A 40,717-nucleotide genomic window follows, 5' to 3' on the forward strand; every position below is an offset into this window, starting at 1 on the left:
AACGCCCACCGGAAGAACGGGAATACTGCGTCCAGCACCGGGAAACCGACCTGCAGTTCCTGGAACGCCTGGCCGCCGAAGAAGGCTGGCACTACCGCTACCAGCACGGCAGCGTGGATGGTGAAGAACAACCGGCACTGATTCTTGCCGACCACCACGGCGACGCCCCGAAACTGGACCCGGTTACCTGCAACACCAAAGCCGGTGGCAGCACCCAACAGGCCTGCGTGTTCCAGTTCGCCTACGAAGAACGGGTCAAAGCCGCCTCCGTGGCCATGAAGGACTACACCTTCAAGAACCCCGCCTACGCCCTGATGCATGAACACAGTGCCGGCGGTGTTAACCACCGGGATGACAAAATTGCCGGGAGCAATTTTGGACAGCCGCAGGCTGGCCCCGCAAGGGGTGAGGCGCATGGACGCGCCGAACACTACCAGCACTACGACTACCCCGGCCGCTACAAAGCCGACGCCAGCGGCCAGCCGTTCACCCAGAACAAACTGGATGCGCTTAGAAACGACGCATCCATGGCCAACGGCAAAAGCAACCGCCCGGACTTCACCCCCGGCGCCAAAGTGGAACTGCAGGACCACGACAGCCAGACCCTGAACCGGGAATGGCTGCTCACCGCCATCACCCACACCGGCAAACAGCCCCAGGCTCTGGAAGAAGAGGGTGGCAGCGAGCCCACCAGCTACCACAACACCTTCAGCGCCATCCCGGCCGACAAAACCTGGCGCCCGCTGTGCAACCACAAACCCGTGATGGACGGCCCCCAGATGGCCCTCGTCACCGGCCCCGAGGGTGAAGAAATCCACTGCGACCAGTATGGCCGGGTAAAAGTAAGATTCCCGTGGGACCGCTATTCCAAGAACGACGAACACAGCAGCGCCTGGCTGCGCGTGGCCCAGGGCTGGGCCGGTGGCCAATACGGCTTCATGGCCTTGCCCAGAATTGGCCACGAGGTCATCGTCAGCTTCCTGGACGGCGACCCGGACCAGCCCATCATCACCGGACGAACCTACCACGCCACCAACACACCGCCGTACGCGCTGCCGGAACACAAAACCCGGACCACCCTGAAGACCAAAACCCACAAGGGTGAGGGCAGCAACGAACTGCGCTTTGAAGACGAGGCGGGCGAAGAACAGGTCTACGTGCACGCCCAGAAAGACCTGGACCTGCTGACGGAAAACAACCGCACCGAAGTTATCAAGAACGACAGCCACCTGACGGTGGAGAACCACCAGTTCAGCCACATCAAAGCGGCGGACCATTGCACCACCGACGGCGAAAACCGGCTGTCCGTTGGCGCAGATTGCAGCCAGACCGTGGGCGGCACCTACCATCAGAAAACCGCTCGTGCCATGGCCGCAGAAGCTGGCACCGAAGTGCACCACAAGGCCGGTGCCAAGGTGGTGCTGGATGCCGGGGCAGAGCTGACAATTTCCGGGGGTGGAAGTTTTATCAAGCTGGACCCCAGCGGCGTGACCTTGAGTGGGCCGGGGATCAAGATCAATTCCGGGGGCAGCCCGGGGAGTGGTTCGGGGCAGGGTACAGTTGCTCCGGAACTGCCTGCAGTGCTTGATAGAGATCGGGCAGCAATGCAGCAGTCTCCTGAACTGGCAATGGTTAGTCAGCGTAAAGGTGCCTCTCCCGACCAAACGGAGTTTGAACAGTTACCTGGCTCTGATCGAAAGCTGATTATTGATGTGATTGGTGGGCACTTGGAGCGGGATTCAGTAGAGGCGGTGAAAGGAAGCGAAGGAGCGGAGAGCGTATGACGGACACGGTGGATTTTTCGGATGAGTCTCTGGATCGCTCAATTCTCAGAAGAGCGGACTACGACGATACAGATCCCAAAGACCTGGTGCTGACGATCCCCAAGCGTGATGGAGGCAAGATCTCTGTTCCTCTTCTTAAGCATGCAAGATCCAATATTGAACGGGACGATTACCAAGAGAATACTCTTTTGAGGATCAAACCTCTGGCGGAGATCGCCGATAACCTCCCGGTACAGCAAGGGCGCGGTGCACCAATCTATCAGGGTAAAGGGGTGGCATTGCTACGCCCTGGATTTCTCTACATTTTTCGCAAAGACAAGCTCTGGCGAGAATTGGAGATCAATCAAAACTCCCAATTTAGTGATGTTGATCTTCAGGAAGCGCGTGCGGAGGTCAACGACCCTCAGTCCGATTTGAGAATGGTGCGCCCACCAGCGGGGCAGTGGTTGGACGATGTGCTGGTTCCAGTGTTTCTCCAGGGACAAGCGGTGATGCATGACTTCCGCATGGCCTACAGTGAAGTCCAGTGGGATTGGTCTTATATTCAGAAACTTGAAGAGAATGACGCAGTTCGTAATGCAAGGACGACCGGAGTGGGCCATGCCTGGGCGGCCACATCCGTTGATTCATTAAGTTTTGCAACCGGATTCCCTGCATCACGTGTTGAGAACGCTCCAGAACTCAGGCATCGGGATCTGGGCATTGAACTAATGATTGAAGATCCCAGTGATTTTGTGCTCAGTTTTGAAGGGCCGAGTGAAGGCGATCTGTGCAGCAAGCTCGCCAAGCTATTGGTGAGTAATGAAAAGCAGGCAAGGGAGTCAGCACGGCGGGCGGCCTCGAGAAGCGAAGTAAAAGACCCTGTTGAATACACTGAGCAATTGATGAAGAACCCGCTCGAGCATGTACTGGAGGCTACCGCACCAGATCCGGTGGATGCCGGTGTCGAGAGTGAGGTGGCGAACATTCTTGAGCTCTCCTGCCCCCAAGGGGCAGATCTTTTGCAGCATCTCCGCTCGCAGAGGGGGGTTGTCTGCGTAGCTATCCCGGATCCATTGTTCAGGCTGCGCCACTCGTTGGCGCAGCTTCAATTGGCGCTTCACTATCTTGACGCTCTTGATGCATCCATACAGGAAAGACCGCTGGTTCATTCAGCAATGCTGATACGTCAGACGGTATTTGATCCGAATGCATCCGACTCAACTGGTCAGCTTAGAAAGCTGCGGGCCGCAGTAGATCAGGACAAACTCCACAAAATCCTAGAGCAATCAGAACGCCGAACGATACTTCACAGCATAGATGGTCATCTAACCAAGCTCGAAATGCTAGTTGCTAGCGGTGAATTTGATTTGGTCTGCGGTGACTATCTCCATCATAGAGGGCTCGGGCCATGCGAGGCATTCTCTCTTCATGCGGGGCTGCTGGATATTTTTCAGCAATTACCTGGTGTATTTAGAGCGCAGGGTGTGGAAGAGCCAATTACTCTGTCTCGTGTCCTGAAGCTGGGTCTGGAAAAGAGTTCTCTGATTGACGCTTTGGCTAACGGGGAATGCGAAGAAGATGACCGGTCGTTGCTGGCGCAGTTAAGGGCACTATCTCGTCAGGGCGAGACCCTCACTGATCGGCACTTGAATGGGCTAGGTTTATCAGCCATCAGTACGATTGCTCAGCAACTAAAATATGAGGAGGCTGATTCCGGTACGAATGATGAAAGCTCCTCTCCTGTTTCTGTTGGCTCTGCAGGTACCGTTGCGGGGATGGTTGAAACTGCACTGAGTGGCTGGAGTGGCGCCGTTCTTAAGGTTACTGATCGGATACGTGAGAGTGGCGAATTGACGGCTATCAGGCTGGACCGAGTGTTTACCGCGGTCAGTGAAGCGGCTGATATTGCGGATCCGAAGCTTGGTGGTGAATTAAGAGTGATGCGTAGGGATGCCGTTGACCTGACGCGTTACAGCATTGTCGGCGTTCATGGAAAAGGCCTCTCGTTTGGATTGACCGATGCTGACCTCCAGAGTGAAGCGTTGACAAGGCGTAACGACTACCTTTTCGCTGATCGAGTTGATGCGGCGGGTAAAAAGGTTGCGTCAACGAGTCCGGCAAGGCTTGCGGATGAGGTTGGTGAGGCTGTAGTTAAAGCTGCTGCCCACACTTGGGTGTTTGTCTTGCCGATTGATCATCCCGAGGCTGTGAAGTTCAGTGCGTGGAAATTTGATTGGGCTAATAAGGCTAAGGCTGTTGCGGACGGGCCGGGCTTGTCCCGGGTTTTGGTGGGGTTGGCTGCGTATAATCTCGTGTCGGAAATGTTGACTTGGGGCAGCTCTAAACCTGGAGAAACTGGAATTACTAATGCCAAACTCTTGGGTGCAGGGCTGGACTTGGCGGCGGCACTGATGAAGCTTCATGTCATTAGCTCCCCCGTTGACGACAAGCTGGTTCTCCGGGTAATCCAAAGACCGCTGTTCGAGACGAGGTCAGTACCGCTTATAGGATCACTTGTTCATCGAAGGCTCACTGAGGTAGGGGCTAGTACTATTGTGCGCTCTATGTCTCTTGTGAACTTTTTTGCGGGCAGCGCCATGATTGCGGTGAGTGCATGGGATTTCCGTAACAGTATTAGTCGGGGAGATCTGGATGCAGCCCTAGGCCACGGACTAGCGGTAGTGGGGGGCAGCATTTTCGTGTTTTCAAAGCTTATGACAGGCTTGCTTTTTGTACCTGGTTGGGGATGGGCGTTGTTTGGTTTAAGCCTTGTCTTGGGCGGAGGCATATACGCCGCTATTTCAACTGACAGTGAGATAGAGCAGGTTTTGAAGCGAGGGCCTTTGGGGGCTGGTCCCAGTCATCCAGGGGTTCAGAGGGATGATGCCTCATACTATGGACAGCTGCTCAGCATATTCTTACCCGTAAAAGTCTCTGCGAAACGTTTCAGTGATCTGAACGAGACTGATAAGTCAAAGTTTTCTGACCATAATCCTTCGCTACATGATTACATAGTGACCCTGCGTTCCCCACTGATCAGCCGATTTAAGCTCGGGCAGAAACCTCAAGAACGAATTGTGAACGGTCTTGAGCATAAACATCCACGTTTAAGACTCGGAGTGCAAGAGCTGGAGTACACGCAGACAACGATTCAGACGTCTAAAGCATCCGCTTGGAGTGTCGATGATTTTAATTTGACGAAAAACACCCCATTAAAGCGAATAAAGACTTGGATTGCGGGACCTGAAGATAGCTCCGTTCACTTCCTAGTAGAAAGAAACTTGATTGGAGGTGAGATCAGAGAACATGAATACACGGAAAAACGAACAATTTGCTTGCGTGTTGTCTTGCAGGCCCAGATTGAAAGTGAAATGGGGGAATTAAGATATCCTATGCCGGTTTTAGATAACTATGAGTCATTTGTGGCTGAGCGTCACGGGCTAATGCCAGATAAGAAAAAAAATGTGCTTAATCCGTTCAAAAATGAACCTGTACCATATTGGATTGTTGAGGAGGTCTCAGTGTGAGTCCGAATGGTTATGGATTCAATGACGAAAAATACGGGTTTTATTTAGATCGAATTGCCCGTATTCCTGATGCTACAGCAAAACGAGAACGGCTCGGCCAAGACCTTCAGCCTATCGGCGATTACGTTGGTATCGAACCCTATTACCGAGTGTGTGAGGATGTAGCAGACCTTCAGTGCCAAGATGAGAACGATTCTGATTTTTTTAGATCTGGTGATTGGTGGTGGCAGCAGCATAAGATCCGTTTTCTGAACGGCAAGGCATTCATTGGTCTTTCGGCTGCACAGTTGCTAATCCCTTACCTTTGGGGCGGGCTTGTTTTGGTTGGTGGAGGGATGATGCTCTTACATTATGCTTCCAAGGTTGAGCTCCCTGACGAACTAAAATCACTTTTAGGCCTCGGAGTGGTTTTGGGTTGGATAGCTCTATCTATGTTTCTAATCATAAAAACCTTACCTTGGGTTATGAGCGCCGCTACCTTTCTATTAAAACCATTCGAAAAGGGCCTTTCTAGGATAATGGATCGAAGCCTTAAAGCGGGCGAAAGCTACTTCAGCCGAGAAACCGGCCAGGTAAGTTTTGCTATGCCGGGCGGCAAGAAACTGACAGCGCCCTTTGAGGAGTTCGATGCCTATGTTGAGCGGGTGATAGAAGCCGGCGGTATCTTCTACCGCTTGATGTTCGTGCATCGTTACACCGCCAAACAATTCAGCCAGACGTCCCTGAGCCGGGTAGAGCCCACGAAAGAAGAGGTAATGGCGCTATGGGACATGCTTCAACGCTACATGGATACCTCTCAGCCCTTGCCGGATGTGCCAAGGCTCGAGCCGTTCCGCCATCTGGATCCCGTTACCGCAGAGCATGACCGGCGCACCGGTCGCAACCCTCGCTTCTGGCGTGATCTGGATTTGGAAGCCTGGAAGCAAGGGGAGGGCAAGGAATGGCTGAAGCGGCAGATGGAATACCCATGGGATAAACGCCAATGCAGGCTTACACCGCAGTTGGGCAAGATCTCGATGGCGGAGTACCGAAAGCTACGTCCGGCCGATGCATGGCCGATTTGAGATGCTTGATAGCATCGGCGCAGCCACATGTCGCTTGCGACCCAGTTTTTGCGTTGCTTGAGGGATCAGCGTGATTGAACCGCTGCAAGGCGCTGTTTTTTCGGACACCGCCTTTCGGGCGATGGAGATTGGACCACTGCCACCTTCCCCCAAAAAGCGAATGCGCATAGGCGAGGAGCTTCAGCCCGTCGGTACCTATGCCGGCATTATCTCCTATCTCGGGACAATCCAAGACGTCGAAGTGCTCCAGGAGCATGAAAAAGCAGATCCCGAGTTCGAGTCCAAAGATTGGTGGTGGGACCACCAACGGATTCGATTTTTGAATGAAAAATTGGGTCTAAAGCTTTTGGTATTGCTGCTGCCGGTGCTTTGGGTGTTCAAACTTACAATTGGCGGTTTGGGGTTAGTAGTTTGGGGAGTCGTGCAGCTCACAGAATCCTATGGATTTCCTGCATTTCTGCATTTGTTGCTACTATTCATCTTAGTGCCGGGATGGTTGTTGTTCTCTTTTTGGGCAATTCGTCCGACGACCAATTGGCTTATGAGCACCGGCATGGGGTTTGTGCTCAAGCCCTTTGAAAAAGCGATCAACAAGAAACTGGACGACACCCTCGAGGACGGTTGTAGTGAGTTCAACCGAGCCACCGGGCTGGTTCGCCTGGCTCTCGGGCGAGGCCGGTTTTTCGAAGCCCCGTTTGTGGAATTCGATGCTTATGTGGATCGGGTGATCCAGCAAAGCGGTGTGTTCTATCGGCTCATTTTTGTGCATCGCTATACACAGAAGTCATTCCATAAAACGGCTTTCAGTACCATCGAATCCAGCAAATCAGAGGTCCTGGCACTTTGGGATGTACTTCAGACCTACATGGATGTGACGCAACCCCTGCCAGATGTACCGCGGCTGGAACCATTCCGACACCTGGATCCTGTCACCGCTGAACATGACCGGCGCAGCGGCCGCAACCCTCGCTTCTGGCGCGATCTGGATTTGGAAGCCTGGAAGGAAGGAGAGGGCAAGGAATGGCTGAAGCGGCAGGAGGAATATCCCTGGAATAAGCGGAAGTGCCGGCTCACGCCGCAACTCGGTAAGATCTCGATGGCGGAATACCGAGAGCTACGTCCAGCCGATGCATGGCCGATTTGATAACACGCTCGATTCTGTAATGGCTGGACCGAAAACCGGCGCCATTACAGAATCGAAGTTGCTTTACCAACTCCCCACATTCTCCATACTCGCCCAAGGCTCCCGAGCCGGCAGCGCATCGCCTTTCTGTAGCAACTCAATGGAGATCCCGTCCGGCGTCTTGATGAACGCCATATGGCCATCCCGGGGTGGGCGATTGATGGTGACGCCGTTGGCCTGGAGTTTCTCGCACAGGGCGTAGATATCGTCCACCCGGTAGGCCAGATGGCCGAAGTTGCGGCCGCCGGTGTATTCCTCTGGGTCCCAGTTGTAGGTCAGTTCGATCATGGGCGCCTTGTCTTCCCGGGCCCGCGCTTCGTCTTCCGGGGCGGCGAGGAACACCAGGGTGAAGCGGCCTTTTTCGTTGCTCTTACGGCTGATTTCTACCATACCCAGCAAATCGCAGAAGAAGTGCAGCGTGTCGTCCAGGTTGCTCACCCGGATCATGGTGTGCAGGTATTGCATAAGGTACTCCTTGGCTGGCCAGGTTCTGAATTGTGTCCCCCACAGTTTACGGTATTCTTCGGCTATGACTAAAAACGAGATTACCGAGACGTTGCTGGCGTTCGAGGTGCCGGCGGTCCGGCACCTGGCCTGGTTGTGTCTGTCGCCTCAGTTGTTAAAGCATGAGCTCAGTTTCGATCCTGCCGCCCATCTGCCCCCCGAATTCCTGGATACTTTAAAACGGTGGGAGCGGAATCCTGAAGCCCTGCCTGTTCGGTTGGCAGAAACGCCGGAGCGTCGGCTTGGCCACTATTTCGAGCGCCTGTACGAGGTGTTACTGCAGGATCTGTTGGGTTGGGACATTGTACTGCAGAATCAGCAGGTTCAGGCCGAAGGACGGACGCTGGGTGAGCTGGATTTTCTGGTTCGCAACCGGTACTCCGGCCAACTGGAGCATCACGAAATTGCCATCAAGTTCTATCTTGGCTTCGTAACAGAGACGAACCAGGTCCGGTGGTACGGGCCCAATGCCCGGGATCGGCTGGATCTGAAGACTGAGCGCCTGCTGAATCACCAAAGCCGCTTGTGCCAGCGACCAGAAACCCAGGGTTTGCTGGCCAGTGTTGGCGTCTGCGAAACAGTTACGCCACGAATTTTCATGCCAGGCTATCTGTTCTATCCGGTTGCTCAAACGCTACCTGAGGCCCCGGCACAGGTGTCGAGGGAGCATCTGAAAGGTCACTGGATGAGGCTTGATCAGGCCCGGCAGGAGAATACCTCTGGCTGGGTGCCGCTGTTCAAGCCGGACTGGATCGGCCCCTGGACTCAATCGGCTGAGCCGGATATGGCATTGGCGAGGGCGGCGCTTGATCGGGTGGAGTGCGCCGGGATACCCCAGTTGTTTGCCGTTTTGAACAGGCGGCCGGAATCCAATCGCTGGGTAGAGGCCAGTCGGGTGTTCGTTATGCCGCCTCAGTGGCCGGGTGCGGGCGCCTAAGATCATTGTAGGGGCTGTTCGGTTCACAGAAACGGGCGTTGGTCGTTGTCACATTCGTGACACGGTTCTAGAATTCCGGGCTGTTCAGGTGGCATCAGGACGATGCCCGTAAGCCAAGGAAGGAGATGCCCCGATGGAAGATTGGCAAGGATGTCTGTCTCCGGAGTGTCAGACCGCGCTGTTAATGGCCCGAGAAAGTGTTGGGCGCCGGGGCGGTTCTGTGATTACTGCCGAAGATTTTCTGCTGGCATTGCTCGATGCCATCCCCGCGATTCCCCCGTTTTTGCAACGCCAGAGTATCGACCTGGACGAACTCGTTCGCACCATTCAGGGTGAGCAGCCCATCGTGACTGAGGTGGTCGGAGACGGTGATCTGTCCTCCCAGTTGATCTATTGGATTGCCTCCGCCCGCGAGTCGGCAGAGGCCCCCTGGCTCGATTGGCCGGTGCTTCTGAAAGCCCTGACGTCCCAGTGTGAGCGGCTTCAGGATAAAGCCTACGTAGCTGTTCTCGAGCTTGTGACCTACTGGCCCTCGGCACATGACGTGCCTGTGCCCACCTCCGATGCCCGTTTCGTTGCGCCGGTATCGATTGCTGAACCAGAATGGCTCGCGCTGGCGGAAGATGTTGCAGTTGCCCTGGCGGCCAATCCCGAAGCATTGATTTGGGTTCGGGGCCCCAGGGGGGCCGGAAAGTCGGCCTGGCTGCACTCGCTGCTGAGCACTCCCGGCCTGGCCTGGGTTCAGGTTGATCCTCGCCGGGAGTCCGAAGTGCTGGCCTGCGATCAACCGGTTTTACCGTCAGGTGATTCGTCCTCTGAGCATTGGCCTGCGCTGGTATTGGACAATGTCAGCCCCGCCGATTTGCTGACGTTGATAGCCGAGCCGCTGGGCCTGATCCGGGATCTGGTTTCCGGCTGGTCCGGGCCAATCCTGCTGATTGGTCGTGACTCGATCACGGATTCCAGCGGTGTCGTTCGATTGGGGCAGTTGCTGGGGCGTGAACCTGAGGTTCTGGAGTTGCCTCCGGTGAGTGTCCGTCAGCGGAGGGCGGTACTCACCGCACATCAACCGGCAATCGAAAAGCGTTGGAATATACAGGTTTCCCAGGCAGCTCTCGAATATGCGGCTTCCCGACAAAGCAGCTGTGTCAGCACTCCTGGTGGCATGTTGCAGTGGGTGCGGCGAGCTGCCGCCCGGCTGGATTTGTTTGCCAGTCGTGGCTCGGTGTCGGCAGCGGCACTGGAAGGTGAAAAGGAGGTGTGGCACCGGCAGTCTCTGGTTGCACTGGCGCGGGGAGAAGATTGCCATTTCCCGGAGCAGAAGGCGGAGGCTCTGATGATTGAGCAGGCCGCGGCCGATGTTCTCTGGCACGAGCGCCAGCGGTCCGGCACGCTGCGACGATTGCTGGTGGAAGATCTTCGCGAGGAACTGGAGCGATGGGTTGCAGCGAGGCCCGGGCCGGTTCACTATGTGCGACATTGCGAACAACTGCAGGGAGAATCCTTGGGTGCAGGATCTGGAAATCTACATTCGTGACCTTGAACCGGCCGCGGTCTCCAACTGGCTGGAAGGCCAACTGGAGGAATTACAGCTGGACGATACCGACGTCAGTTCGGTGGTGAAGGGCATGGCCAGTTATAGCGGCGCGCGGGTGCGCATCACGCTGTATCCGGGCGCTTTCGGCAAGCGTTTCACTTCACTGGTGATGGAAGGCGATGAGCTGCCCTGGAACAGCGACCTGGATTGCGCCCGCAGTGCCTGGCGGGCAATGGATACTGAAATCCGCTGCAGCCCGGGAGACTGGAAAGAAGGGGACCCGGTGGAGGACGATAAGTGGTGGCGGCTGGATCATCGCGGCGAGCAGTTGGTGGTCTGGAACTGACAGCCAAGGTTTTCGGTTTGAAACAAAAAAGCAGCCCCGAGAGGCTGCTTTTTTATTGGCGCGTGCGGGAGCTGTCTCAGTCGCTCAGGATAGACACGTTGTCTGCCTGCAGGCCTTTGTCTGCCTCAACCACGTTGAAGCGCACCAGTTGGCCCTGGCGAAGCACGCGACGACCACGGCCACGGATGGCGCGGAAGTGCACAAAGATCTCGTCGCCACTGTCACGAACGATAAAGCCGAAGCCTTTCTTGACGTTGAACCACTTGACGGTGCCTTCCTCGTTACCTTCCGGAGTGCTGTCGTCAAAATCGTCTTCGTCGTCGTCATACTGATTGCTGGGCTGGGAACTGCGAGGTGCTGCTTTGCGAGCGGTTGAGTTCTGCGCGGCAGATTGCTTGCCGGCGAGTGCAATCGCAACAAAGGCGGCAACGGCAAAGACAACAAACGCGAACAGATAGGCCGCTACGCCACCCTGGCTGCCCAGAGCTTCCAGGCCCTGGCCCAACGCCAGGATTTTCAGGGGTTCCGGAGTGGTGGTAAGCAGAAGGCCGAGTACAAACGGTGCCGGAATCGCGATCAGAATGGCAACAAGGATCGCTTTGGCTGGATTACGCATTGGTTGGTTATTCTCCATGGTTTAACACTGACGATAAAAAGCCGGACATCGGGTAACATGGCATGTCTGGCCGGTGAACGCCGCCAACCCCGGGAAAACTGATTATCCCGGGCGCAGGCGGTAAAAGGCGGCATGATACCAGATTACAGAAAGGGCTGACCAAACCTCATGAGCAAAAACTCCCTGGAAGAACGACTGGCAGAACTGGAAATGCGACTTGCGTTCCAGGATGAGCTGATCAACACGTTGAGTGATCAGGTCGCCAAGCAGGAGATGGACATTCGGGAACTGTGGGACGCCAAGAAAATGCTGCACAAGCAACTCAAGGATATCTCGCCGTCCAATATCCGGCGGGAAGAAGAGGAAACACCCCCGCCGCATTATTGATCAGAGGCTCATTGTGAGCCTCTGGTTCGATTCTTTATGCCAGCAGCTCGACCAGAATCTGTTCGTAGATCTCGGATAGTGTGTCCAGGTCCTCAGCCTTCACACACTCGTCCACCTTGTGAATGGTGGCGTTGATCGGGCCAAGTTCGACCACCTGGGCACCGGTGGGCGCAATGAAGCGACCGTCTGAGGTGCCGCCGGACGTAGACAGTTCTGTCTCACGGCCAGTCACGGTTCGAATGGCATTCTGTGCGGCCGATACCAGCGCGCCTTTGTCGGTCAGGAATGGCCGGCCACTGAGGTGCCATTGCAGATCGTATTTCAGGTTGTGCCGGTCCAGGATAGCGACCACTCTCTCTTCCAGGCTTTCCGCGGTGTTCTCGGTGCAGTAACGGAAGTTGAAGTGCACCAGGCACTCCCCGGGCACAATATTGCTGCCGACGCCGGCCTCGACACGAGTTATCTGGAAGGTGGTAGGCGGGAAGAAGTCGTTGCCGTTGTCCCAGAATTCCTTGGCCAACGCGTCCAGTGCCGGTGCAACGTTGTGGACGGCATTCTCGGCCAGATGCGGGTAGGCCACGTGGCCCTGAACGCCGCGAACGGTGAGGTATCCGTGAAGGGAGCCGCGCCGGCCATTCTTGATGACATCCCCTAACTGGTGGGTGCTGGACGGTTCGCCAATCAGGCACCAGTCCATTTTCTCATTGCGGGCTTCGAGGGTTTCCACCACTTTTACGGTGCCATCCTGGGCCGGGCCTTCCTCATCGCTGGTGATCAGCAGGGCAATCGAGCCCCGATGATTCGGGTGGTTAGCCACAAATCGTTCACAGGCGGTGATGAAGGCCGCCAGGCTTCCCTTCATGTCCGCTGCGCCCCGACCGTGCAGGTAGCCGTCCTTGATGATCGGGTCAAACGGCGGGTGCGCCCAGTTTTTCTCGGGGCCGGTGGGTACCACATCGGTGTGGCCGGCAAATGCCAGAACCGGCCCATTGTTGCCCTTTCTTGCCCACAGGTTGTCGGTTTCGCCAAAGCGCAGGTTTTCCCCACTGAAACCCAGCGGCGCCAGGCGTGACATCATGAGTTCCTGGCAGCCCGCGTCGTCCGGCGTTACGGATTGGCGGCGGATAAGGTCCTTGGCAAGTTCCAGGGTGGGGGAGAGCGACATAGGGAAACCTGTTCGATAAGGAAAGAGTAGAGGGAATAACACCACAGAACCCCCGGTGTCGGTGGGTTCTGTGGCGGGCTACAGCCTTAGTTGTTGGCGTGCAGTTCTTCGTTCAGTTCAATGGCGGTCTTGTTGGTTTTGCACTCAACCGCACCGGTCTGGCTATTGCGACGGAACAGCAGATCGTTTTTGCTGGCCAGATCGCGGGCTTTCACCACTTCCACCAGTTTGTTGTGGTCATCCAGCAGGGCCACCTTGGTGCCTGAGGTGATGTACAGGCCAGCTTCAACGGTGCAGCGATCGCCCAGCGGGATGCCGATGCCGGCATTGGCGCCCAGCAGGCAGTTCTCGCCCACGGAAATAATGATGTTGCCGCCGCCGGAAAGCGTGCCCATGGTGGAACAGCCGCCGCCCAGATCGGAGCCTTTACCGATCATAACGCCTGCGGAGATGCGCCCTTCGATCATGCTGGTGCCTTCGGTACCGGCGTTGAAGTTGATAAAGCCTTCATGCATGACGGTGGTACCTTCGCCTACGTAGGCCCCCAGACGTACCCTGGCGGTGTCGGCAATACGTACACCCTTGGGCACTACGTAATCCGTCATCTGCGGGAATTTGTCGACCGACTTCACTTCCAGAATACGGCCATCCAGGCGTGCCTGCAGTTGCCGCTCCGGCAGTTCATTCAGGTCAATGGCGCCTTCGTTGGTCCAGGCCAGGTTGGGCAGCAGGCCAAAAATGCCGTCCAGCTTCAGGCTGTGGGGCTTGGCCAGGCGGTGTGAGATCAGGTGCAGTTTCAGGTACACCTCCGGCGTGCTGGAAGCGGTATCGTCCGTTGCCAGTACGGTGACTACCACGGGGCGCTTGCTCTCAGCCGCTTTCTCGGCCAGTTTGGCCTGGTCTGTCCGGCCCAGTTGGCGAAGGGCGTTGGCAAACTGTGCCAGTTGTTCTGCTTTCACGCTGATGGCCTGGTTGCCACCCTTATAGTCCAGCGCAGACTCAACCACGTCGATCAGGTCTCTGTCGGGTGTCATGATCGGCTGCTGGTAGTACACCTCCAGCCATTCGCCCTGGTTGTTCTGGGTGCCGATTCCGATACCGAATGCAAAACTCATCTGGTGGTTGCTCCTGTTGTCATTAAATAGTCAGAAAAATTCAGCCCAGCCACGCAGACCAGTCGTCTGCGTTGAACCCCACGCTTACGCCGTCTCCGCGCTCGACGACAGGGCGTTTGATGATGGAGGGGTTGTCCAGCATGATCTGGTGGGCACTTTGGGCGCTAATGGTATCACGAACCTCGTCGGGAAGTTTTCGCCAGGTGGTCCCGCGTTTGTTCAGGAGCGTTTCCCAGCCAACGGCCTGCTCCCACTGGCTGAGCTTCTCGCTGCTCAGGCCGTCTTTCTTGAAATCATGGAACTCATAGTCCACGCCGTGTTCATCCAGCCACTTCCGGGCCTTTTTGACGGTGTCGCAGTTGCGGATGCCATATAACTTCATTGTTCAAAACCTTTTACAAACTCAACGATACGTTTCGCGGCCTCAACGCATTCCTCCAAGGGAGCCACCAGTGCCATGCGCACGCGGTTTTCACCCGGGTTGTGGCCGTTTACCGTGCGCGACAGATATCGGCCCGGCAATACGTGTACGTTCTGTCGGGCGGACAGCTCCCGGGCGAATGTTTCGTCGTCCATGGGCGTCTCCGGCCAGAGGTAGAAGCCGGCATCCGGGAAGTCGACGTTCATCACTTCGCGCAGAATGGGCACGACTGCCTCGAACTTGGCCCGGTAGGCGGCCCGATTTTCGCGCACATGGTCCTCATCCTTCCAGGCGGCGATGCTGGCCAATTGGTTATGTATGGGCATGGCGCAGCCGTGGTAGGTGCGGTATTTCAGGTAGCCTGCCAGCACCTCGGCGTCGCCGGCCACAAAGCCGGACCGCAGGCCCGGCAGGTTGCTGCGTTTGGACAGGCTGTGGAACACCACACAGCGCTTGAAATCGTGGCGGCCGATGGCGGCGCAAGTTTGCAGCAAGCCTTCCGGCGGGTTGGCTTCGTCCGGGTAGAGCTCTGAATAGCACTCGTCCGAGGCAATCAGGAAATCGTGCTGGTCGGCCAGTTCAATCACTTTTACCAGGGTTTCCCTCGGAATCACCGCTCCACTCGGATTGCCGGGCGAGCACAGGAACAGGATCTGGCAGTTCTTCCAGACCGACTCGGGCACGGCGTCGAAGTCCGGGATGAAGCCATTGCCGCCATCGCAGGGCAGATAAACCGGTGTGGCGCCGGCCAGGAAGGCTGCGCCTTCGTAGATCTGATAGAAAGGATTGGGGCTGACCACGGTGGCGGGTTTGCCAGCATCCACAACCGCCTGAACCAGGGCGAAGATGGCTTCGCGGGTTCCGTTTACGGGCACCACGTGGCGGTTCGGATCTAATGACGCCGGTGCAAGATCAAACCGGTGGGTTGCCCATGCGGCAATCGCGCTACGAAGTTCGTCGGTGCCTTTGGTGGTGGGGTAATTCGCCAGTTTGTCCAGGTTATCGGCAATAACGTCCTTTACGAAGGCTGGCGACGGGTGCTTGGGTTCACCAATTCCCAGGGAGATAGGCTCCAGATGTTCTGGTACCGAAATGCCGGCCTTCAGTTTGGCCAGTTTCTCGAAGGGGTAGGGGTGAAGTCTTTCCAGATTGGGGTTCATTGAATCTCGTCCAGCATTTTACAGAGGTCCTGTTGCAGGGCCTGGCACACGCCCGGGTCGCGCAGGGGTTCGCCCTGTTCGTCGGTGATGAAGAACACGTCTTCAACCCGTTCTCCCAGCGTGGCAATCTTGGCGTTGGTCAGCCGCACCCGGTGCTCCAGCAACACCTGGCCAATCCGCGCCAGCAGACCGGGGCGGTCCGGCGTAATCAGTTCCATCACCGTGCGCTGATTGATGGTGTCGTTGGAGAAGGTCACCTCGGTCGGGAACGCAAAGTGCTTCAACTGCCTTGGCGTTCTGCGATGGATGATGTCCGGATAGTCTTCCGGGTCGTCCAGTTCTTCAATCAGTCGCTTGCGTACCCGCTCCTTCCGGGCCGGGTCGATGCCCAGCGGCTGGCCCTTGTCATCCAGAACCACGTAGGAGCTGATGGAATAGGGGCCTTCGGTGGAATTGATACGGGCATCCACGATGTTCAGGTTCAACTGCTCCAGAACAGCGGTGGTGGCGGCAAACAGGGCGACGCGATCTTTCATGTAGATGATGATCTGCGAATAGCCATCCGTGGGGCCGCCCCGGGTGTCCCGGATCAGCACCAGTGGATCCGGGTTGTCGCCGTGGCGAATGATAGCGGCAGTTTGCCAGGCGATATCGACAGTGGAATCCTGCAGGAAGTACTCGTCGTCCACGGTCTCCCAGATGTGGTCGATCTGTTCATCGGTCATGTTCTGGGCGCGCAGGATTTCCCGGGCTTCTTCCTGTGTGGCCCGGATCCAGGATTGCCGGTCTACCGGATTGTCTGTGCCGCGGCGCAGGGCCCGCTTGGTTTCAATATAAAGCTGGCGCAACAACGACGCGCGCCAGGTGTTCCACAGCTTGGGATTGGTGGCACTGATATCGCAAACCGTGAGGATGTAGAGATAATCCAGGTGGGCCTGGCTGGGTACCGCGCGGGCAAAGGCCTGAATAATGTCCGGGTCGGAAATATCCTTGCGCTGGGCAGTCATGGACATCAGCAGGTGGTTTTCCACCAGCCAGGAGACCAGCTGGGTGTCCCGCTCACTCAAGTGGTGTCGCTCACAAAAGGCTTCGGCATCAATGGCGCCAAGCTCGGAATGGTCGCCGCCCCGGCCTTTTGCCACGTCGTGGTAGAGGCCGGCAATAAACAGGGTTTCCAGTTTGGGTAGCCGGTGGATCAGGCGCGAGGCCAGGGGGTATTCGGTTCGGGCTTCGGTGCTGTTGAGCCTCACCATGTTGCGGATCACCCGCATGGTGTGGGCGTCTACCGTATAGATATGGAATAGGTCGTGCTGCATCTGGCCGATGATCTGGCCGAACTCGGGCAGATAGCGGCCCAGCACGTTGTACTTCTTCATGGCCGACAGGGTCTGGTCCAGGGCATGGGGCGTGCGTAGCAGCTCCATAAACAGCGTGGTGACGGCCAGGTCAGAGCGGAACGCATCGTCAATCAGATGCCTGTGGGCCCGGAGCGAACGAATCGTGGTGGCCCGGATGCCTTTAATCTCCGGGTGTTGCGCCATCAGCACAAAGATTTCCATGATCGCGTAGGGAGCATAGGCGAACACCTGATTGTTCACCGCTTCAATGTAAAGGTTGCGAACCTGGAAACGTTTGTTCAGTGGGCGGATTTCATCTTCTCCGCCGCTGCCAATGATGGCTTCGTCATAATACTGCAGGATTACGTCCGCCAGCTCCGCCAGTGCAAGCACTGTGCGGTAGTACTGCTGCATCATCAGTTCTACGCCCAGACGCTTGCCTTCGTCCTGGTAACCGAGCATTTGTGCCAGGGCGCGCTGGTGGTCAAACAACAGTCGATTTTCGTTGCGGTCGGCCAGTAATTGAAGACCAAAGCGGAGCTGCCAGAGGAAGGTCTCTCCCTGATACAGAATCTGATGCTCTTCTTCGGTCAGGATGCTGAAGCGGGTGAGGTCGGCAATATTCTGCAGGCCGAAATGGCGTTTGGTGATCCAGCCGATGGTCTGGATGTCCCGAAGGGCCCCCGGTGAGCCTTTGACGTTGGGTTCCAGGTTATATTCCGTGTCGCCGTATTTCTTGTGGCGCTGCTGCTGCTCTTCCCGTTTGGCCAGGAAGTAATCCCGATCGGAGCTGACATCGTCTGAATACACCATTTCGCTGAGTTCGGCCCGCAATCCATCCGGGCCTGCGATGGTGCGTGTTTCCAGCAGGTTGGTCAGGATAGTGATATCTTCCCGGGCGGCCTGAATGGATTCAGCCAGGCTGCGAACGCTGTGGCCAATATCAAGCTTGAGGTCCCAGAGCAGGGTAACAAACGCGCCCAGGTCTTCCTGCCAGTCTTCTCCTATGCCGTTGCGGGTCAGGATCAGCAGGTCAATATCGGAATGGGGGTGCAGCTCGCCCCGACCATAACCCCCGACGGCCACGAGCGCAATGTCAGCGGAGCGGGAAAACGGGTACCGGTTCCAGATCAGCCGGAGTACCTTGTCGATGGTATTGGCCCTGGCGTGAACCAAGGCTCGGACATCGGCGCCTTGCCGAAATGCCTCGGCATCAGCGTTATAGCTTTCCCGCAACAGTTCGCGTGCGGCAAACACCGGTGAGGTGTCGTTACTGATGCGGGATTCCAGCTCGCTTCGGTCCACTTAGAACGACTCTTCCGATCGGCGGGTGAGCACCTCATAGCCATCGGAGGTTACCAGAATGGTGTGCTCCCACTGTGCCGACAGTTTGTGATCCTTGGTGACTACCGTCCAGCCATCTGCCAGTAACTTGGTCTGGTATTTGCCCTGATTGATCATCGGCTCGATGGTAAAGGTCATGCCTTCTTTCAGTTCCATGCCGGTGCCGGGCTTGCCGTAGTGCATTACCTGAGGCTCCTCATGAAACACCTTGCCAATGCCGTGGCCGCAGTAGTCCCTGACAACGGAGTAGCGGTGTTTCTCGGCATGCTGCTGTATCACGTGGCCAATATCACCCAGACGGGTGCCGGGTTTGACCAGTTCAATGCCTTTATATAGACACTCCTGGGTGATCTGGATCAGGCGTTCGGTACCGGGCTTGGGTTTACCCACAATCCACATCTTGCTGGTGTCGCCGTGGTAGCTGTCTTTGATGACGGTAACATCAATATTGATGATGTCGCCTTCCTTTAGCACCTTCTTCTCGGACGGTATGCCGTGACAGATCACGTGGTTGACCGACGTGCAGATCGACTTCGGGAAGCCCTTGTAGTTCAGAGGAGCGGGAATCGCCTGTTGGGTGTTGACGATGTAATCGTGCGCAATGCGATCCAGCTCTTCGGTGGTGATGCCGGGTTTGACATGTTCGTCGAGCATTTCCAGAACTTCGGCAGCCAGGCGACCGGCCACGCGCATCTTTTCAATCTCTTCGGGGGTCTTGATAGTTACCTGCATCGGGCTTCCTGTTGATTTGTATCAAACCGGCATTTTAAGGGGCGGCGACATAAGGTACAAGGCGGGGAGCAGGCTATGCTGGCCATAGTCCGGGGCTAAAAATAATGGCGTTTGGCCTGGCAGATATGGTATAAACGCGCCCGCCGGAAACGAATCCGGCAAATTCACACACGTGTCAGCACGTTGTCCCAGGGTGCCGGCTCCTGTTTAAAGGAGGCTGGTTGGGGCAATCGGACGCGTGGAGGACTAACCCGAAGCTAAAAGGTAAATATCATGGCTCAGGTAAATATGCGTGACCTGCTCAAGGCAGGTGCTCACTTCGGTCACCAGACTCGCTACTGGAACCCGAAAATGTCGAAGTTCATCTTCGGCGCCCGTAACAAGATTCATATCATCAACCTGGAGCAGACTGTTCCGGCCATGAATGAAGCGCTGAACTTCATTCAGTCTCTGGCTGAGAACAAGAACAAGATCCTGTTTGTTGGTACCAAGCGCGCGGCTTCCAAGATCATCAAGGAAGAAGCTCAGCGTTCCGGTCAGCCTTACGTTAACCACCGCTGGTTGGGTGGTATGCTGACCAACTACAAGACCATCCGTCAGTCTATCCGTCGCTACCGTGATCTGGAAGCCCAGAGCCAGGACGGTACTTTCGACAAGCTGACCAAGAAAGAAGCTCTTGAGCGTACCCGTGAGATGGATAAGCTCGAGCGCTCCATCGGTGGTATCAAGGATATGGGTGGCCTGCCGGATGCCCTGTTCGTTATCGACGTAGACCACGAGCGTATCGCCATCAAGGAAGCCAATAAGCTGGGTATTCCTGTTATCGGTGTTGTTGATACCAACAGCGATCCCGATGGTGTTGATTACGTGATCCCGGGTAACGATGACGCCATCCGTGCTATCCAGATCTACGTGAAAGCCGTTGCCGATACCTGTCTGGAAGCTTCCCAGTCTGCCGGCGCTGGCGCTGACGAGTTTGTTGAAGTCAGCGAAGATGCTGCAGGCGCTGCTCCGGCCGCCGAGTAACATCCAGGCTTAACGTTTGAGTTGTAAGGTATGCCCGCCTGTTTATGCGGGTATACCTCCCCACCGAATTCGGAAAAGACAAGAGGATTGAACATGGCTGCAATTACCGCTGCAATGGTCAAAGAGCTGCGTGAGCGTACTGGCCTTGGCATGATGGAGTGCAAAAAAGCACTGGTTGAAGCTGAAGGCAATGTTGAAACTGCGATTGAAGAGCTGCGCAAGTCTTCCGGTCTGAAAGCCGCCAAGAAGGCCGGCCGTACTGCCGCTGAAGGCGTGTCTCTGGTCAAGGTGTCTGACGACAACACCGTGGCCTTCATTCTGGAAGTGAACTCCGAAACTGACTTCGTTGCTCGCGACGACAACTTCATGAACTTTGCCAACGACGTTCTGAATGTTGCCTTCGAGAAGGGCGAAACTGACGTTGCCAAGCTGATGGAAGGCGACCTGGAAGCCAAGCGTGAGGCTCTGGTTCAGAAGATCGGTGAAAACATCACCGTTCGTCGCATCATCAAGGTTGAAGGCCCGGTTGTGGGTGGTTACGTGCACAGCAACAACAAGATCGCTTCCGTTGTTGCCCTGACTGCAGGTGACGAAGAGCTGGCTCGCGACATTGCCATGCACGTTGCTGCTGTTAACCCGCGCGTTGGCAAGCCTGACGACATGCCGGCTGAAGAGCTGGAAAAAGAGAAAGAGATCATCAAGGCCCAGCCGGATATGGAAGGCAAGCCTGCCGAGATCGTTGAGAAGATGATGGGTGGCCGCATCAAGAAGTTCCTGGCTGAAAACAGCCTGGTTGAGCAGCCGTTCGTCAAGAATCCGGACCAGAAAGTGGGTGACCTGATCAAGTCGGCCGGTGGCGACCTGGTTGGTTTCATTCGCCTGGAAGTGGGTGAAGGCATCGAGAAAGAAGAAGTGGATTTTGCTGCTGAAGTGGCTGCTGCCGCTGGCACAGGCAAGGCCTGATTCCTCTTCGAGGCACTGCCGTGCAACATGGTAGTGCCACCTGAGTCTGCCACGTCAGCCGGGTTCGCCCGGCTTTCGTGGCGGGCTTGTATCTGAGATACCCCTTTTTTGAGGAGTATGTCAGATACAAGCCTGCAACGGGTTTGCGCCGGATAGCCAACAGACGAGAAGGGGACCACCATGCCGACATCTTCGAAAAACCAGCCCAGATACAAGCGTGTTCTGCTCAAGCTCAGTGGCGAAGCCCTGATGGGAGAGCACGATTTCGGTATTGATCCCAAAGTTCTTGATCGTATGGCCCTGGAAATTGGTGCCCTTATTGGCATTGGTGTTCAAGTGGGGCTGGTCATTGGCGGTGGCAACCTGTTTCGCGGAGCAGCCCTCAATGCGGCAGGCCTTGATCGCGTGACCGGAGACCACATGGGGATGCTGGCCACGGTCATGAACGGCCTGGCCATGCGTGATGCGCTGGAGCGTTCGAACATCCGTACCCGCGTGATGTCTGCTATCCCCATGAGCGGCATTGTCGAGCATTATGACCGTCGCCGTGCGGTGCGGGATCTTAAGGAAGGTGACGTGGTCATCTTCAGCGCGGGTACCGGCAACCCGTTCTTCACCACGGACTCCGCGGCCTGTCTGCGTGGCATTGAAATTGAAGCTGACGCTGTTCTGAAGGCAACCAAGGTAGATGGCGTTTACTCGGCCGATCCCCATCTTGATCCTACCGCAGTAAAATACGACCACCTGACCTATGATGAGGTTCTGGACAAGAAACTGGGCGTGATGGATCTCACGGCCATCTGCCTGGCGCGGGATCACGGTATGCCGCTTCGGGTCTTCGACATGAACCGCCCCGGTGTGCTGACGCGCATTGTGACCGGGGAACGGGAAGGCACATTGATTGAATGAATAAGGCTGCCGGCGCCTGAAGTGCCGGCTTCCTGCATGGAACCAGACGAACGAATTGAGGAAGCTGACGTGATTAACGACATCAAAGCTGAAGCCGAAAAGAAAATGAAAAAGAGCCTGGAAGCTCTGCATTCGGCTTTCAATAAAATCCGTACCGGACGTGCCCATCCGGCGATCCTGGACAGCGTAATGGTGAACTACTACGGTCAGGAAACACCGCTGAAGCAGGTGGCCAGCGTGAACGTGGAAGACAACCGGACGCTGACGGTTGCGCCCTGGGAAAAGAATCTGGTGCCCACGATTGAGAAAGCGATTATGACGTCTGACCTTGGCCTGAATCCGGCCACCAGTGGCGACATCATCCGCGTGCCCATGCCGATGCTGACTGAAGAGACCCGTAAAGAAATGGTCAAGCAGGCAAAGGCTGATGCGGAGCATGGTCGGGTGTCTATTCGTAACGCTCGTCGCGATGCCAATCACATGATCAAAGAGCTGGTTAAGGAAAAGGAAATCAGCGAAGACGATCAGCACCGTGGCGAAGATGAAATTCAGAAGCTCACCGACAAATACATCGCCGAAGTTGAAAAGATGTTGAAGTCGAAGGAAGAGGACCTGATGGCGGTTTAAGCGCCCGGGTTCATTCAGGAGCAGGATCAGCGGCGGGGGAGTCCCGCCGCACAGAGGATTTCATGACGGCAAAAGTTACCGCAGAAATTCCGGTGGCAGCAGATAACTGCCCCCGGCATGTCGCCATTATCATGGATGGCAATAACCGCTGGGCCAAAGCGCACCGGCTTAAGGGAGTGGCGGGCCACAAGGCCGGGGTGGATGCGGTCAAGGCGGTGGTGGAAACCTGCGCCAAAGAGGGCGTGGAGGTATTGACCCTGTTTGCCTTTTCCAGCGAGAACTGGCGCCGGCCCAAGGACGAAGTATCAGCTCTTATGCGTCTGTTCCTGATCGCATTGGAGCGGGAAGTCCGCAAACTGCATCGCAACAACATCCGCCTACGGATTATCGGTGATCGTTCAGCCTTCAATCCGGCGCTCCAGGAGCATATGGAGAAAGCCGAGGCGCTGACCCGTGACAATACCCGAATGACGCTGGTGATTGCGGCCAATTACGGTGGCCACTGGGACATCACCCAGGCGACCCGCAAGGTAGCGGAGCAGGTGCGGATGGGCCAACTGGAACCGTCAGATATCACCGATGACCTGATCCAGGAACACCTGAGCATCGGTGATCTGCCCATGCCCGATCTTCTTATCCGGACGGCGGGTGAACAACGCATCAGCAATTTCATGTTGTGGCACCTGGCCTACACCGAATTCTACTTTTCCGAGGTGTTCTGGCCGGATTTCAAGCGCGAGCAAATGCTCAGGGCGCTTGATGCCTATGCCCATCGACAGCGCCGTTTCGGTCAGACCGACGACCAGATTGCTGCTCGCGCTGCACAACAATAACGACCAAGCGACCAATACCGTGCTTAAAACCCGAATCATTACCGCACTCATCCTGGCGCCGATTGCAATCGGTGGTATTTTTTTCCTTCCGCCTCTGGGGTTCGCCCTGTTTACCGGCGCCATCATCACGTTAGGGGCCTGGGAATGGGCCAATATGTCCGGAATCGAAAGCCAGCCCGGACGCGTCGGGTATGCACTGGTTATGGCGGCACTTCTCTATGCCCTGGGGGGCCTGCCAGCACTGTTGGTGCTTTGGCTGGCGATTGCCTGGTGGCTGGTTTGTTTCTGGCTGGTCAGACGGTATCCCGCCGGATCCGAACGCTGGGGCGCTATCCCGGTCAGGGCGCTGATGGGGTTCATGGTACTGGTGCCCGCGTGGGTGGGCCTGAATCACCTTCGCAATGGCGGCTTCCAGTTTGGCGACGTGGCCAACAATCTGGTCGTTATTCTGTATATTTTTCTGGTGGTGTGGGTGGCTGATATCGGCGCCTATTTTGCCGGCCGCGCCTTTGGTAAAGCCAAGCTGGCGCCTCGCGTCAGTCCCGGCAAATCCTGGGCTGGCGTATGGGGAGGATTGGCTGCAGTGGCCTTACTCGCCATTGTGGCCAGCCTCCTGGCCAACGCAGGTGTCGCGGAAGCCATGCTGCTGGTGGTGGCAAGTCTGGTGACCGGTTTTGTCTCGGTTCTTGGCGATTTACTTGAAAGCATGCTCAAGCGCTTTCGAGGCATCAAGGACAGCAGTCAGCTGCTGCCCGGGCATGGCGGCATTATGGATCGTATCGACAGCCTCACCGCCGCCATTCCGGTATTTGCCCTGATGATTACTCTGTTGGGCTGGTTGACCGCCGGCCAGGTCGTGGCATGACGAAACGCTCGATTACGGTTCTCGGCGCAACGGGCTCCATTGGCTTGAGTACCCTGGATGTTATTCGCAGGCATCCAGACCGTTTTTCAGTGTATGCCCTGACCGCAGGAACCCGGGCGGATGAATTGGCAACCCTGTGCCGTGAATTTCGACCGGCCGTTGCGGTGATGGCCGATGCAGAAGCTGCTGAACGCCTGAAGGCGCTGTTGGCGGATATGCCCGAGACCCGAGTGCTGGCGGGAGAAGCGGGGCTCTGTGAGGTGGCGGCTTCAGCGGAGTCGGACACCGTGATGGCTGCCATTGTCGGCGCTGCCGGCCTGGCGCCAACGCTGGCCGCAGTCCGGGCCGGCAAACGCGTTCTTCTCGCCAACAAAGAAGCGTTGGTGATGTCCGGCAAACTGTTTATGGATGCGGTTGAGCGCCACGGGGCCGAGCTGCTGCCTATTGATTCTGAACATAATGCCATTTTTCAGTGTATGCCGGCGGACAAGGTGCGAGACCCTCATGGCGCGGGTATTACCCGTATCCTTCTGACCGCCTCCGGCGGACCTTTCCGGGAGTCTGCGGCTGAGGACCTGCGGGCGGTGACGCCGGCCCAGGCCTGCGCCCATCCTAACTGGTCAATGGGCCAGAAGATTTCTGTGGACTCTGCAACCCTGATGAACAAGGGCCTGGAGTTGATTGAAGCCTGCTGGCTGTTCAATACCACGCCGGCAAACGTGCAGGTTCATGTCCACCCCGAAAGCATCATTCACTCCATGGTTGAATATGCCGACGGCTCGGTGCTTGCCCAGTTGGGAAGCCCGGATATGCGTACACCCATTGCCAATGGCCTGGCCTGGCCTGAGCGTATTGAGGCTGGTGTTGCGCCCCTGGATTTGTTCGCCATTGGCCGTTTTCACTTTGAGCGCCCGGATTTGCAGCGTTTCCCCTGTTTGCGCCTTGCGGCCGAAGCCTTTGCTGCCGGCGGTACAGCGCCAGCGGTACTCAATGCGGCGAACGAGGTTGCAGTGGCGGCGTTTCTGGAAGGCCGGCTGTGCTTTGCCGATATCCCCGTTATTATAGAGCGAACCCTGACGGCCACAGAAGTTGTGCCGGCGGACAGCTTTGACACTATTTTCGCGAAAGATGCCGAGGCTCGCCGCCGGGCCAGGGAACAGATCAGCCTGCTGGCTGTCTGACGTCCCTGGGCCTGACAGGCCGCTCATTCAGCCATAAACCGGAACGTCTATGCAGATCATTCAAACCGTACTGGCACTGGCGCTTACCCTCGGAATTCTGGTAACGCTGCACGAATACGGCCATTTCTGGGTGGCACGCCGATTCGGTGTGAAGGTGCTTCGTTTTTCAGTGGGGTTCGGCAAGCCTCTGTTTTCGTGGTATGACCGTCACGGAACCGAATATGCGGTAGCGGCTATCCCCCTGGGGGGATACGTGAAAATGCTGGATGAGCGGGAAGGCCCGGTACCGGAAGAGCTACGTGATCAGGCGTTTACCTCGAAACCTCCTTCCCAGCGCATCGCCATTGCGGCTGCCGGCCCAATTGCCAATTTTCTGTTCGCGATTCTCGCTTACTGGGTGTTGAGTGTTGTTGGCGTTACCACCGTCGCTCCGGTGGTTGGCGAGGTGGCCCAGGGCAGTGTTGCCGAACGGGCAGGGCTGGAAAGCGGAATGGAGATCCATGCCGTTGACGGCCACAGGGTGACGTCCTGGCGAGACGTTAACATGCGGTTGCTCGAAAGGGCAGGAGAGTACGGCCAGGTTTCGCTGGAGATTTCCCGGGACGGCTCCCGGGGAACCGTAGCGGGTTCACTGGACGGATGGCGCCTGAGTGATGATACTCCGAACCCGCTGGCGGAATTCGGGATATCCCCCTGGCGGCCGGATGTGCCTGCGGTGCTGGGTGAGGTGACTGCCGATGGTCGGGCAAGCGCGGCTGGCCTGCAAAGCGGTGATCGTATCCTCGCCGTTGAAGGCGAACCGGTGTCTGATTGGTTTGCTCTGGTGGAGCATATTCGCAATGCCCCGGAGCAGACTCTGGAGCTGACGGTCGAGCGCTCTGGCGATGAATTGAATGTACCGGTAACACCGGCATCGAGAACCCTTGAAGATGGTCAAGTGATTGGTTTCGTCGGTGCGGGCGTAAGCGCAGTGAACTGGCCCGATGATCTGTTGCGGGAGGTCCGCTATGGGCCTTTGGCTGCCATACCCAATGCGGTGAACGAAACCTGGGCCGACACACGTCTGACCCTGGTGGCGATTAAAAAGATGGTCACCGGGCTGTTGTCGCCGACCAACCTCAGTGGTCCTATCACCATTGCCCGGGTTGCCGAGGCGAGTGTCAGCTCGGGATTCGAAGACTTCGTGCGCTTTCTGGCGTATCTGAGTGTCAGTCTTGGCGTGCTTAACCTGCTGCCTGTTCCGGTTCTGGATGGCGGTCATATCGTGTACTACACCATCGAAGCCATTCGGCGGAAGCCACTTTCCGAGCAGGCTCAGGCCTTCGGATTACGAATTGGTATGGCTTTGATACTGACTTTAATGGTGTTTGCTCTTTACAACGACCTGATGCGGTTGTGAGAATTGCGGGCTCCTTACCGCACATTAACCAGGCGAAATAACTGAATGAGACGTTCCCTTCTAGCTGTAGCCGTTGGCCTCGCAATTACCGCAACCGGTATGAAGCCAGCGCTGGCGGATGAATTCACGGTTGCGGATATCGAGGTAGAGGGCCTTCAGCGGGTTTCAGCGGGTTCTGTGTTTTCAGCTTTTCCGGTAAACATCGGCGAGCGTATGGACGAGACCCGGTTGGCCGAAGCCATCAAGGATCTGTTCCGGACCGGATTGTTTACGGATATTCAGGCCAGTCGTGATGAAGGCGTACTGATTCTGTCGGTGCGGGAACGCCCGTCGATTTCCTCCATTGAGATCGAGGGTAACAAGAATATTGAAACCGACATGCTGATGGATGCCCTGGCCGGTGCGGGCCTCGAGGAAGGTCAGGTATTTCGGCGTGCCACTCTGGAGAAGTTGGAGCTGGAAATTCTGCGCTCTTACATCGCCCAGGGTCGCTACAACGCAAGGGTAAAAGCCACCGCGGAAGAGTTGCCCAGGAACCGTGTCGCCATTCGCCTGGACATCAATGAAGGCTCTGTCGCCGCCATTCAGCACATCAATATTGTTGGGAACGAAGATTTCAGTGATGAAGAACTCATCGGCCTCTTCGAGTTGCGTACCAGTAGCTGGTGGAACTCGCTGACCAACAAAGATAAATACGCCCGGGAACGTCTGAGCGGGGATCTGGAGTCTCTGCGTTCGTTTTATCTTGATCGCGGCTATCTGGACTTCAACGTTGAATCCAGCCAGGTGTCCATCTCGCCGGACAAGCAGGAAGTCTTTATTGCTATTTCCGTTAATGAAGGCCCCCAGTACACCATCTCGGATATTCGTTTTCGGGGTGAGCTGATTGTCGGCGAGGAAGAGCTACGGAAATTCATTCCGGTTAAAGAAGGGGATGTATTCTCCCGTGCACAGATGACGGCGATTTCCGAAGCGCTCTCGTTCCGGCTCGGTCGCGAAGGCTATGCGTTCGCCAACGTCAACGCGGTACCGGAGCCGGGTGAAGACAATACAGCTGCTGTTACCTTCTTCGTGGAGCCCGGCAAGCGGGCGTATGTCCGCCGGGTAAACTTCGACGGCAACGTGTCCACCAAGGATGAGGTGCTGCGCCAGGAAATGACCCAGATGGAGGGCGGGGTAGCCTCGTCCGACCGCATCGAATTCTCCAAAACCCGTCTTGAGCGCCTTGGGTTTTTCCAGACGGTCGATGTCGAAACGGTTCCGGTACCCGGCACCGACGATCTGGTTGATGTGAACTACAGCGTGCAGGAGCAACCAACGGGCAGCTTGTCCGCGTCGGTGGGCTTCTCGCAAAATTCCGGCGTAATCCTGGGTGCCTCGGTCTCGGAGAACAATTTCTTCGGTACCGGCAAGCGCGTTTCGTTTGGTGTGAACGTCAGCGATTCGGTGAAAAGCGCCAATGTGTCTTATCTGGATCCATACTATACGGTGGACGGGGTAAGCCGGGGCTTCAGTTTGTTTGCCCGTGAGACCGATTACGAGGAAGAGGATATTTCCTCCTACCTGCTGGATGAATACGGTGGTCGGGTAACGTTCGGGTATCCGACAGATTCCATTACGCGGTTGAATTTCGGTGCTGGCGTTACCCAATCAAACATTAAGCCGGGTGTATTCTCAGCCCAGGAAGTTCGCGATTTTATCGCCGACGAAGGGGATTCGTTCACCAATTACTTCCTGTTTGGTAGCTGGCGGCGGAGTACTCTCAACCGAGGTGTACTGCCGACCAAGGGTTACAGTCATTCCCTGTCGCTGGATGTCGCTGTTCCAGGCAGTGACCTGACCTTCTACAAGGCGACCCACAAAACGGATTTCTATTTCCCGCTGACGGATTCCGCCAACTGGGTCTTCAGAGCGCGATCGGAGATCGGTTATGGGGACGGCTACGGTGACCGCAGTCAGATGCCGTTCTTCGAGCATTTCTACTCCGGGGGCTATGGCTCTGTCCGGGGATATGAAGCAAACTCTTTGGGTAACAAGGCGGAGCGTGCAGCAGGCGACTTCTCGGATCCCGATCCGTTCGGTGGTAACGTTCTGACAGAAGGCGGGCTGGAGTTGATCTTCCCGACGCCTTTTGCAGGAGATTCGCGTTCGATGCGCACGTCGTTCTTTGTCGATGCCGGTCAGGTGTTTGATACCGAAAGAGGTTTTGACCCTGAGTTGGGTGAGGTACGGACTTCAGCCGGTATCAGTTTCCAGTGGATCACCGCGGTAGGTCCCTTGGCTTTCAGTCTGGCCAAGCCACTGAACGATAAATCCGGTGACGATACCCAGGTCTTCCAGTTCTCACTGGGGCAGACGTTCTGACCGGGCTATAAAAAAAGAAAGAATGAAACAAAGGAGAAGATTGATGACCCGTTTGATGACTATCCTTGCCGCCGCTCTTATGGCCTTCTCGGCCCAGGTGGCGGCGGAGACCCGTATTGGTGTGGTGGATCTGCGCCAGGCCCTGTTCTCTTCCAATGATGCCCAGGCCTTCAGCGAAAAACTCCAGCAGGATTTTGCCGGCGACGAAGCCCAGGTGCGTGAAGCTCAGGAGGCCGCTCGCAAGTTAAAGGATCGGCTGGAGAAGGATGGCGCCATGATGAACGAGAGCGAGCGTAATCAGTTGGCCGCCGAGTTTCAGGAAAAGGTAAAGGAGTTTAATTTCCTCAAGCAACGCCTCGACGCCACCGTTAACCAGCGCAAGCAGCAGTTTCTGGAAGGTGCGCGCCCTGAGGTGGACGTCGCTGTGAAGGAACTCCTGGAAGAAAATGACCTTGATCTGATTCTGCCCAGCGAAGCGGTGGTTTACGTCAAGCCGGAGATGAACCTCACCACACAGCTGCTCGAAAAACTGAACCAGTGATGTAGAAAGGGGCTCCCCGGCCCCTGTGTTTGGAGAAAACGATGACACAGAAGTCCTATCGGCTGCAGGAGATTGCCGAGGCATTGGGAGCGAGCCTCCGGGGAGACCCCGATATCCTTATTACCGGGCTTGCCACCTTGCAGGCAGCCGTCCCGGGCCAGATCAGTTTTCTGGCAAATCCCTCCTACGCCAAATACCTGAAAGATACCCGGGCGTCAGCGGTGATTGTGTCTGCGGCTGCGGCGGATGAAGTTCCGACCAATGTCCTGTTACTGGACAACCCCTACCTGGGCTATGCTCACCTCAGTCATTGGTTTGATCCGGCTCCCAAGGCTTCCCCAGGCATTCATCCAACAGCCGTGGTTGATGAGTCTGCCAGTATTCCTGAATCTGCTTCCATAGGCCCGCACGTTGTGATTGAGGCCGGGGTTCGTATTGGTGAGCGGGTGGCTGTCGACGCTGGTGGTTTTATTGGTGCAAGAGCATGTATTGGAGACGACAGTGTGCTTCGGCCCCGGGTCACGCTTGCTCATGATGTGGTGGTTGGTAAGCGCTGTCATATTCTCAGTGGCGCGGTGATTGGTTCCGACGGCTTCGGGTTTGCCAATGAAAAGGGTGTCTGGCATCGCATCGCGCAGCTCGGTGCCGTGGTGCTGGGCGACGACGTGGAGGTTGGCGCCAATACCACCATTGATCGTGGCGCTCTGGACGACACCACGATAGGCAACGGCGTAAAGCTGGACAACCTGATTCAGATTGCTCACAACGTGCAGATTGGTGATCACAGCGCGATGGCGGCCAAGGTTGGTATCGCAGGTAGCACCCGAATTGGCAATCACTGCGTGTTTGGTGGCGCCTCTGGCGTGGCTGGTCACCTCGAAATAGCCGATCAGGTTCACCTTACGGGTATGACCCTGGTGACCGGTGATATCCGGGAATCGGGGGTGTATTCTTCCGGCACTAGTGCGGATACCAATCGCCAATGGCGAAAAAATGCCGTCCGCTTTCGCCAGCTGGATGCTCTGGCGCGACGGATTAAAGAACTGGAAAAGAAATTAGAGGGCTGAGGCCGATCAAGATGATGCACATCGATGAAATTCTGGAGTACCTGCCGCACCGTTACCCCTTCTTGCTGGTGGATCGGGTGACTGAGGTCGAAAAAGGGAAGTCGATCAAGGGGTACAAGAATGTATCGTTCAACGAGCCCTTTTTTACCGGTCATTTTCCGGACAATCCGATCATGCCGGGCGTCCTGATCATTGAAGCCATGGCGCAACTGTCAGGAATTCTTGGTTTTGTGACTGTGGAACGGAAACCGTCGGATGGCGTGGTACAATATTTGGCTGGGTCCAGTAAAGCGCGTTTCAAGCGCCCCGTTTTACCGGGTGATCGCTTGGATATGGAGTCTGAGTTCATCTCTGGCAAGCGCGGTATCTGGAAGTTTGATTGCCGTGCACTCGTTGATGGCGAGGTGGTATGCGTGGCAGAAATACTTACCGCTGAGAGAGAAGTTTGATGGCGACAAATGACTGGTCGGGTGTCCATCCTCAAGCGATTGTGGACCCGTCAGCCAAACTGGCGGATAACGTGACGGTTGGCCCCTGGAGTTATATCGGTCCGGGGGTGGAGATTGGTGAAGGTACCGAGATTCTCTCTCACGTGGTTATCAAGGGGCCGACAGTGATCGGCCGCAACAACCGAATTTTCCAGTTCTCCAGTATCGGCGAAGAATGCCAGGACAAGAAATACGCTGGTGAGCTGACCACGTTGGTCATTGGTGATGACAATGTTATCCGCGAGAACTGTACGATCCATCGTGGCACCATTCAGGACCGGGGTGAGACCCGGATCGGTAATGGCAACTTGCTGATGGCTTATGTGCACGTGGCCCATGACTGTATTGTCGGAAATCATACCATTCTGGCCAACTGTGCCACCCTGGCAGGGCATGTGTCCGTGGGTGATCATGCCATTCTCGGTGGCGGTACCATGGTTCATCAGTTCTGTCATATCGGGCCCCACAGCATGGCTGCCGGGGGCAGTATCGTACTCAAGGATATTCCTGCCTATGTTATGGCCAGCGGCCAGTCTGCCCAGCCTCATGGCATGAATGTGGAAGGGCTGAAGCGACGTGGTTTTGCCAAGGATACGCTCCTTAGTCTTCGCAGGGCCTACAAAGTGGTTTATCGCCAGGGCCTGACGACCGAGCAGGCCATCGAAGAGCTGGAGCGCAACTTTGCCGATGTCCCAGAGGTACTCCCGCTGATTGACTCGCTCAAGGGAGCGGATCGCGGCATCATTCGTTAAGCCAGCCGGAGGCCGCTGGTGACACATCGACAGGCCAACTCGGCCACGTTCTCAGGACGAACCATAGCCATTATTGCGGGCGAGGCATCGGGAGATATTCTCGGTGCCGGCCTGATTCGTGCGCTAAGAAAGCGTTACCCGAAGGCTCGTTTTGTCGGCATCGGCGGCGATGAAATGATCGCTGAAGGCTTTCACTCGCTGGTGCCAATGGAACGGCTTTCCGTGATGGGCCTGGTGGAAGTGCTCGGGCGAATCCGCGAGCTGTTCAGTATCCGTGCCCGTCTGCTGGATTATCTGTTTACTACCCCCCCGGATGTTGTGGTCGGTATCGATTCGCCGGACTTCACACTGGCCATCGAGCGTCGATGCCGGGAAGCGGGCATCCCGTCGGTACACTACGTAAGCCCTTCAGTTTGGGCCTGGCGCCAGAAGCGTATCTTCAAGATTGCCAAGTCTGTCGACCTTATGTTGACCCTGTTTCCCTTTGAAGCCCGTTTTTATGAGGAGCATCATGTGCCGGTGTCTTTTGTGGGGCACCCTCTGGCCGACAGGATAGAGCTGGAACCGGATACTCTGGCGGCGCGGAAAAGTCTTGGTCTGGAGGTCGATAAACCTGTGCTGGCGGTGTTACCGGGTAGTCGAGGTGGTGAAGTTGAGCGCCTGGGTACTCTGTTTCTGGAAGCTTCCCGTTGGCTCCAGGCTCGCCGCCCCGATCTCCAGCTGGTTATTCCTTGCGTCAATCGGGATCGTGAACGGCAGGTGCGTGATCTGGTTGAATCCCTGGAGGTGAGCTTGCCTGTCACGCTGGTTCGTGGTCGCTCGAGGGAGGTGATGGCCGCCAGCGATGTGGTGCTGCTGGCGTCGGGTACCGCGACGCTGGAGGCTATGTTACTGAAAAAACCGATGGTGGTAGGTTACCGGCTCAGCGATTTCAGTTACAAGATATTGTCCAGGTTGGTCAAGGTTCCCTGGGTGGCGCTTCCTAATTTGTTGGCCCAGGAGCAGCTGGTGCCCGAGTTGTTACAGGACGACGCAACGCCGGAGAAGTTGGGGGCGGCGGTTCTGGAAAGGCTGGAAAACGAACAGGAACGCGACAGGCTGCACCAGGCGTTTCTGGAGTTGCACCAGGTGCTGCGCCAGGGCGCTGACGAACGTGCGGCGGCAGCGGTGTCTGAGCTGCTGGAGTCTCGAAGCTGATGGTGGCCAAGGCACTTCCTCCTTTTCAGTGTTCCTATCGCGGCTCGCTATTGGCGGGTGTGGACGAAGTGGGGCGTGGCCCGCTCATCGGGGCGGTTGTGACGGCCGCTGTGATTCTTGATCCAGTGCGGCCTATCCCCGGGCTGGCGGATTCCAAAAAGCTTACCGAAAAGAAACGCCTGCGATTATATGACGATATTCTGGAAAACGCGGCTGCCTGGAGCCTGGGCCGATGCGAGGCCAGTGAAATCGACGAGCTGAACATTTACCAGGCGACAATGCTGGCCATGAAGCGTGCCGTTGAGGGGCTCTCGATAGCCCCGGAGTACGTTCTTGTGGACGGGAACCGTTGCCCGAAGTGGCGCTGGCCATCCGAGCCCGTGATCAAAGGTGATAGTCGGGTTGAGGCGATCAGTGCTGCCTCCATCCTGGCAAAGGTGACGCGAGATCGCGAGATGGAGGCGCTGGATGTCCGGTTTCCGGGTTTTGGGCTCGCCCAGCACAAAGGGTACCCCACGCCTGTGCATCTCGAGGCGCTCAATCGCCTTGGGGTGACCCCGGAGCATCGCCGATCCTTTCGGCCGGTAAAGATGGCGCTGGATGCCGTCGGGGTTTATGGAGGTTCGTCCGCGCCTGTTCAGGAGTTGAACTATCCTGCCGATTTATTTGAAAATATCGATTGACAGGGTGCGGGGCCGGCGGTAGTATACGCGCCACGTTGACAGGGGTGGCCCGGTTAACAAACAGTTTGATGCGGGGTGGAGCAGTCTGGTAGCTCGTCGGGCTCATAACCCGAAGGTCGTAGGTTCGAATCCTGCCCCCGCTACCATATAAAAGAAAGGCAGATCAGTAACTTACTGGTCTGCCTTTTTTGCTTTCAGAATCTGAATTTTCCTCCGTGCCCTCACCGTGCCCTATGCGTGCCAATTTCTGAATTCGGAATTTTGGGCTCCAGAGCAATTTGACCGTAAGTCTTTTCAGGGCACACGCTTCCGAACATGTGCCCCTTACAACAGATATCTACTCTTTCTCATCTGCCATTTCATTCTCGGTGTCGTCTTGGCACTCTTTGATATGAGTTACAAGCTGCTCAACCCGGCAGTCAAAATAGTTGCAAAGTTTATCGATGTTATCCGTCACCGTGCTATGGCCAGGGTGGTTGATGATCTTTGATAGTGTCATGCGATTAATACCCGTTTCCTTGGCGATTTCCCCAATCGTAATCCTTCGTTTCTCAGCGAATTCCTTATCTGCAATCAGTTCCTTTAAGTGGAAGCGGATCATCTCTATTCTCTTATTGATAATAAAAAGTATCAAACGACGCTTGCAATTGTCATTGGTTGGCGTATATTGATGATCAGGTGATAACAAAAGTTATCAAATGATCGTTAGATCGGCAGAAGGGGATGTTCTCATGAACAACACATACCTGACAACTGAAGAGCTCTCTGAGCGCATCAAGTACGACCCTCGCACAATCCGACAGTGTCTGAAGGATAGCGTCCTGTTGGAAGGCAAGCATTATATCCGTCCATTTGGTGGCCGGAAGATTCTCTATATCTGGGAGATCATCGAGGAAGACATGTTAAGCATGGCGCAAAACAATCTGGCCATCCCGATGGCAAGTGGAGGTGTGTGCCATGGCTAAGGTGAGAGCACGATCCGACACAAATAAGCTCTTTATCGATTTCCGTTACCACGGCATTCGTTGCCGGGAGCAAACCCTGCTAAACGACACGGCCCGCAACCGAAAACAACTGGAAACGCTTATCCAGCGGATGGAAGCCAAGATCTTGGTTGGAGAGTTTGATTACGCAGAGTTCTTTCCCGGTAGCAAAAACCTAAAGCAGCTAGAGAAGGCGGGAGTTTTGCCAGGCGCGAATGAGCTTGGTGCAGAAGATGGCGCCAGTGATACTCCGCTTTTCACAGATTTCGCTGACCAATGGTTCCTGGAATCCAAAATTCAGTGGCGGAACTCTCACACCCGTAACGTGGAATCCATTTTAGAGAGTTCCTTGAAGCCTGCCTTCAAAACCAAGCGGGTCAGAGAGATCACCAAGGCGGATATTCTTGCGGCCCGCAACAAGATGGCCCGGCGCAAGGGCAGGGGCGCGAGTGGTTTGATGGCGCCCAAGACCATCAATAGTCATATGACAATCCTGAGGATGATCCTGACCGAAGCGGCGGAACGTTACGACTTCACGAACCCTTATCTCAATATCAAGCCGCTGAAACAGCAGAAGGTCCATATCGAGCCGTTTTCCATGACGGAAGTGGAGACCATCCTCAATTGTGTGCGAGAGGACTACCGCAACTACTACCTGGTGCGGTTTTACACCGGCATGCGCACGGGAGAGGTGGATGGCCTCAAGTGGGAGCATGTGGACTTTGAGCGCCGCGAGATTTTGGTTCGCGAAACCCTGATCCACGGCAAGACGGAATACACCAAAACGGACGGCTCCCAACGGGAGATTCCCATGTTTGGTCCGGTTTACGACGCACTGAAGGCCCAGTACGAGGCTACCGGCAAGCTCAGTAAATTCGTGTTTTGCAATCGGCTGGGAGAGCCGTTGGATCATAATAATGTGACTAAGCGTGTTTGGTATCCGCTGCTAGAGCACCTCAGGCTCAAGAAGCGCCGGCCCTACCAGACGCGACACACGGCGGCGACGTTGCTTCTTGCCGCCGGGGAAAACCCGGAATGGGTTGCCCGCACGCTGGGCCACTCGTCCACCGAAATGCTGTTCAAAGTGTATTCCCGGTATATCCCGAACCTGACACGTATGGATGGCAGTGCCTTTGAACGCCTGATCCAGAGCCGTGTGATCGACAACGATAAGGAGGTTGGCGATGAAACTGAATGATCTGCGCCCGTTAACGCAAGAAACCTTCAGGGGCACCTACCGCCTTACCGGTCGCATCGCCTGTTTCGATGACGAAGGTATTCCATACCTGAAGCTGCGCCTGAGCAGTTGTGCCAGCGATATGGTGGTGCTGGCAGTCATTGGCTCTATCGTGATTCCAGAACACTTGGGTCACATGGATCTGGTGGTCGTCAAAGGGCAGGTGTGTGTCGGTCCGGAGGACAGCGAGGTGCTGCTGACTGAAATCCGACGCCCGCTACAGGCGGATGTTGCCCGCTTGCCGGCACTGCAAACTCTGCCGCGCACCTTCTGCCCGAAACCGGAAGCACTGGATCAGTTGATCGCGGCAGTCCGCTCTCTGGAGTGCGACTACTTGCAGGTCTTCATCAAACGGGTGCTGGAGCGCCGGGATCGGCTGGAGGTGTTCCTCAAGGCGCCAGCCAGCAAGAAATACCATCACAACGATCCTGGCGGTTTGCTGGCGCACTCTCTGGAGGTGGCGCAGAACGTGTTGCGAATGGCACAGATAAACGAGCCGGAGATGCCGCGATCTCTTCAGGAGCTTGGCTTCGTCGCTGGCCTGTTGCACGACATCGGCAAGACCTACACCTATGATATGTACGGTAAACCCACGGCGGCTGCACGACTGTGTGACCACGCCGATCTCACCCTGGAAGCCTGTGCTTTGGGTTTGGCTTATCTCGATAAAGTGGATTCGGGCGCAGCACTGGCCCTAAGGCACATCTGGACCTGCGCCTCGCCGGGTGCTCGCTATGGCAATGCTCCCGCCATGACTCTTGCCCGTTACGTTCGGGATGCCGATGCCCAGAGTGCCATGGCCGACAATCAGCGTAAGGCTTACCGGAAACGCCAGCCTGCTGGCTTTGGCCGACTTGGAAACAACGTGTACTGGAGGCCGTCAATCGAGGCCCATGGATGAGGCAATGAATCAACAGGCTGAGGGGTGTGAGCACAGTGTGGCCACACCCCTTTTTCGTAGTGTGGCAACCGAAAAATGCTCAGATGAACAGACAGGTATTTCCTGCTGAACGGTGATAAGGTCTGATAAAAGCCCAGAGTGAAAGATATGCTGAAGACTTATTACCTTCACGGTTTCGCCAGCCGGTTTGATACCACCAGTGAAAAACTCAAAACCCTCGCCAAGCTGGGCCCGGTGTATGGTCACGACATTGACTACACCCAAGGTTCGGAAGACGTTATTGAAGAGAGCTTGGACAAGCTGATGCAAGTGAACCCGGACCTTCTGGTTGGAACCTCGATGGGGGGATGGCTGGCGGGCATTCTGGGAGCCGAATCCGGCATTCCGTTTGTTGCCATCAATCCAGTGACGGATCCTGCTCACATGCTCAAACCTTGGATAGGGCAGGGTTTAGATCATCAGGGGCAGGCCTATCAACTGGCGGACGAAGTGGTTTCTAGCTACTACCCATTCACCCACTATGGCAGCGGGTTAGTGCTGCTGGATAAGGGGGATGAACTGCTTCCGTGGAATGACACCGTCAGGGTGCTTGGAGACTATTTTCCGGTTCATAGCTTTGAGGGCGGCAGCCACCGGTTTGAACACATGGAGCAAGCTTTGAGGCTGATTCGGGAGCATGTGAAGGATTAAAACCAGGATTGGATAAAGGACGAACCGAAACCATGAACTATGACACTCTCAAACAGCGTCACCGTAACGAACGAGCAGGCTATTCCTCTAATCTCAGCCTGCGAGTTCACCGGTCTCTGAGTTGGTTAAAGCGAGCAGAGCAACTTGACGATCCAGACAGCCAGTTCATCTTTCTGTGGATTGCTTTCAACGCGGCCTATGCCACAGAGATCAACGAAGAATACCGGACGACGGAGAAAACAGCCTTCCGTGGATTTCTAAAGAAGTTATCCGATCTTGATGCGGATAAACAGCTGGATGGACTGACCTGGACAGAATTCCCCCGAAGTATTCGGGTGCTGCTCGGTAATCGCTTTGTGTTTCAGCCGTTCTGGGATTATCAAAACGGAAAACTCAGCGAGGATGAGTGGCAGGATCAGTTTGCCCGGGCAAAAGTCGCTGCCCAATCAGCCTTGGGTTCCGAGGATACCGCGACGGTGCTGGGCATTGCGCTTAGCCGAATTTACACACTGCGAAACCAGTTGATACATGGCGGTGCTACTTGGGGTAGCAAGGTGAACCGCGACCAAATTCGTGACTGCGTCGGTCTGATGAGCAAACTGGTTCCCATCATCCTGACAATTATGATGGATCACCCCGAGACGCTTTGGGGCGATGCCTGTTATCCAGTTGTGAAGGATTAAAGCTAATAAGGGGGGAGCTAACGGCAAGCTGAGGGTTTCTCCCTCGGTTTCGGGACAACCGAATGCGTCAGAGCACGACCAATCACATAACCGGCTGCCACACCCACCAGCGCCGTCACTGGCCCGATCAGGCCGCCCACTAAGCCGCCAACAAACATCAGTATTACGCTTTTCATACAGACTCCTCCCGCCTTCCTGGCAGCTGCACTATTCCGAGTATAGGGCATTGTGCCCAATGATGGGTTGACCCGCTGATATTGTCTCTCCAAAATACTGTATATTCAACCAGTATCAGGTGTAAAGCATGTCCTGCATTCTGCTTGGCGACTACCAATCCGTCTCACGGCTAAATATCCCAATGTTTCTGGAGCGGGTCTCCGCTGGCTTTCCGTCACCAGCGGAAGATTACGTTGAGAAAACCATCGACCTGAACGAGCTGTGCATTCAGCATCCTGCCGCCACGTTTTTCGTGCGGGTTCAGGGAGAATCCATGATCGACGCCGGCATCTATCCCGGCGATGTGCTGGTGGTGGATCGATCGCTCATAGCAAAGCATGGCGATATCATCATCGCCAGTCTGGAGAGTGAGATGACGGTGAAGCAATTGCACGTGACGCCTCCGCCCGTTCGCCTCCTTCCACGAAATTCGGCGTACCAGCCCATCACCATTGAGGGCGATATGGTGATGGAAGTGTTTGGGGTGGTGACCAATGTGATCCGTTCTTTGAAGCGGGGAGGGCCGGGATGATGTCTGTATGTCTGAGGGAGACCAAGGTGCAATGAAGCAGCCTGTATTGGCGCTGGTAGACTGCAATAATTTCTACGCCTCCTGTGAGAAGCTATTCCGTCCGGATCTGCGCAACACGCCTGTGGTTGTGCTATCCAACAACGACGGCTGCGTGGTCGCCCGCTCGAAAGAAGCCAAGGCACTGGGGATCAAGATGGGCGTGCCGGTCCATCACATCAAATCCGAGATTCGCCGATACGGCATCAACGTATTCTCTTCCAATTACACGCTCTACGGCGACATGAGCCGGCGAGTGATGACAACGTTAGAGAGCTTGGCTCCAAAAGTGGATGTGTATTCCATTGATGAAGCCTTTCTCGACCTGACCGGCATTGACCGGGTGGTATCCTTCGAGGAGTTTGGTCGAGAGGTTAAAAGCACTGTTTACCAGAACGTTGGTTTGCCCGTCTGTGTGGGCATTGCCCCCACGCGAACACTGGCCAAGCTGGCTAACTTTGCCGCGAAGAAGTATCCGGCGACCGGAGGCGTGGTAGACCTCACAGACCCCGTCCGGCAACGGCGGTTGATGGCCCGGGTACCGGTTGAGGAGGTTTGGGGTGTCGGCCGAAAGCTCAGTGCCAGGCTGCAGGCCATGGGCATTGTCACAGCGTTACAGCTAGCGGATACCCATCTGGCGACGCTGAGAAAACAGTTCTCTGTCGTGTTGGAACGCACCGCCCAGGAACTCAACGGCATGCCCTGTGTTGCGTGGGAGGATGTGCCGCCCCCCAAGAAGCAAATCATGTGTTCCCGATCTTTTGGCCAGCCGCTTCAGAAACTAAGCGACCTGGAGGAGGCCGTTGCGCACTTTGCGACCCGCGCTGCGGTAAAGCTTCGGGCGGGTGATCAGTACGCTGGAGAGCTGATGGTGTTTATCCGAACCAACCCATTCAATCCCAGCGCACCGCAGTATTCACGCAGCGCCAGTGTGAAGCTTATCCAGCCCAGCCAGGACTGCCGGGTTATTGTGCAGCAGGCCCTGAATCTGCTGCGACCGATGTATCGCGAAGGATTTGATTACGCCAAGGCCGGCGTCATGCTGTGTGAGTTGGTGGAAGAAGCGGGTGTTCAAGAGGATCTCTTTCAAGCCGCTGCCGGGCAGGCACCAGACAACGGCAGATCGGAACGCCTGATGGCCGTTATGGATGCCATTAACCGAAAGGCCAAGGCTCCGGTCTACATGGCCAGGGAGGCCGGGCCTGCTGCCTATGCGATGCGACGGGGGCATTTGTCGCCGGCGTATACGACTCGTTGGGATGACTTGCCGAAGGTTCTTTAAAAACAAAAGCGAACATTCGGAGTACCTCATATCCTTGGCGTTATCTGCCCCAGTTAAGCGCTTGGTCGCTTCTCAAGAACCTGGCAAGCGATCAAATGGACTAACTGTTCCAGCTCGTCGA

The 40,717-nt window shown here is 56.1% G+C and carries 40 protein-coding genes and 1 tRNA gene; 31 read left to right on the forward strand and 10 right to left on the reverse strand.

The features are described 5' to 3' along the window. The 4 genes from QPL98_RS18200 to QPL98_RS18215 all read left to right on the forward strand — a co-directional run. A partial coding sequence (locus tag QPL98_RS18200) for a type VI secretion system Vgr family protein (protein ID WP_303293747.1) occupies positions 1-1,784 on the forward strand: 1,784 nt, incomplete at its 5' end. Beyond that, complete coding sequence (locus QPL98_RS18205; RefSeq protein WP_303293748.1) at positions 1,781-5,293, forward strand: toxin VasX; 3,513 nt, start codon at positions 1,781-1,783, stop codon at positions 5,291-5,293. The genes QPL98_RS18200 and QPL98_RS18205, both read left to right, overlap by 4 nt. Beyond that, positions 5,290-6,357, forward strand: a complete 1,068-nt coding sequence (locus tag QPL98_RS18210; RefSeq protein WP_303293749.1) for a hypothetical protein — start codon at positions 5,290-5,292, stop codon at positions 6,355-6,357. Before QPL98_RS18205 ends, QPL98_RS18210 begins: the two co-directional genes overlap by 4 nt. 70 nt (positions 6,358-6,427) lie before the next feature. After that, positions 6,428-7,501, forward strand: coding sequence for a hypothetical protein (locus QPL98_RS18215; protein WP_303293750.1), 1,074 nt, complete (start codon positions 6,428-6,430; stop codon positions 7,499-7,501). Positions 7,502-7,564: 63 nt separating this feature from the next. Here the strand turns inward: QPL98_RS18215 and QPL98_RS18220 are convergent, their stop codons facing one another. Further along, positions 7,565-8,005, reverse strand: a complete 441-nt coding sequence (locus QPL98_RS18220; protein ID WP_023008780.1) for a VOC family protein — start codon at positions 8,003-8,005, stop codon at positions 7,565-7,567. Between the two features lie 64 nt (positions 8,006-8,069). On the opposite strand from QPL98_RS18220, the gene QPL98_RS18225 reads away from it, so the two are divergent. The 3 genes from QPL98_RS18225 to QPL98_RS18235 all read left to right on the forward strand — a co-directional run bounded on the left by QPL98_RS18225 (position 8,070) and on the right by QPL98_RS18235 (position 10,864). Further along, complete coding sequence (locus QPL98_RS18225) at positions 8,070-8,981, forward strand: DUF1853 family protein (protein ID WP_303293751.1); 912 nt, start codon at positions 8,070-8,072, stop codon at positions 8,979-8,981. 133 nt (positions 8,982-9,114) lie between these two features. Continuing rightward, the gene (locus tag QPL98_RS18230; protein ID WP_303293752.1) at positions 9,115-10,518 is read left to right on the forward strand and encodes a hypothetical protein; all 1,404 of its coding nucleotides are present in this window, start codon (positions 9,115-9,117) and stop codon (positions 10,516-10,518) included. Continuing rightward, positions 10,490-10,864, forward strand: coding sequence for a hypothetical protein (locus QPL98_RS18235; protein ID WP_303293753.1), 375 nt, complete (start codon positions 10,490-10,492; stop codon positions 10,862-10,864). The genes QPL98_RS18230 and QPL98_RS18235 overlap by 29 nt, the downstream gene beginning before the upstream one ends. 76 nt (positions 10,865-10,940) lie before the next feature. Here the strand turns inward: QPL98_RS18235 and QPL98_RS18240 are convergent, their stop codons facing one another. After that, positions 10,941-11,480: a cold-shock protein gene (locus tag QPL98_RS18240; protein WP_199451978.1), complete on the reverse strand. Its 540-nt coding sequence runs from the start codon at positions 11,478-11,480 to the stop codon at positions 10,941-10,943. Between the two features lie 168 nt (positions 11,481-11,648). On the opposite strand from QPL98_RS18240, the gene QPL98_RS18245 reads away from it, so the two are divergent. After that, complete coding sequence (locus QPL98_RS18245; protein WP_011786014.1) at positions 11,649-11,867, forward strand: SlyX family protein; 219 nt, start codon at positions 11,649-11,651, stop codon at positions 11,865-11,867. A 34-nt stretch (positions 11,868-11,901) separates the two neighbouring features. Here the strand turns inward: QPL98_RS18245 and dapE are convergent, their stop codons facing one another. From dapE to map, 6 genes are all read right to left on the reverse strand, one after another. Then, complete coding sequence (gene dapE / locus QPL98_RS18250; protein ID WP_199451979.1) at positions 11,902-13,032, reverse strand: succinyl-diaminopimelate desuccinylase; 1,131 nt, start codon at positions 13,030-13,032, stop codon at positions 11,902-11,904. An 86-nt stretch (positions 13,033-13,118) separates the two neighbouring features. Next, positions 13,119-14,147 (reverse strand): 2,3,4,5-tetrahydropyridine-2,6-dicarboxylate N-succinyltransferase, encoded by a 1,029-nt coding sequence (dapD, locus tag QPL98_RS18255; RefSeq protein ID WP_022991540.1) that lies wholly within the window; start codon positions 14,145-14,147, stop codon positions 13,119-13,121. 40 nt (positions 14,148-14,187) lie between these two features. Further along, positions 14,188-14,529 (reverse strand): ArsC family reductase, encoded by a 342-nt coding sequence (locus QPL98_RS18260; protein ID WP_011786011.1) that lies wholly within the window; start codon positions 14,527-14,529, stop codon positions 14,188-14,190. Continuing rightward, complete coding sequence (dapC, locus tag QPL98_RS18265) at positions 14,526-15,728, reverse strand: succinyldiaminopimelate transaminase (protein ID WP_303293754.1); 1,203 nt, start codon at positions 15,726-15,728, stop codon at positions 14,526-14,528. The genes QPL98_RS18260 and dapC overlap by 4 nt, the downstream gene beginning before the upstream one ends. After that, positions 15,725-18,370 (reverse strand): [protein-PII] uridylyltransferase, encoded by a 2,646-nt coding sequence (locus QPL98_RS18270; protein ID WP_303293755.1) that lies wholly within the window; start codon positions 18,368-18,370, stop codon positions 15,725-15,727. The genes dapC and QPL98_RS18270 overlap by 4 nt, the downstream gene beginning before the upstream one ends. After that, complete coding sequence (gene map / locus QPL98_RS18275) at positions 18,371-19,141, reverse strand: type I methionyl aminopeptidase (RefSeq protein ID WP_228223980.1); 771 nt, start codon at positions 19,139-19,141, stop codon at positions 18,371-18,373. Positions 19,142-19,414: 273 nt separating this feature from the next. Between map and rpsB the strand changes: the two genes are divergently transcribed. From rpsB to QPL98_RS18355, 16 genes are all read left to right on the forward strand, one after another. Continuing rightward, on the forward strand, positions 19,415-20,167 hold the full coding sequence (gene rpsB / locus QPL98_RS18280) for a 30S ribosomal protein S2 (protein ID WP_011786007.1): 753 nt from the start codon (positions 19,415-19,417) through the stop codon (positions 20,165-20,167). Between the two features lie 93 nt (positions 20,168-20,260). Further along, positions 20,261-21,130 (forward strand): translation elongation factor Ts, encoded by an 870-nt coding sequence (gene tsf / locus QPL98_RS18285; protein ID WP_153741592.1) that lies wholly within the window; start codon positions 20,261-20,263, stop codon positions 21,128-21,130. A 180-nt stretch (positions 21,131-21,310) separates the two neighbouring features. Continuing rightward, on the forward strand, positions 21,311-22,039 hold the full coding sequence (gene pyrH, locus QPL98_RS18290) for a UMP kinase (RefSeq protein ID WP_011786005.1): 729 nt from the start codon (positions 21,311-21,313) through the stop codon (positions 22,037-22,039). 69 nt (positions 22,040-22,108) lie between these two features. Then, entirely contained in the window at positions 22,109-22,666 is a 558-nt protein-coding gene (gene frr / locus QPL98_RS18295; RefSeq protein WP_031210096.1) for a ribosome recycling factor, read from the forward strand. 62 nt (positions 22,667-22,728) lie between these two features. After that, positions 22,729-23,499, forward strand: a complete 771-nt coding sequence (gene uppS / locus QPL98_RS18300) for a polyprenyl diphosphate synthase (RefSeq protein ID WP_153741591.1) — start codon at positions 22,729-22,731, stop codon at positions 23,497-23,499. A 19-nt stretch (positions 23,500-23,518) separates the two neighbouring features. Continuing rightward, positions 23,519-24,364, forward strand: coding sequence for a phosphatidate cytidylyltransferase (locus QPL98_RS18305; RefSeq protein WP_199452013.1), 846 nt, complete (start codon positions 23,519-23,521; stop codon positions 24,362-24,364). After that, positions 24,361-25,545: a 1-deoxy-D-xylulose-5-phosphate reductoisomerase gene (gene ispC, locus QPL98_RS18310; RefSeq protein WP_286895792.1), complete on the forward strand. Its 1,185-nt coding sequence runs from the start codon at positions 24,361-24,363 to the stop codon at positions 25,543-25,545. Before QPL98_RS18305 ends, ispC begins: the two co-directional genes overlap by 4 nt. Positions 25,546-25,594: 49 nt before the next feature. Beyond that, complete coding sequence (gene rseP / locus QPL98_RS18315) at positions 25,595-26,944, forward strand: RIP metalloprotease RseP (protein WP_303293756.1); 1,350 nt, start codon at positions 25,595-25,597, stop codon at positions 26,942-26,944. 45 nt (positions 26,945-26,989) lie between these two features. Next, positions 26,990-29,308: an outer membrane protein assembly factor BamA gene (gene bamA, locus QPL98_RS18320; protein ID WP_303293757.1), complete on the forward strand. Its 2,319-nt coding sequence runs from the start codon at positions 26,990-26,992 to the stop codon at positions 29,306-29,308. A 43-nt stretch (positions 29,309-29,351) separates the two neighbouring features. Then, complete coding sequence (locus QPL98_RS18325; RefSeq protein ID WP_153741586.1) at positions 29,352-29,849, forward strand: OmpH family outer membrane protein; 498 nt, start codon at positions 29,352-29,354, stop codon at positions 29,847-29,849. Positions 29,850-29,890: 41 nt separating this feature from the next. Then, positions 29,891-30,916, forward strand: a complete 1,026-nt coding sequence (gene lpxD, locus QPL98_RS18330) for a UDP-3-O-(3-hydroxymyristoyl)glucosamine N-acyltransferase (RefSeq protein ID WP_199451986.1) — start codon at positions 29,891-29,893, stop codon at positions 30,914-30,916. Between the two features lie 11 nt (positions 30,917-30,927). After that, positions 30,928-31,365, forward strand: a complete 438-nt coding sequence (gene fabZ / locus QPL98_RS18335; RefSeq protein ID WP_011785996.1) for a 3-hydroxyacyl-ACP dehydratase FabZ — start codon at positions 30,928-30,930, stop codon at positions 31,363-31,365. Further along, the gene (gene lpxA, locus QPL98_RS18340; RefSeq protein WP_153741584.1) at positions 31,365-32,156 is read left to right on the forward strand and encodes an acyl-ACP--UDP-N-acetylglucosamine O-acyltransferase; all 792 of its coding nucleotides are present in this window, start codon (positions 31,365-31,367) and stop codon (positions 32,154-32,156) included. The genes fabZ and lpxA overlap by 1 nt, the downstream gene beginning before the upstream one ends. 18 nt (positions 32,157-32,174) lie before the next feature. Then, positions 32,175-33,353, forward strand: a complete 1,179-nt coding sequence (lpxB, locus tag QPL98_RS18345) for a lipid-A-disaccharide synthase (protein WP_153741583.1) — start codon at positions 32,175-32,177, stop codon at positions 33,351-33,353. Then, positions 33,353-34,036: a ribonuclease HII gene (gene rnhB / locus QPL98_RS18350; RefSeq protein ID WP_153741582.1), complete on the forward strand. Its 684-nt coding sequence runs from the start codon at positions 33,353-33,355 to the stop codon at positions 34,034-34,036. Before lpxB ends, rnhB begins: the two co-directional genes overlap by 1 nt. Positions 34,037-34,105: 69 nt before the next feature. After that, positions 34,106-34,182 (forward strand) — tRNA-Met (locus tag QPL98_RS18355). 191 nt (positions 34,183-34,373) lie between these two features. Here the strand turns inward: QPL98_RS18355 and QPL98_RS18360 are convergent. Next, positions 34,374-34,637 carry a helix-turn-helix transcriptional regulator gene (locus tag QPL98_RS18360; protein ID WP_113880648.1) on the reverse strand — a complete coding sequence of 88 codons (264 nt, stop codon included), beginning with the start codon at positions 34,635-34,637 and terminating at the stop codon, positions 34,374-34,376. Positions 34,638-34,767: 130 nt separating this feature from the next. On the opposite strand from QPL98_RS18360, the gene QPL98_RS18365 reads away from it, so the two are divergent. From QPL98_RS18365 to QPL98_RS18385, 5 genes are all read left to right on the forward strand, one after another. Next, positions 34,768-35,001, forward strand: a complete 234-nt coding sequence (locus QPL98_RS18365; protein WP_008170356.1) for a hypothetical protein — start codon at positions 34,768-34,770, stop codon at positions 34,999-35,001. Continuing rightward, positions 34,994-36,217 (forward strand): tyrosine-type recombinase/integrase, encoded by a 1,224-nt coding sequence (locus QPL98_RS18370; protein ID WP_113880647.1) that lies wholly within the window; start codon positions 34,994-34,996, stop codon positions 36,215-36,217. The genes QPL98_RS18365 and QPL98_RS18370 overlap by 8 nt, the downstream gene beginning before the upstream one ends. Next, complete coding sequence (locus tag QPL98_RS18375; RefSeq protein ID WP_022991555.1) at positions 36,204-37,157, forward strand: TraI domain-containing protein; 954 nt, start codon at positions 36,204-36,206, stop codon at positions 37,155-37,157. Before QPL98_RS18370 ends, QPL98_RS18375 begins: the two co-directional genes overlap by 14 nt. A 147-nt stretch (positions 37,158-37,304) precedes the next feature. Then, positions 37,305-37,847 (forward strand): YqiA/YcfP family alpha/beta fold hydrolase, encoded by a 543-nt coding sequence (locus QPL98_RS18380; protein WP_022991556.1) that lies wholly within the window; start codon positions 37,305-37,307, stop codon positions 37,845-37,847. 32 nt (positions 37,848-37,879) lie between these two features. Beyond that, entirely contained in the window at positions 37,880-38,530 is a 651-nt protein-coding gene (locus QPL98_RS18385) for a HEPN domain-containing protein (RefSeq protein WP_036148940.1), read from the forward strand. A 17-nt stretch (positions 38,531-38,547) separates the two neighbouring features. Here the strand turns inward: QPL98_RS18385 and QPL98_RS18390 are convergent, their stop codons facing one another. Beyond that, entirely contained in the window at positions 38,548-38,706 is a 159-nt protein-coding gene (locus QPL98_RS18390) for a hypothetical protein (RefSeq protein ID WP_022991558.1), read from the reverse strand. Between the two features lie 128 nt (positions 38,707-38,834). Between QPL98_RS18390 and QPL98_RS18395 the strand changes: the two genes are divergently transcribed. Next, a complete protein-coding gene (locus QPL98_RS18395; protein ID WP_022991559.1) occupies positions 38,835-39,278 on the forward strand; it encodes a LexA family transcriptional regulator in 444 nt (147 codons plus the stop codon). A 31-nt stretch (positions 39,279-39,309) separates the two neighbouring features. Further along, positions 39,310-40,596: a translesion error-prone DNA polymerase V subunit UmuC gene (gene umuC, locus QPL98_RS18400; RefSeq protein WP_303293758.1), complete on the forward strand. Its 1,287-nt coding sequence runs from the start codon at positions 39,310-39,312 to the stop codon at positions 40,594-40,596. Positions 40,597-40,717: the final 121 nt, after the last annotated feature.

The sequence above is a fragment of the Marinobacter sp. ST-43 genome, assembly GCF_030541085.1.
Lineage (GTDB): Bacteria > Pseudomonadota > Gammaproteobacteria > Pseudomonadales > Oleiphilaceae > Marinobacter > Marinobacter nauticus.

Excerpts from the sequence above, each read along its gene's own strand:
- QPL98_RS18205 (WP_303293748.1), top strand. The coding sequence starts at position 1,781 with ATGACGGACACGGTGGATTTTTCGGATGAGTCTCTGGATCGCTCAATT.
- QPL98_RS18220 (WP_023008780.1), bottom strand. The coding sequence starts at position 8,005 with ATGCAATACCTGCACACCATGATCCGGGTGAGCAACCTGGACGACACG.
- QPL98_RS18225 (WP_303293751.1), top strand. The coding sequence starts at position 8,070 with ATGACTAAAAACGAGATTACCGAGACGTTGCTGGCGTTCGAGGTGCCG.
- QPL98_RS18230 (WP_303293752.1), top strand. The coding sequence starts at position 9,115 with ATGGAAGATTGGCAAGGATGTCTGTCTCCGGAGTGTCAGACCGCGCTG.
- QPL98_RS18240 (WP_199451978.1), bottom strand. The coding sequence starts at position 11,480 with ATGCGTAATCCAGCCAAAGCGATCCTTGTTGCCATTCTGATCGCGATT.
- QPL98_RS18245 (WP_011786014.1), top strand. The coding sequence starts at position 11,649 with ATGAGCAAAAACTCCCTGGAAGAACGACTGGCAGAACTGGAAATGCGA.
- dapE (WP_199451979.1), bottom strand. The coding sequence starts at position 13,032 with ATGTCGCTCTCCCCCACCCTGGAACTTGCCAAGGACCTTATCCGCCGC.
- dapD (WP_022991540.1), bottom strand. The coding sequence starts at position 14,147 with ATGAGTTTTGCATTCGGTATCGGAATCGGCACCCAGAACAACCAGGGC.
- QPL98_RS18260 (WP_011786011.1), bottom strand. The coding sequence starts at position 14,529 with ATGAAGTTATATGGCATCCGCAACTGCGACACCGTCAAAAAGGCCCGG.
- dapC (WP_303293754.1), bottom strand. The coding sequence starts at position 15,728 with ATGAACCCCAATCTGGAAAGACTTCACCCCTACCCCTTCGAGAAACTG.
- map (WP_228223980.1), bottom strand. The coding sequence starts at position 19,141 with ATGCAGGTAACTATCAAGACCCCCGAAGAGATTGAAAAGATGCGCGTG.
- rpsB (WP_011786007.1), top strand. The coding sequence starts at position 19,415 with ATGGCTCAGGTAAATATGCGTGACCTGCTCAAGGCAGGTGCTCACTTC.
- tsf (WP_153741592.1), top strand. The coding sequence starts at position 20,261 with ATGGCTGCAATTACCGCTGCAATGGTCAAAGAGCTGCGTGAGCGTACT.
- pyrH (WP_011786005.1), top strand. The coding sequence starts at position 21,311 with ATGCCGACATCTTCGAAAAACCAGCCCAGATACAAGCGTGTTCTGCTC.
- uppS (WP_153741591.1), top strand. The coding sequence starts at position 22,729 with ATGACGGCAAAAGTTACCGCAGAAATTCCGGTGGCAGCAGATAACTGC.
- ispC (WP_286895792.1), top strand. The coding sequence starts at position 24,361 with ATGACGAAACGCTCGATTACGGTTCTCGGCGCAACGGGCTCCATTGGC.
- rseP (WP_303293756.1), top strand. The coding sequence starts at position 25,595 with ATGCAGATCATTCAAACCGTACTGGCACTGGCGCTTACCCTCGGAATT.
- bamA (WP_303293757.1), top strand. The coding sequence starts at position 26,990 with ATGAGACGTTCCCTTCTAGCTGTAGCCGTTGGCCTCGCAATTACCGCA.
- QPL98_RS18325 (WP_153741586.1), top strand. The coding sequence starts at position 29,352 with ATGACCCGTTTGATGACTATCCTTGCCGCCGCTCTTATGGCCTTCTCG.
- lpxD (WP_199451986.1), top strand. The coding sequence starts at position 29,891 with ATGACACAGAAGTCCTATCGGCTGCAGGAGATTGCCGAGGCATTGGGA.
- fabZ (WP_011785996.1), top strand. The coding sequence starts at position 30,928 with ATGATGCACATCGATGAAATTCTGGAGTACCTGCCGCACCGTTACCCC.
- lpxA (WP_153741584.1), top strand. The coding sequence starts at position 31,365 with ATGGCGACAAATGACTGGTCGGGTGTCCATCCTCAAGCGATTGTGGAC.
- rnhB (WP_153741582.1), top strand. The coding sequence starts at position 33,353 with ATGGTGGCCAAGGCACTTCCTCCTTTTCAGTGTTCCTATCGCGGCTCG.
- QPL98_RS18360 (WP_113880648.1), bottom strand. The coding sequence starts at position 34,637 with ATGATCCGCTTCCACTTAAAGGAACTGATTGCAGATAAGGAATTCGCT.
- QPL98_RS18365 (WP_008170356.1), top strand. The coding sequence starts at position 34,768 with ATGAACAACACATACCTGACAACTGAAGAGCTCTCTGAGCGCATCAAG.
- QPL98_RS18370 (WP_113880647.1), top strand. The coding sequence starts at position 34,994 with ATGGCTAAGGTGAGAGCACGATCCGACACAAATAAGCTCTTTATCGAT.
- QPL98_RS18375 (WP_022991555.1), top strand. The coding sequence starts at position 36,204 with ATGAAACTGAATGATCTGCGCCCGTTAACGCAAGAAACCTTCAGGGGC.
- QPL98_RS18380 (WP_022991556.1), top strand. The coding sequence starts at position 37,305 with ATGCTGAAGACTTATTACCTTCACGGTTTCGCCAGCCGGTTTGATACC.
- QPL98_RS18385 (WP_036148940.1), top strand. The coding sequence starts at position 37,880 with ATGAACTATGACACTCTCAAACAGCGTCACCGTAACGAACGAGCAGGC.
- QPL98_RS18390 (WP_022991558.1), bottom strand. The coding sequence starts at position 38,706 with ATGAAAAGCGTAATACTGATGTTTGTTGGCGGCTTAGTGGGCGGCCTG.
- QPL98_RS18395 (WP_022991559.1), top strand. The coding sequence starts at position 38,835 with ATGTCCTGCATTCTGCTTGGCGACTACCAATCCGTCTCACGGCTAAAT.
- umuC (WP_303293758.1), top strand. The coding sequence starts at position 39,310 with ATGAAGCAGCCTGTATTGGCGCTGGTAGACTGCAATAATTTCTACGCC.